Raw genomic sequence first — 57,671 nt, 5'->3', positions numbered from 1 at the left:
TGTCAAAGCAAAAATGGAGATCACTATCAACGTAAAAATAAGAGAAACAAGTTCCACCCCGGTCGAACCTTCCGCAAGTCCGGCGAGCAAACCGATCATCGTTCCCAAGGCAGCAATTTGCGCCAAAGCAATGTCGATGAAAATAATTCCCCGCGTCAAAATATGATTGCCAAAATAGCTCAAAATTCCAGCCAGCAGCACGCTGATGGTAATCGGTGCAGCGAGAAAAATAATATTTTCAATCATTTCAGCTCCCCGTTATTTGATATTTGCGTTGATTTGATCAATCCAGTAATCCACTAATTTGAAATTATCGGACACTGCAGGAATACAATTAACAAACATGGGAATGAAAAGCGCCCTGATTCCGGTTTTGCTTTCGATCATGCGCGGAGTTTTCTTCTCGAAATAACTTGCCACCAGCATTAAACTGATATTCTGGTCTTTGATCATCTTAATCATTTTCTGCACATGTTTTGCCGACGGCGGTATTCCCGGTTTGGGTTCAATGTAACCGGCAATTTCCAGCCCGAATGTTTTGGCAAAATATCCCCAATTTTTGTGGTAGGCAATGATTTTTTTCCCACGAAAAGGCAGCGCTTTTTTCAGCCAGCCGCCCAAATGGTCGATCAATTTTTCGCCTTTGTAATTTTTCTGCAGAAAGGTGAACAGCGTGCCGTTATCCAGCAATTTCGCCAGTGTTTCGCCGCCGAACATGTCCACTAATTCATCGCCAAACAAAGTGCGATCCACCTTGTCAATGAATTTATCCCGATTTGCAATGTAGTAATCCGCATTAGCAGGATCCACTTTTTGCAAGCCGATGGTGATATTTCTCGCAATGACGCGCCAATTCAGCGGGCCGGTATTGATGTGAGGATTGCCCAACGCATGAATGTCTCCTTCGGTACGATCCGCGTGAGCAGGGATATCAATGATATGGCAACCCTCAGACACCGCGACAAAGCCAATCTCACCGTCCATGATTTTTTTATTCCGCGCTTTATCCAGTAGCGTCGTTGACCAAATTTCTAAATCCATTCCTGTCGTGATCCACATATCTGCATCGCGCAGTTTCATGGCATAGCTTGGTTTCGGCGGCACAAAATGGGGGTCATCCTCTCCGGAAGCGATGTAATCGACGACCGCTTTGTCACCGGCGATTTCTTTAGCAATGGAAGCATAATCCGAAAATGAAGCGACGATTTTCAATTTCTTTTCGCGTTTTACTTTTTGACCCTGTCTGCGCTGATGTCTCTTTTGCGCAAAAGTAGCCGAAGACAATAAAAATACAGATAATAAAATCACAAAAAGAGCTCTTATTTTAACTTTCATTTTATTTCTCCTATTTTATTTGAACTCATCCAACCGTTCTGATTTTAGCATATTTTTCCTAATCACGAAAACTCTGAACTAAAACTACGAACGCCAAACTAATATTTCTCATGCTTATGCGGTCCCATCGCCCAATTTACGTGAAAAGTAAGCGTACTTTCGTCGGGATATGGGCCGGCAAGGCCAAACACATTAGTGAAATCGCGATTGGAATACTGGTATTGAATTCGGTAATAAACGAATTCGCTCTGCCAATAATCGAGGCACGCCGTAGCCGTCCACTCTTTTTGGCTGGGATCGTAAGGCAGTTCCGAATAATCAAAACGCCCGGAAATCCACCAACTGGCATTCAATTTATTCTGCAGGGAAGTAAAAAACCCCTTACTGGTGACATCGCCTCCAACAGTTTCTTTTTTACTGTAAAGCAATTCAGTGCGCCATTCAAAAGTGCGGTATTTTGACCTACCAACAGGAATCCACTTCAATGTCAGTCCAAGATCACCAACGTAGCTGCTGTATTTTTCAGCGGGATCGTTTTTTCCGGTGACACCGCTCAAAGTGAACTCAAAATATGTGGATCGGCTGAGGTCGTAATAGTTTTTGAAATGACCCGAGAAAAGCAAATTGTATTTCCCATTATCAGTAAAGCTGAAACCATTGCCGCCTCTGATAAGTGCGGCATCAAAACTTGTGGCATCGGCGCCTAACAATCTGGGTAACAAGAAATTTCCTGCCAAACCAAAGCCGGAGACGCCTTCTCTCCCGAACAAATCGATCAGAGGTTTTGGCCTGTCGAATTGCGGCAAAGCATGATCGTGCCAACGGTTGAGACCGCCGAATTCGGTTTTGAATTTTCCTATTTTCAAATTCATATTGAGCGGCAAGTTGAGCCACTCCATGTAGGCTTCCTCTACTTCAATTCCCTCACTATTTATTGAAAGAAACGTTTTCCCGCGAGTGAACGGATCAAGCGGGGAAATCAGACTCAAATGCAACTCGCGCAGATAAAATCCATTATTGCCGTAAGCAATTTCACTCGGTTTATTTATAAAATCAGACTTTGAAGTGCTGATGCTGCCGAAAAAATCACCACCGACGCTGATGTTGGGATTCAGGACAGATTGCTGCCGCACACCAGTGTGGAATCTTTTACCAATGCCGATAGTTTCTTTATTTTTCACGGTCGTGAGCTGCGAAGCTTCTTCCATGAGTTTTTTCAGTTCATTTTCCTGCTCTTTTTTTTCAATTCTGGCTTTCAATTGCTGTACGATTTTTTCTAACTCCAGAATTTTTTGTTGGGTCGAATCTTGAGCAGTTGTTTTTTTCTGAGAAAAAGCCTCTTTTGCCAAAAATCCCGGCAATAAAAACAAAAATAGCACAAAGATCAATATTTTTCTGGACATACGAGCTCCTCCTTCAAATAAGCAATTACAAATTTAAATTATCAGATTTAATTTGTCTCAAACTTTTTTCCGGTCAAAGTCAGGATACACCATAGCGCTACATTGAACATAACATTCCTGCCTCGACTTGTGATTCAATGCCGGGCTGAAATAATCCGCGATTGCCATGTCATACCAATAAGTGTATTCCTGTCCCTTCGACAAAAAAAGATGGAATTAAAAATTGCTGATAAAAATGAAGATTTTAAGCCGCATGTGGCGGAGCACGCAATGAGGGAGATGAGTAGGTTGGTGTTCTGTAATAGAAACTCTGTTTTCTGAAAGCTAATTCATGGGCAAATAGCAAGACAAAAATAATTAACAAAAGGATAAAAAATGAAGCGAGGTTGAAAATTGAGGAATAAAATAAAAATCCCGCAGCAGAATGTTGGTGACAAGGTACAGTTGCTGCATTATGCGATTTTTTCTGGTATGGGTGTCCATGAATCACATAATGCGAATCAACGATGTGAAAATGTAAATTCGAATAAACCAAAAAAGTGGTGACGATGAAAGTCAGCAAAGTGATGATTGCAAGAACTTTTTTGGCTCTGTTTCCCATTAGTTTGCCACTTTTGTGATTTGAACCAAAACATCATTGAAATTGTTTAAGAAAATATTACTAATCAGCAACAAAATTGTTCCCCTTCTTTCCCGATCATTTTTTCAAAATAGTTCTCTCGGGAATTTTCTTTCCGGAAAAATGCTTTTCAATCCAGCCATACTTCACATTTTCCCTCTGATCGAACTCCGGACAATAAGGTTTAATATCCAGCAACGGAGTGCCGTCGATCATGTCTACGTCGCTGAAATAGAGTCTGTTTCCTTCGATCTTTTGGATCTTTACAACGGTGAAACCGAGATGGTTAGGCCTGTGTGGACTGCGAATGGCAAAAACGCCGTGCTTTTCATCTTCCAGATAGGGTCTCCCCCGCAAACGCTCTTCTTCTGTCAGATGGAAATAATAAATGAGAATCGCATGGCTAAATTCGTCCAGGTCTTTCAAACCGGGGACATATTTTTCAGCCAACTCAACCCACGCCACCACTTCAGGTTTAAATATACCCTGAATAGGCATGTCCTTAGAATTTTTGTACGGCGAATGAATCACGCCGATGGGTTTTAATGTTATCGGCTTCATTTGTTTTGCTCCAGCGCTATTTTCACCTGTTCAGCATAGACGAAGTTTTTCACTTCAATTTTAATGTCTTTTACACCCTCTACTTTTTTCAATGCTTCCTGGATGCTAATCGCCAGTTGAAATCCCAGCGGACAAACCGGCGACGACGGAATAAAAGTCAAAGAAACCACACCGTCGTCTGTCACCTTGAGGTCTATCACTAATCTCATGCGTACCACGTCCAGGCTGGTCTCAGGGTCGATCACCTGGCTCAACGCTTGAATGACTTTTTCTCGTAATTCCATTTTTTCACACCGGTATTTTTAGTTATAAGTCAATCTCGTCTCTTGGTCCGCCATTGTGGGCGCTAAAATTTCCTCCCACTCCGGCGATGCCCACGTTTTCAATTCCTGATGCGTTTTCAAATATTTTTCAGGAATCGGATGTGTGCCATAAACGACTTTCAAGCCATATTTGTTTTCAATAAAATCCCGAAAATGAGTCAGATACGGACACGGCGGATAGCCGACCAAAAGCCCAGTCGCTAAATGGATGACTTCAGCGCCATTACTTTTCATTTCCTCCGGTGCATATTCGATATTTCCGCCCGGACAGCCGTCGCAAGTCGTGTAACCGACCAATTCGACGTCTTTTCCTTGATAAATAGCAAAAGCCCCTTCCCGATTACGCAGTGCCCGCAGACATTTGCCGCCAGCGCACGTTCGGTAGCGGTCGCAGATAATGATCCCGATTTTCACAGATTTGCTCACGATTACACCTCCGATTTCTTGTAAATTTAAAAAAAGCCGCAGAGGTCACAGAAATTTTCTTTTGTTTGCAAAGAAAGCGGCATTATCAAACTGAAACGCGCTAACTCGAAACCCGAAACGACAAACCAGAAACTCATTTAACTTTTTCCCAAATCGATCGCACCGCTTGCGCGATTCTGCCATCGGAATACTCGATGACGTTCTTTCCCGCAACCATCGCCGCCGTAACCTCGGTATCGTAAGGGATTTTTCCGGCGAAAATTACCTCATTCTCCTGGCAAAATTTTTCGACTTCTTCAGTAATTTCTTCGTTCAAGTCATATTTGTTCACGCAAACGTAGGTGTTGATGCCAAAATGCCCCTTGGATAAATTTACGACTCGCTCCAGATCGTGAACTCCGGAAAGCGTCGGTTCCGTGACAATGAGTACGGCATCTGCACCGGTAATCGAAGAAATAACCGGACAGCCCACACCAGGCGAACCGTCAACAATGACATAGTCCAGATTCTTCTCTTCCGCGATCAATTTCGCCTGCCGGCGTACCAGAGAAACTAATTTGCCGGAGTTTTCTTCGGCGATGCCAAGTTTTGCGTGCACGAGAGGCCCGAAACGGGTTTCCGAAATGAACCATTCTCCGCTCACAACCTCATTAAAATCAATGGCGTCCACCGGGCAGAAATAGACACAAACGCCGCAACCCTCACATGAAATCTGATCGACAACGTAGTCGTCGCTAATGGCATCAAACTGACACACTTCAATGCATTTCCCGCAATCAATACAATCCTGCTGGCGAATGTAGGCCTTCCTTCCGCTGCGGAAATCTTCACGATGCTTAATATCCGGTTTTAGAATCAAATGAAGATCGGCAGCGTCCACATCGCAATCGGCCATCACCTTTTTTCCTGCCAACGAAGCAAACGCAGACGTGACAGTTGTTTTACCGGTACCGCCTTTTCCGCTAATAATCACTATCTCTCTCATGCGGCAACCCTCCCTTCGATTTCCCGATACAACGCCAAAAACTTGTCTTTAAATTCGGGATACAAATCGACAATGGGCATTCCGCGCGAATAAGCCTCTGCAATTTTTCTGTCGTTATTAATTTCCATCAAAATGGGGATATTTTCACGGGTGCAATAGTCATGTACTTCTCTGTTGCCCACATCGGCGCGATTGATAACCACACCGAAATTCAAGCCGATTTTTCGCACCATTTCCACGGCCAATCTCAGATCATTTAGCCCGAAAGGCGTCGGTTCTGTGACCAAAAGGACAAAATCGCTATCTTTGATCGCTTCGATGACCGGACAGGATGTCCCAGGAGGCGAATCGATGATCACTGTTTTCTTTTTGTCCATTTTTTTCTTCACTTCGCGAATCAAAGGCGGCGACAAAGCCTCGCCAACGTTGAGTTTTCCGTGGATAAATTCTATTCCGTTCCGGTCTCCGCGTTCTAATTTGCCGATCTCTCTGTCTTCCGTTGAAATTGCTTTCTGTGGACAAACGAGCCAGCACCCGGCGCAAGAATGACAGAGGTCAGGAAAAACGAGCACGTTCTGCTTAATGACGACAATGGCGTTGTATTCACAAATTTCGCCGCACTTTCCGCAATAATCGCATTTGTCAAAATCGACAACCGGTATTGGCATCCCGAAACTCAGTTCATCATCAAATTTCGGCTTCACAAAAATATGGCCGTTTGGTTCTTCCACATCACAATCGAGATACTGGACATTTTTTTCCAATGAAAGCGCCAAATTGATGGCAAGAGTAGTTTTACCGGTTCCGCCTTTTCCGCTGGCGACGCTGATAATCATGGCAATTCTGCCTTTCTATTTTCAAATTACACAGCCGGCAATTTGTTCATTTTTTCACAACTCAAAATTAGCACGAAAATAGGCTACCGCTTGCCATGTAAACGTCTGTGAAAACGGCAGCCTGCTTTTCAATTAATTGAGATTACTTCTGATTGGTTCTCTCGATGATATTATTCACAATTTCCTGCATCGCTTTTCCGGCTTCGGACTTGGCATAGTCGGTGATGTAAGGCGTGCCGTCATCGCCGGTTTCCACAATTTTCGGATCAATGGGAATCCTTCCTAAAAACGGCACATTCATTGAATGCGCAGCCCGTTCGCCGCCGCCGATTTTGAACAAATCAATGGGTTCCCCGCAATGCGGACATTTGAAGCCGCTCATGTTTTCAATAATTCCCAGCACCGGAATTTTCAACGCTTGGGAAAAATGGACGGTTTTCCTGGAATCAATCAGCGCCACATCCTGAGGCGTGGTGACGATAATGGAACCGTCAGCTTCCGGAATGAGCTGGCAAACGCTCAGCGGCTCGTCGCCTGTTCCGGGAGGAGAATCGATAACCAGATAATCCAGATCGCCCCACTCGATTTCGCCGAGGAATTGTTTAATGGCGCCCATTTTCAAAGGACCGCGCCAAATAACCGGCGCATCCGGATCTTGCAACAACGTCGCCATAGTAATTGCTTTGATGCCGTCGATTTCATTGGGCAACAAGCCATTTCCTTTTTCGCTGGGACGCAGCGCCTGGCCCTCGATGCCTAACATTTTTCCCAAAGAGGGGCCATGAATATCGGTATCCATCACGCCAACCCTGAAGCCGGCATTCTTCAATCCAAATGCCAAATTTGTCGCCACTGTGCTTTTGCCAACGCCGCCCTTGCCGCTCATGACAATTATTTTATGTTTTATGCGCGTCATGTTTTCCTTGATCATGTCATCAAGTAATTGTTTTTGCTTTGTTTTGTCGTCAAGACCAATCGTATTTAAACTCATTTAAAGCCTCCACTAACTAATCGTTTTTCTTTACAATTAAAATATCCTCACAACTATCTGAATATTTTAAACAATTTAATTTTTTGTATTTGAACCACTGCTCTAATTCATTGATTTGCTAACCAAGGCACGTATGCTTTCTGCCTTCAATCATTGCTGTTGCAAATAATTTTCTACGGCCTCTTTCACGGTCAAGCCGCCAACTCCTGTCACCACCTTAACCCCAACGGCGTCCAGCGCCTGCTGCGCATTGACGCCGACATTGCCAGTTAGTAAAACTTCTACGTTGTGCCGGGAAATCTCTCGCGCTGCCGCAGGGCCCGCGCCACTGGCTGCTCCGAAACTTGGATTTTCAAAAATAGTGAAGCCCATGGTTTCAGAATCCACAATCACAAAATATTTGCATCTACCAAATCTTTCATCTGTTTGCGCGCTCATAGAGCCGCCTTTTGCTGTCACGGCAATTTTCATCTTCGTACCTCTATTTTAAGGTTCTTCAATTCCCAATCTTTGAATCATTCTCCGCAAAGTGCCTTTGTCGACATTCAATTCTCGGGCTGTCGCCATTTTTTTCCAATTATTTCGAATTAGTGCCTGCTCCACCGCACGCTTTTGAATTTCGGCCAGAGTCATTCCGGCAGTGATTTGCTGACTCACTTTCCTGAATTTCGACGTCAACTGCTCCGGGAGATGGTTGATGTGAATCGTTTTTCCGTGACAGAGAATAAAACTGTACTCAATGATATTTTCCAATTCTCTGATATTTCCCGGAAAATCGTAATTCATCAGCACGGTCAACACTTCATCGGAGACGCCTTCAATATTTTTATTTTTTAATTTGTTAAATCTGTCGATAAACTGATTAACGAGCAGCGGAACGTCCTCTTTCCTCTCTCGTAATGGCGGAAGAGAAATGGAAACGACATTGAGCCGATAATACAGATCTTCCCGAAATGTCCCCTCTTCAACCATTTTTTCCAAATTTTTATTGGTCGCCGCAATGATACGCACATCCGATTTTATTGATTCTGTGGAACCCAACGGCTCGTAAGTTTTCTCCTGCAAAACGCGCAGCAAACGAACTTGCAGCGCCGGAGAAACATCCCCTATTTCATCCAGGAAAATAGTACCGCTATCAGCCAGCGCAAACCTTCCCGGCTTGTCTCTTTTGGCGTCGGTGAAAGCGCCGGCTTTGTAGCCAAACAGTTCAGATTCCAATAATGTGTCCGGCAGCGCTCCGCTGTTGACGATGATCAACGGTTTTTTAGCGCGATTGCTCAAATTGTGAATCGCCTGTGCGAACAATTCCTTTCCGGTTCCGCTCTCGCCTCGAATCAAAACCGTGCTGTCGCTCACAGCGATGTCCGGCAAGATGCTAAAGATTTTCTGAATTCCCGCGCTTTTGCTGATTATATCCTGAAAATAATATTTTTTTTCAAGCTTTTTTCGTAATTCAACGATTTCCGAAACATCGCGAAATGATTCAACGCCACCGATAATTTTGCCACTTTCATCTTTCAAAGGCGCAGCGCTGATGGTAATCGGCACCTGTTCGCCTTTGGCATTCACGATGTAAATCGATTTATTCCTGATATACCTGTTTTCTTTGATGCTCTGTTTCAAAACGCACTGGCTATCGCACACATTGGAATGAAAAACATCGCGACAGATGCTTCCCAGCGCCTCTTTTTTAGAGACGCCGGTGATTCCTTCCGCGGCTTTATTGAAAGACGTTATTCGCCAGTCGCAATCCACAGTAAAAACGCCATCGGCGATGCTGTCCAGAATTATTTCATTGTGTTTCTGATCTTTAATCATAACTTCTCAATAGATATGCTCGCCCTAACTTGTACAACATTCCCGGCTTCGAGAAACTATTCTTTTTGATTCTTTTCAGCGAAAAAGGTTTCTTCTGAACTATCGATTCCGCCGCCAAAATGCCGCTGCGCACCGCGGGTCCGATTCCTTCGCCCATGTCTCTCGTTGCCAAACCGGCAGCATCGCCAATTACATAAGCACGTCCATTTTGAACAAAATCGTTATCATCGCGGAGAAAGTAAACATATCCTTTGGGCTCAAAATCGACTTTTTGAACCAAGTTTAGCTTTTTGAGTTCCTTGACGAAGAATTCCCACTGATTTTTGATTGTATCCCTGTTCGCCTTGATTTTCTCCGCGTAGCCGCCAACGCCAAGATTAAGGACGCCATTTCCTTTGGGCACGTACCAGGAGTAACCCGGCAGATTGTTTTGCACAAACCAAAGATGACAATTTTCGTCCTGATAATCGTATGCAAATTCATGCTCCAGGCTGGCGATCATTAAATTTTTGCGTCTGGGTTTCTTTTCTTTAAAAAAAGTTCGATAAACAGGACAATACGTCCCGCCAGCGCCCACGAGATAGCGGCACTCGAATTTTTCATCGATCACGTAAAATTCACCGCGCTGTTCAATATTTTTCACCTCGTGCGTGTGAACATCAGCGCCTGAACGCTGCAAAAGCCACTCGTCAAATTCGATTCTTCGGATGGCGTATTGATTCACCGGGATCTTCAAATTTTTATTTTTAATGTGCACGCGAAAACGATCAAACCTCACGATGCGGTGCGGATAGTCATCGATTTCAATTTCCAAATCCGAAATTACTTCCGGCTGAATCCAGCCAGCACATAATTTAAGCCGCGGGAATGGTTTTTTATCCAAAATCAGCGCATCAATGCCAAGCTGCTTCAATTTCCAGGCGCAGGTCGAGCCAGCGGGACCGCCGCCGACGACTATTACTTCAGCGCGAACCATAGTCACTCCTGTCTTTCTTTAGCAAATTCGGCAATGCGGCTGTTTTCGTCCCGGCTTGGTCATAACAAATTGCCACAGTTGATGCTGACGGGAGCGAAATCCGCCAGCGCTGCTCAATAAGTAAAACCGCCACATGCGAAAAAAACGTTCGCCGTATCTGTCTTTGAATTTGGGCCAGGATTTTTCGAAATTATTGTACCACGCCAGCAGCGTCTTGTCGTAATCAGGGCCAATGTTGTGCAAATCTTCGATCACAAAAAGACCTTCCAGGGCTTTGGAAATTTGCGCGATGGAAGGAAGCATACCGTTCGGGAAAATGTATTTGTTGGTCCAGGCATTGACGTAAGTCGTGCTGACGTTATTTCCGATGGTGTGAATGAAAGCGATGCCGTCATCTTTCAGACAGCGATGTGCCACCTCCATGTAAGTACGGTAATTCTTGTAGCCCACGTGCTCCAAAATGCCGATGGAAATTACCCGATCATATTTCCCCTCAGCTTCCCGGTAATCTTGATGGCGAATTTCTACAGGCAATGCTTTGCAATACTCTCTGGCGAATTCGACCTGCTGCGTGGAAATATTGACCGCGACAACGTGGGCGCCATATTTTTCTGCGGCAAATTTAGCAAAACTGCCCCAGCCGCAGCCGAGTTCCAGCACCGTCATCCCTTTTTCCAGACCAATTTTTTTGCACACAAGATCTAATTTTGCTTCCTGCGCTTGGTCTAAATTTTTGGCATTTTTCCAATAAGCGCAGGTGTAATTCATTCGCTTATCCAACATGGTCTGGTAAAAATCGTTTCCCAAATCATAATGTTGCTCGCTGACTTGAGAAGCGCGCGACCTCTTTTGCCGATTGAAAAGTTTGCTCTGCAAAATATAAAGCGCCATTTTCCAGTTGCCTTTTACCTTCTCATCGATCCTCGCCTTGAGAAGCCGACTGATAAACTCATCCAGCGCTTCGCATTCCCACCAATCGTCCATGTAAGACTCGCCAAGCCCCAGCGCGTGATCACTCAAAATTCTTTGGTAAAAACGATTGTCTTTAACTTGAATATCCCATTGCTCAGGCCCGTTGATTTTAATACCAGCTTCCGATAAAAGCCCCTGTACAATTTGCTCTGCTTTCATTTTGCTACCTCCGGTTTCAGATTGGATTATTAGCTTTCATAAAAGCCGTTATTTTCTCTCATTGTGGCAACAAAATCCTAACCTGCAGGTTTAAATGAAAAATAAGCATATTCCTTCAATAAATCAAATGATTTATTGAAAATTTTTAAAAATGACTTCGCCTTAGGTTCAGAAAAACACGCCTGCAGTTTCTCTGATCTTGTAAATAATCTTCATTATGTCAAAAAAGAAATTCTTTCCATTGGAATTTAGTAGCATTAAAGCTTAAACTTGAACAAATCGGATATTTTAAATCAACAAAAGAATGACGGACGAAACGATTAAATTTCTTCTCATAGCAACTCTCCATCAAATATCTGTGATTTCATACGTGATTTCGCACTCCTTATCTCCGCGTCTCGGTTCGCAAAGCAAAAAAGATAGCACAAAACCAATGGCGATAAGCGCGAGATTGGTCAGAAACAAAATTTGATAACCAAAATTGTCGACAATGATGCCGCCGACGAGCGGAAAAAAATAAACCGGAAATTTCAACGTCCCGCTAATACTCAGGAACAGCGGTCGCAGTTCTGCATTGCCGATTTCTAAAAAATAGTTGCTGAAACCAATATTGGCGCCATCCATAAAAAAACCGACAAAAACGAAAACCAGCAGATAACTCCAGAATGAATTGGCAAACAGCGCCATGGTGACCGCCAGAAACGCCATAGAAACAGCGCCGCGAATTACGGTAGCCGGGCCCACACGATCGGATATTCTCGACCAGATTAAATTCGACAAAATTGCACCTGACATTTGGGCTGAAATGAAATAGCCAATCCACGCGGCGGGAAATGATAATTTTTCCTTGGCATACAGCACAAAAAATGGTAATGAAAGGAATAAACTGTAGCTCAAAATATTAGTTAAAACGCCATAGCCGAGCGGAGGATAACGGCGCAGATGAGTTTTTATTTGCCGCAACAGCGGTGGCTTTTTGCCATTTTTAGGCGCAAATTCATGCTCGCGAAACAGGGACAAGCCGGTGTAGGAAATAGCGAGAACAACAAATGTCACAAAGAACAGCATACTGTAATTTTGCGGGAAATCCATTTTCTTACTACTGAGAATGAGCTTCACCAAGTAGCCCGCAGCGACAGCGAATAACCCGCCTAAAAATTGTTTTGTGCCCCAAAATTTTCCGCGGCGTTCCGCCGGAATGGCGTGCGCGATCATGTTAAAGTAGGGAATCGCCGCGATGCCGCCGCCAATGGAAAAAATCGTCAGAAAAGCGACAAATGCGATGACGACAAAAACCGGATTGCCGCTGCCCCAAACGAAAGTGACCACGGCTAAAAATCCCCAGGCGAGCCAGCGGATCCACAGCGCCTTGATCAAAATCGGTTTGCTTTTTGCTAATCCCTGCATTTTTCGCGCGATAAGCAATTGCGGCAAAGCACTGCCGGACTTAATAATGCTGATCATCAAGCCAATGAGCAATTTCGACTTGGTAAAAGCATTCATAAAAACAGGCAGAACTGCAAACGGTTCGCTGAATGCCATGCCAAAACTAAACATCACGCCATGGATCAGCCCCATAGTGAAGTTCCAACGATAATTTTCAGGAAGATCTTTTTGTTTCATCAATCACTTTCGTCAATCAAACTAATCTCAAGTTACTCAAACAATTCTGTCAATTCTCTTATAATTTTTCTGCTTTTAAAAGTCGCACAATTTTCCAATAAAAGAAATCTTCAGTGAAATTTCCAAATCCTCGCTCCGATAACCACTTCTTCCAATCACCTTTAATATAATCAAAAGCAAGCGGACACTCGACTTTTTTGAAACCTTTCCGAATCGGCCAGCTTTTCTGTTCCAAATCAAATTCATTGTAATCCAGAATGAAGAATTCACCGCCTTTTTTCAGCGCTTTTTTTGCATTTTTAACAATGAATTCTTTTTGGTCGTCGGGGAAGCCGTGGAAAACAAATGAGATAAAAACTTTATCAAATTCGCCTTCAAAAGGCAGGGGTTCTTCAATTCTCCTCTTTTGCAACATTACATTAGAAAATTTCTGGCACTTCCTCTCGAAATTTTGAATCATCTCCTCGCCAATATCCAGTCCGATGATGCTTCCCGCATCGGAAAGATATTTCACCATCAGGCAGCTATTTCTGCCAGTGCCGCAGCCCATATCCAGTATCTTATCTTTCGGTCGGATATTCATTTTTTGAATTGCTCGACGGATGAAAAGCGGATAGCTGCCAAAAGTCAGGAAATTCATTAACTTGTCGTAGTGACGAGCTTCAAAGCCAGTCACTTCTACTTTTGATTCGCTCATATTTACTCACTTTCGTTTAAATGATAAAAATTTATTCTCTTCGCCTGCCGCGCTAATTTTTGTAAACAAGATGATGGTTTCCGCCATAATCGGTTTTAACCAAGTTGGGAGAGGTCCCACGATTATTAGTCGACGGAAACCATCATTTCCGTTTTTGCCGCAAAAAACCAAGGGAAAAATCACTTAACCTTATTGATCAATTCCATCCCCTCTGTGAACGCGGATTTGATGTCACCGACCTCGTGAGCATCACCAATGGCGTAAACTTCGCCGTTGCAGCACGATTGCAATTTTTCAGCTAAATCTGTCATCGGCTTCATTCCCGCGGCAATAATCACCGTATCAAAAGGCGCAAGCTGTTTTTCTTCTCCGTTTCGGCTGATGATAGCGGCGTCATCTGCAAAACCTTTCACTAATGTATTGGTGTATAGCGTCACATTTTTCATTTTTGCCAACTTCATCAGCAGAACTTTCCTGGTAATGGGCTCCATATTCGCTGCCGCCTCCGGTAATGGCTCTACACCGACCACTTCTTTATTTTGATTTGCCAAAATTGCTGCTGCTTCCAATCCGATCATTCCAAGGCCAACGATCAAAATTCGATCTCCTTTTACTTTGCTCGGATCAGAGAAAAAATTCAGCGAGGTCAGATAGTACTGGGTTTCGAGATTTTTAATCGCAGGGATATTCTGCCTTGAGCCCGTGGCAACAATTAGGACATCCGGATTTTCTTTTTCCACCAATTCCGGCGTTACTTCAGTAGCAAGTTTTACGTCCACATCTACAGTTCTCAACTGTCTTTTTACGCTGTCAATGGTGCGCTGTAATTGCTGTTTGAGAAATGAAAGCGTCGGGGCATATTCCGCCTGACCGCCAAGATGATCGCTTTTTTCGAAAATTGTGACTTTGTGTCCCTTGCGCGCCAGATGAATTGCTCCGGAAATTCCTGCTATTCCGCCGCCGACAATCATCACCTTTCGCGATTTCTCGGACGGAGTAATTTTCGGCATGTTGAAATCGGGATTAACGATACATTTGATCTTCTCGCCTTTTTTCACAGAACGCAGACATCCTTCCAGACAACCGCCGCACAAAATAATTTCCTCTTCCTTGCCGGAAATCATTTTGTTGGGAAATTCCGGGTCAACAATCAGCGGCCTACCCAAGGCGATGTAATCCGCCAAACCTTCGCCTAAAACCTTGTCTATTTTCGGGACAAAGCCCATTCTTCCCACTGCTATCAGCGGCAAGTTGGTCATTTCTTTGATCGCTTTCAAAACGCGAAATTGCTCATCCTCGGGCATCGCCATGTGGTTGTAGTACCAGGGCGGATTATCGCAAGCATTTCCGTAGCCAACATGCAACGCAGACGCCCCGTAGTTTTCGCTCAACTCAAAAAGCGGCGCTAAATCTTCCGGCACAAGCCCGCCGTCAACAAATTCTTGTCCGGAAACGCGCACGATGAACGGCAAATTGCCCTTATTTTTAGTCACTTCGTCAAGGACTTCGCGGGCAAAGCGGAGCCGATTTTCCAGACTCCCGCCGTATTCATCGGTCCTTTTATTTGTCCTTTCAGAAAAAAATTGCGCCACGAGATACCCGTGACCAAACTGAATTTCGATAAAATCGGCTCCTGCAGCCACCGCGCGTCTCGTTGCCGCGCCGAAACCGGCTACAATTTCCTGAATTTGTTCTGTTGTCATTTCTTGTGCTTCAGTGCCCGTAGTCGGACATACCATTTTTGACGGCGCCAATGGAGTTTGTCCAATGACTTTAGGATTGGCGGCTCTACCGGCATGATTCAGATGAATGCCAGCAACAGCGCCATTTTTGTGAATCGTGTCAACAAGTTTTTTGATGTCGCCAACAAAAGAGTCATCATGAATACTCAACTGTTTCGGATGTTCTTTTCCGCTCGGAAGCACAGCCATCGGCTCCAAAATAATGGCAGCCGTCCCCCCTTTCGCTATTTTTTCGTAGAATTTAATATTATCTTCAGTCACTTTTCCTCCGGGAAGTCCCATCGAGGTTTTCACCGGAGCCATAAAAAAGCGGTTTCTCAACGCCACGCCATTAATGTTTGTTTTATCAATCGCCTTCATGAAAAATCACCTTTCATTTCTTTTTTTGCCCGCTAATTCCATTACATGGTTAATTGTTATCTGTCATTTTAGTAACAAACAAATTAGCAAGTCGGGCCTCCGGAGCCGCAGTGATGCAGCAACTTGCAAATGGCGCAGTTTTTATTTTTAATTAAGATGGACATATTTTGTCGATCCTTTTAATGCGGATAATCTTTTTGAATTCGGTCACGAAAATTGAATCTTTGATATCGCAATAGAGAAAAAGAAAAGTTCCCGGTCAATGGCTTTTGCAAATTTGACTATAAATATGAATGACCAGTTGGAAAATTTTAAGTAAAATAGCAATGAAAATAATAAAAGCCTTACGGCTTAATTCCTAAAATTCCTAAATTGGAGTGGAGTTAAGGCGTCAGCCTTTTAAAAACAATAAATTAGCGACTTATGTTCAATTTTAACTGGTCATTCGCATTATAAGTGCTTTCAGAAATTGCTTTCTCCGACGAAAATTATTTTCCAGCAAAGCTCCCTAACTTCTGCTGGCGCAGGAAAGCAAGGCATCTGCTTCCTTGTCGTAATACTTGAACAAATCATCCTGGCCATCAAGGTAAGAGCTAACGGCTTTTTCGGCTTCTTCAATAGTGGAAATGATCACTTCAAAACTGTTTTCCGCCAGTTTTTTAATTGATTTTTTCCCCATGCTTTGCGCCATAAAAATCTGGCAATCATTGAGCAATTCCATAACTCTCTCGGCATTACCGTGTTGATGTTTTTCTTCAAGCACGTCCGGATTAGGCCGCAATTCTTCGGAAAATATTTTCCCGTTCAGAATTTCATAAATCAGATAGTATTTTCCTTCGCCAAAATGTCCCTTGCGAATGAAAATCTTATCGTCGGTTGCAACGGCGATTTTCATATTTGAAACTCCTTGTATGGAATGAACTGATTAATTTATGAGACACTTTTTTTCTTTTTAGATGACACAACCCCGGAAACGATTTACTCCTTTTCAACTTCCGCTTCATCCACAGAGTGCGTGGGTGCGGTAATGCGCGGAAGCTTGTTTTCTTTGTACATCGCTATCACGTCTTCCACCTTGGCATCCTCATTGCCAATCTGATAAAGATCAATAAAATTCTCCTTCAGCATGTAAAAAGAGATTTCACCGATTTGGCTTGTGAAAACCATGTCCAGATCGTAATTCACGATTACCTTAACAACGTGCACTCCAATGTGCTGTTTACGATCTAAAAATTCATTGAGGTAAAAGTCTTCAATTTCAACATTGTCATCAAATATTTTCAAAATGACAAAGTACGGCGCTCTGCCGAAATGACTATTAACCTGCGAACGCAGACCATCGATATTTTTTACCGGAATAATCGCACGAATTTCTCGCTGGCGCGACGGCTCCACATGGACAAATACGGATTCCACAGAAGGGAATTTTTCCATAATTTGTTTTTCCACATCATCGGCAATCTCATGCGCCTGAAAAATTGTAATTGATGGATTTGTGGCAAATTCGGTTTCCACCAGGCGAAAAGGACCTGCTTGCCTGATTTTCACATGATTCACCGACTTGACGCCTGTTACTTCTGAAACAAGCTTCTCTATCTCCCCCTGCAAAGGCTTGTCCAAATTTGCATCCATCAAAACCAGCAGCGAATTCCAGATATTTTCCATTCCCAATTTCAAAATCAGCAAGGAAATCAATATGATAATTGCGCTTTCCACGTAGGGAATGCGCCAATAAGCCACGAGAATGCCCAGCAAAACCACAGTCGATGAGAAAATGTCCAGAAACGATTCCTTGCCGTTGGCAATTAAAGATTGCGAGTGAATCTGCTCGCCGACTTTTTTCTCTTTTCTGGCGATAAAAAAGGCAATCACGATCGAAATTACCGATGCGCAAACAGGCAAAATCGGAAATTTTATGATCGGAGGCACAACGAATAATTTGCGATATCCTTCAATCAGTAATTCCGCGCCTGCCCACACAATGAATCCGCCAATGAACAAAGTTACAAATGTCTCCGCTTTGTAGAGACCGTACGGAAAACGCTCGCTTTTTTTTCTCGCCGCAAGCCACAGTCCGAATCCCGATGCGAAAATGGCGATACTGTCAGCACCGCTATGAAAGGCATCAGCGACCAACACTTTGGAATCAAACGCAACGCCTACCACGCCTTTGAGCGCAGAAAGCAGCAACGTGATCAAAGTCGCCCAAAATGCAATCTTCTGCCCCATTTTTAATTGTGCTGTTTTGTCAGCCATTCTCTCCTACCTTAATTGCCCCAAACGGACAAGCAGGAATGCAGACTAAACAGCCACTGCATTGATTGGCATCAATGACCGCGTTGTTATCAACCATTTTAATGGCATTTACCGGACAAACATTGAGACATTTTCTGCAGCCCGTACACATTTCCGCATCTACGTTGGGGATCTGCGCCATTGGCGCTGCCGTTGGTACTGGTCCTGCGTTTTGCAGACCCGATTGAAATTGTCGCGTCATCGGAGTGCCGCAATTGGGGCAAATCGTCTGATAACAAGGGACTCCTAACTGATGCGGTACAACTGTTTTGCAATTGGGACAAATACAAAAATTATTTTTTTCTGATAAAAACCGTCCTCTTCCTCCTCCGCCCATTCCGCGACCGCCACCGCCGCCACCTCGTCCACGTCCTCTTCCGCCTCCAAATCCAAATGGCATAACTACCTCCAGTTTGTCACTAAACAAAAACTAATCATTGTCGGTTAATTCTAATCAATTACTCACATTTTTTTGACATTGTTCATCATCAAAGCATGTTTTTCAATTTTCTTCAGCCTCAGTTTGAGTGAGAAAAAAATTACCGCGCGACATTCTTTTTGCAGCAATAATATTTTTCTCCAACAAGGCTTCAATGTATTTGTTTATTTCATTTTCATGCTTCCCCAAAGATGCGGAAAGATCCGCCGTTGTGCAGGGCCGGCGACGCAGCATTTGCAATATTGCGTTTTCCACATCAATGCTGTAGCTGCTTATTTGTTCTCTCTTTTTAAAATTTGCAATTATCTCCGTTTCCCAATCTAACTGTTCAGCTATTTTTTCTAATGTCTTTTTTGATGCCTGCCGAACCCATTCGGCGGTTCCGGGCCTGTCAAGCGTATTTAATTGCACCAAATCAGGCTGAATAAAATGAACCGCGTCTTTCAAAGCCGCAATTTGTTCCGATGTGTCATTAAGCCCGGGCACAATGAAGATTTCCAGCCACATTTTTCCGGTGAATTCAGATCGCAATTTGACGATCCCGTCGATGATGGCGTTAATTTTCAGATCTCGATGAGGGTGATTGATTTTTTTGAAAATATCTTCGGTCGCCGCATCCAGCGACGGAAGAATAATGTCAATCTTTTTGACTTCCTGCCTTACTGCCGGATCAAAAAACAATGTGCCGTTTGTCAGCAACGCTAATTTGTATTCGGGGAAATTTGATTTTATGAAATCACAAATTTCACCGATTCCTGAATGCAGGGTAGGTTCGCCTGAACCGGAAAAAGTGATGAAATCCAATTTTGGACGATCTTTGAGAAATTCGCCCAATTCTTCAATTACATCCGTTGTTGGAATATATTGCTTCCGCTCAACTGTTAAATCAGTCGTTTTTCCGCACTCACAGTAGACACAATTCAAAGAACACGTTTTATGCGGAACCAGATCAACTCCCAGCGAAATTCCCAAACGCCGCGAAGGCACGGGACCGAATAAATGTTTGAATTTATTTCCGCTCAAAATATTTTTTCACTTTCAATTTTTTTGCACATTTTTATCACCGGTTTGTCGAGAAAACTGCCTTAATGACCACAAATCCACCATCGCCGTAGCCAGTGCGAAACTTTTGCACATTGCGTCAAACGGTTTTGTTTTTGGCATTTGAAACATTCTTTTGATTAATAAAAATGCTAAGGCTAATATTCCTACTGTTACTTGAATTCAGTTTCTGGTAGCGGCTAATTCGTATCTGTTGCTGTCGATTCCGGAGAAATATATTAGCCTTAGCACCCATTTGTGCATGAAGAATTATTCATTATGAGATTCTTTTTCCAATTCTTCAATGCGTTTGTTCACATTTTCCAGGGCATCCTGAAACGATTTCGCCTGATTTTTCAGAATATCCAATTCTTGCTCAGGAGCAACCGGCGCTTGATAAGCGACGCCATAATTGACCGGATAAGCCGCGCCCCAACCCGAACGCGCCCAACCTGGCTGTCCCGTCGCCCAATACCAATTACGATGTCCTCGACCATAACCGCCCAATCCGCGTCCGTAACCAAAGCCGCCGCGTCCGAAAATTGGATTCGCATAACCAGGTCTACCGTAACCAGCGCAATAACCTGCTGCTCTTCCGGTCATGGGGCCCATTCCCATGGGTCCTGTTCCGTCACCTGCTGGCATTTTCGTCACCTCCTTCCAGGGATTAAAAGCCAAATAAATAAAAAGTTAGACCAAAAATGACTCCAAAAGCCAAATTAAACAATTTAATCAAAACCGAATCTTTTATCGAATAAGAAAGCAAGGGAAGCATTCCATGCCCATCCTGCACGATGGAACTCGCTAATAGAATTGAGAAAGGAATCATTCCTTGAGCAAACATCATTACAAAAATCAAATGGGGACCCGACTCAGGCAGCAGCGCAATCAGCACAGCAATAATTCCGACCCAGGCATGGTGATTTCTGACAAATGCTTCCAAATTCCAATATTTGAAACCGATTTCTACCAGAAAAATAGCGAAAAACGACCACAAAAAAACTCGCCACAAATGTTTCTTCACAATATGATTCCAGACGTGTTCGCGCAAAAAGTGCTCTGGAACACTACCAACGATGATAGCTGCAATCGCGATCAAACTCGTCATCGTTACTCTTTTCCAGTCCCAGTTCTGAGGCCCGATCGCGCCGCTGGTTAACGCCATAAGAAACAAAATTGAGAAAGCCAAAAATCCCAACCGCAGCCACGAAATTTTCAACAAATTTTTCATCAAATCTTCTTTTTCAAAACCGGCAAATGTATCGGCAGTATGAACTTGTTGCAGCTTGCATTCGTGACATGGCTTAATGGGCAACAGTGGCGTTACCTTATCCGTAACCCAGGCAAGGACGATACCTAAAACGAACAAAATACCGAATAACAACAAGGCTGTTTTCGGGAAAAGCGTCAACATGACAAATGCCTCATCGCCGGAAGTTGCGATCATCCCGCCCACTATCGCACCGAAAGAAAGCAAGCCATGGACGTAAAATGAAACATTCAAATAAGCTCCGAGACAGCCGGGAGTCGCTCCCAAAAAAGAAGCGATTGAATATTGACTCCAGCGATTGGTTTTCAAACTCGAGGACATTTTGCCTTTGGTAATCACATTCACAAAATCAACAATCAACATCATCACAAAAACAAACACTGTGATCATTAGTGAATGTTTTAAAACACCTACCATGCAACAAATCTCCTTTATTTATTTCCTCATCCGCGCCAGCAATTTGATCCCGTGAATTTGTTTGAACGTTGCTCCCTGGCGCACGGCCATCAAAACCTCCTCTGGGTTTTCCACTTTACTTCCTGCTAAAACATCCAATCCATAGTCAAATAGTAACTCCAACATCGGTGTTGACGCGCCAAGCATAATTTTCAACGCATCTTTTCTGCAAAAACTCAATACATTTTCCAGCGTGTGGTTGATCAAAGTTGTCGCTGAAATAGCAACGATATCGCATTCGGGTAGTTTATTCTCAATTTCTGAAGCAGGCAAATCACCTTCCTGCAACCTTTTCTCGAAAACATAAACTTTTTTCGCCACTGTTTTCAATTTAGAAACAAACGGAAAATGTCCGATAATTCCAATGGTCCTGTCAGTCCCCTTCTCAGCAATGATCTCAAAAGCATTTATCGGCTCGCATTTGCTTTCGTCAATTTCAATCAGTGAATTGAGCGCCGCCAGTCCAACGCTTGCCTCCGACAGACTGGCAGAAAAAATCAAAGCGGACAATTCGCCAATGCTCTTTTGATGAAGCCGCCCCGCATCACTAATTTTGTGATTTTGATGCGGTGGCGGATCGATCAGACTCGACGCCAGCCCGCAAAATCGACTGACTACAGCCGTCCAATGGAGTCCGACTTGAACATCTTTCACCGGAAAATTTCTATCGACAGCATTTACCAGATCGTGCAAAATTTTCATTGAACACCCGCTATTCCTTGGTCATTGTGGCGCCGCATTTGGGACACTGCAATTGATAACAGGGAACTCCTCGCTGATGGGCAATCACTGTCCCGCATGACGGACAAACGCAATTTCCGCCGGGACCTGATCCCGGGCGTGCTCCTCCCATTCTGCCACGTCCGCCTCCTCGTCCCAGCCCCCTTCCGGTTCCCGGTCCCTGTCCGGCAGGTCCTGTTCCGTCTCCTCTTGGCATAATTATCACCTCCAGATTTATTAATGATTTTCTTTTTGTTAAATGAAAATACCATTAATGGCTATTATCATAAACACCCTATTGCCCCTTCTGTATTTCAATTTTTTTACCAACCCCTGAATTGATAAAATTATTTCCAAATCCTGACGCGAAATATTTCAAAGCAAAATTTCCTGAGCAGTGACTCGGAGCGACTTTCTGCACTCCAAGTTGTTTTAATTGATCAGCGACTTCTCTGATCTGATAAATCGCATTGTCTTTCAAATGAAAACCGCCCATGACCAGAAAAACTGACTTTTGAGGGAACAGTGATTTTGCATTTTCAACAATTTTCACAATGCCCGGATGCGCGCAGCCGGTGAGAATTACCATGCCTTCCGGTATGTCAACTATCAGCGATTGTTCTAACACACTTCCCGGCAATTCCCCCAACGAATAAATTTTTTCTGCAATTTGCAGTTTATTTTTTACGCGCGTTACTTTCGCGCCCATCCTGAAAATTTCATTTTCCCCCTCTGCTGAAAATGAAAAGGGCACATAAACTGTGACATTTGAATTTTTCTGCAAAAATGCACACAAACCACCAACGTGATCCCAATGTTCGTGGGAAATAACCATCGCACTGATAGATTTTAAATCAATTTTCAATTTGGTCAAATTGTGCAGCAAAATCTCGCCATCGCTGCCGGCGTCGAATAAAATTGTGTCTGAATCAGTTTCGACGATGCAGCTATATCCCCAGGCTGTTTTCAGTTCGGGCAAATAACTCAGATTGTCAAAGACTACCTGTAAAATAACTTTTCCCATGGTGCAATTTCCATTGTATTTGTTATGCTCCGCTGCTTTTTCATCAGGAAAAAACTCAGCAGCGAAAAAATCAACAAAGCATTTTTCAGAAAAATCACTCTTCCCTATCTGCTAAATTTTTTTCGCATTCGTTTTCTTATTCTTCTCCCTTGTCCGCGGATAATTTTCTCACCAGTCTTTTGCTGGGATGCGGGTGCACCGACGTCTTCTACTTTCGAGACAAGAAAGTCACTAACTTTAGACATGAGCACAGGCAACAGCACACTTCCCATGACTGACAGACCTGTTTTTGCAAGAGTTAGAAACGACCTTTGCGGCGATAATTCGTCCGAGTACTTTGCCTGCAATTCGTAGCCGCTGACAACAATTGCACTTTGCGGGCAGGCATCGATGCACAATCCGCATTCTGTACAAAGATTTGGCTCAACACGAGCTTTTTCATCCACCAAATAAATCGCTCCCGCCTCGCAGACCTCCATGCATTGTTTGCACCCATCACATTTTGCACTGTTAATTGCGTACATTTCAGCACCAAAATTTTGGTTTAATGCCCGGCAGGACCGGCTTGAGTAATTTCTTGCAACTCATTATTTTTGAATTTTTCAATTGCTTCCTCGACAGTAGCATCGCTGAGCTGATACATCTTGATGCCAGCCGCTGCGAGAGTTTGGTGCGCATTAGGGCCGACATTGCCCGTAATCACTGCTTCCACGCCATTCTGGCTCATCAAAAGCGCCGACTGCGTTCCGGCGCCATGTGCCGCGTTCACCCCTTCGTTTGAAATGGCTTCATATTCCGATGTTTCAGGGTCCACAATGATGAAATTTTGCGCTCGACCGAATCGAGGATCAACTTTTGCTCGCAAATTTGTTCCCATTGCTGTTACTGCAATTTTCATTTTCCTTTTCCTCATTTTAGTATGAAATAGCTTAATGTTTTCTCATTGAACCATGGCGAAAACGGCTTCTCTTGCCCCTGCCCGGCATGTTGAAATCAGGAGTGAGCATTCTGTTTTGACTCAGCGCATCAATGATCTCTGCTACATTGCCGGTAATCCAGGGAATAATCTTTATATTTTGCGCCTGCAACAAATCATGCACACAGGCAGTGATTGCGCCGCAAATGAGTGTATTCACGCCATTTTCCTGTAAAATTTTCAGAATGTCGTTATAGGCTCCGCTGTAGAGGGGAATCGTCTTCATATTTGATTTGTCGAAGTCAGGCGAATGAAGCAAAATTAACCGGTCCGATGTTTCCAGCAATGATGCAATGCGATTCCCGTAGGCTGCCAGACAAATGTTCATTTTCAAGTCTCCTTCAAAATTGCAAATATTCTAATGCAATTAGAGTGCCAGCAATACACATTTAATTTTAATTCATTGATATTACTAAAGTTAGTACATTGTTATCTTTTCCGACGATGTTTTATCAGGGTGCAATATGCTCCTTTTTAATAATTTTACGAGTGCTTTATGTGCCCACTATTAATTGGAACCATTGCCGGAGAGAGGAGAAAAAAACAATTTTTTAACAAAAAAAGGCGCAATGAAGGGATCATTCTCCACATCGCGCCTGTTTAAAAACTGATATTTTATTAAATTTTGATTATAGGACTATCTTCACTTGAGGAAATAATTTTTACAAATTAAATTTCATTTATTTTAGATACCGGGGCCATTCTAAATTGTTATCCCGAAATATTCTTCGCATGTAATCTCTTGCATTGGTGCCCCTGGTCTCGTCGGCAATTCCGGTACGGCCGTGACTCACTTTGAGCAAATCCAACCAACCCGCATTGTAAACTTCACCGGTCTTGGTCGAATGAAGCAATTTGAGATCACCAAAGCTACCCACCACTCCAAAAATGAAAACCACTCCATTTTCAATTTCATCATAACTCCACGCCTGAAATTCTTTGAAATCCGGCACATTGGGGTAATACTGAATTTCCGATGGTTTCCCGTATGTAATCAAGATTCGTCCGCGATCAGACATCCACCCTTTCATGCGAATATCGCTGAAATTTGCATTGGCATATTGCACACGCCAGATAAAATCTCGAAACGACTCCAGCGAATTTGTATCCGGATTATTGTCATTTTCTTTCCAATACCTGAAAAGATATAATCTCTTTCCTTTTTCAGTGTTAATATTATCTATGATCTTGCGCTCACTTTCCGCAAGTAAATATTTCAAAGCTCCAAGTAACATATCTAAATCATTCACATCTACCAGAGCTATCTCGCTTTTTGCCATCTGGTCTTCAAGAGACATGTTTGCTTGATTTTCAGGCTGCACGGTCGGATTATTTACATAAAAGGCGACGAGCCGCGCCGCAATATTATGTCCGGAAGAATCGGCGACAGCAAGATGCAAATTATATTTTCCAGAAGGTAAATTTTGGATTCCAAACATCCCCACTTCAATATCATCATCTCCGCGAATTCTTTTTTTCTTGTTGAAAACAGGGAAAGAGGGAACCGGCAATCCCTGTCCATCCAAAATCGTTCTTTTTATGTAAAAATATTTTCCCTTGAAAGATTGTTTAACGTGATAGATTTCAAGATAATAATAAACATTGGGATTTTGTAAATCATAATAGTTGAGAACGCTTGGCACCACGCGAAAATTATTTTTCACAAATTTTTCAGCGCCCGCTCTACTTGCAGGAGCTATCTCTCGTGATAGTTCAATATCGCTCATCATTGTGACGTTTTCAGCATTTTTTCGGACGATAAAATTTTTAATTCTTACGCTGTCAATGCGATCTGGTGTCGCCAAATCTTTAGCTATCAGTTGAAAATCATATTTTCCGGGAGTAAGAAGATAGCGGAGAACATCCACTTTTAATTTTGCTCCGGAACTATCATTGAAATCCGAGTGATTCTCAACTTTCCAGATATTTCTAAACAAATCTTGCTTTCCCGCGCTAGCGGTCAATTCAAAGGCATATTCTGATTTTTTCGCTTGATTTGCGTGAATGCCGCTGAGTAGTCCATAATAGATTTCGACTAAAGAAGTATCCGCGTTGAATCTGAATTGTTTCACATTCAAACCAAGGTTTATCTTATTCTGAGCCAATATCTTACTCGGAAATAGACCTGAAATGAGAACAAGGTACACCAGCAAAATCATCTTCTTCATTTTGGCCGCTCTTTTTTGTTTAGTTTTTTCTTCCTTGTGGTCCCCAAAAGCAGGAAAAGGATTGACACCAATAATTTGTATCAATCCTTTTCCAAAAAACTCCATCAACAACTTAGCTAAAACTGAACCGAGAAAGTAACACACTGGTTGGATTCAAAATAGTCTGTTTGCCGATAGGCATAGTCAATGACAAATGCCGTGCCGGAAGGCAACGCATATCTGAATCCGGCTCCTGCGGACATACCAAAAATATTGTCTGCCTGATCTTCAGTTTGAGTAGCATAGCCGGCGCGGAGGAAAAACATGTTGTTAAAAGCATATTCGACGCCGCCCTGGACTTCATCCAGTCCGTAGTTTTGGCTTCTGAAATTTCCTGCCACGGTCACAACGTGCTGATCAGTCAAACGATAGTCATAAGCCAAACCAATTTCAAATGTGCTTGGCAGTTCAAATTGCTGGGCTTCAAGACGCAAATCCATTGGCTCAGTGCCTGCTTCCGTATGCGGAAGATCAACTGTTCTCTGCAGATCTCCACCGCTGTATTTCATCATACCGCCAAAATTGTTCAGCGTCAAGCCCATGCGTACGCCGAGACTGCTGATATACTGAACGCCAATATCGAAGGCCATTCCTGTTGCTGAAGTACGCATAATATTTTCAGAAATGAGCTTCGCATTTACACCAAAGAAAATGCGGTCCGTCATTTGTCTTGAGTAAGTTAATGCCACCGTACTAATAGTCGGGTCAATCATAATACCGGTACCCTCAGTTTCAAATTCGGTGGTTTGCTCAAACTTGCCGAAACTGAAAATTTTCGCACTGGCACCAAAAGATCCGATGTTTCCCAGTTTTGCTGAAACCGCCACAAAATTAACTTGAGTATCGGCAATCCACTGCATATTTGAGAAAGTCGCCTCTGCCGTCGCATCAGACGCCGCTAAACCGGCAGGGTTCCAATAGATCGCCTCATTGCCACTCACCATTGCATTGGAAGCGCCTCCCATAGCAAGAGAACGCGAACCAATGGGTATCATGAGCTGCTGCGCGCCCGCTCCGCCAACCTTGTCCTTATTTCCTGCGAATAACGCAGTTACACTGAAGACAATGGCGATAACTGCGATTAGAAAAACTACCTTGTTTATTTTCATCGTGTTATCTCCAATTTATTATTCCAAATTTAATGATACATTAACTTTAATTACAGATTTTTCAATCTCTGTTCCCTGAAAATAACAGCCATTTTCAGAATCTTCGTGCCAACATTAGGTATCTCAATATAGGCAATATAGAATCCGCTCGCCACCGGGAGATTATTTGCATTGCGCAAATCCCAGTTGTGTACAGTGGAATTCGGATCATTGTGCTCAATCTTTCGCACTAACTGCCCGCTGATAGTGAAGATTCTAATCGTGCATTGTTCAGGTAAATTGATGAAAGTAACATGCTCTTGATGTAAAGCTTTTTCGCTGATCGTGTGTGCAAAATAAGGATTCGGATATACATTAATCAAATCCAATCTTTGTTTTACGTCAGACAAGACGCCAGTTTCAGGGCCCTTGATCGAAAATTTAAATTTGTCAGGGGTAAGCGTAATATCCTGGCCTTTCATGTGGACGGTCACTTCTTTACCTGTGACGGGATAAATCGCTGGAAAAGAGAGCTCAACAATATCTCCAGTGCTCCACGTCATTCCTGGGCGGTACGTGAACATCCATGTTGCCATTGTGTCCTGGCCCGTATAGCTGATATTGTGGACTTGCTCATCATATTCGGAACCAAGCACATAAATAATACAATCACCTTCTGGCGTCCATGTCGGGACAAACGTGGAGTCCGAAATTTTTTGTTTAAAATCTGCAAATCCAGTGTTTAATTGGATATTGCGATCCATGTCCCAAACTTCAAACGGAACCCTTAGCAAGAAAGGATCTCTTGATCCAGGATTAGGATTCTTCGGATGCTCTGGAATAAAATGCGACGCATCGCCAAAGGAGAACTCCAATGTGGACATCGAACCACCGGAAACAACTTCCATCGTTGTGGAATCCATTACACCAGTGAATCTAATTTCCAGCTTGTTGTATAAAATTGATGGATCTGACGTGCCTTTCTTAAAAGTTCCAAATTTGGCCATATCATTTTTATATTTTAGCTTAAGATACGGATGGGAGAGGCTATCCACCAAGCCAGGATTTACCGGACCCGCGTCTGCAACAAGCTTGGGCACCCAGGTTAGAACATCATTGGCAACGAAATCTGCATCAACTCCGATGAAGAAATCGATTGGACTGTCATAGATTGATGTTTTTTCGGACAACTGCTTATCGACACCATAATTTGTCACATTGGTATAGCCTTCAACAGCCTGTCCGTTTTTGAGCAATGTCCAACTGCTATCCGGATTAAAGTCAACTTCATAATCAGCAGTTTCCACGTGGAGCGGATCCCATACTTGCACCCAGATTTCATATTTCGAAGTATCTGCGGCGCCTTGATAGTGCTCCACAGGAATAGTTTGGCCAAAATCCTGATTCACTACCGTTCCCAGGGGCGGTTTATGCGGCGTAACTGTCAAGACATTCTTTGAACTTTCCAGAATTCGAGGCACACTTTCCAGCCCCACGGCGTAACTTGTAACCGCAACGTAGTAATTACGCCCATTTGCCATGGGAAGATCTTCATAGTCTTTAGTGTAACGGTAGTAATATTTGAGGCCTTTATCTTCACCAAAAGCGCTCGGTAACTCCACTGTAACACCGCTATTGTCATCATAAGTCTCGTCTTTTACGACAAGAATTCCGTCATTCTCATCGTAAGTCGCCAACCTTTTCCAGGGGCCACCGGCTGATGAGCCGATATAAACGTTATAACCTTCGAATTGATAACCTTTTTGCACATAATCCTCATCGTCATTATTCCAGGTTACCAAAACAGATCGATCATCTTCAGTGACGACAACATTCGGCGCAAGCGGCGGGCTCGGAATGCTAAAGTTCAGATCATAAGCTTGTTGCACTAACTTGTCGTAAAATCGTAACTTGGACACACTTGAAAGACGATTATTGCCCTGAGCAATGACACAACCAAGAACAATATTCTGCGTGTCACCAACCGAGAGAGTAAAGGGACCCGAACCCGTTAACATACGAATATCATCAGGTGGGTTTTCCATAGTTGACAACCAGCCAGTACCGGTAACAGGATCTCCTGTATTCGAAAAAGTGGTGACTTCTCCTGTTACAGGATTCACCCAGGGAGTGCCATCTTTTTGCGTACCACTGAGGTAATTCCAGACTTCCAACGCGCCCTGAGCGCTGTACGGAGGATCACTGTATGTTGCATTACCATTGTAGTATTTATTGAAAGAGGTCGCTCCGATCATTTTTTTGTCATGGTAAACGGTACCATCGGGAAGTTGCACCGAATCGCCAGGTGAATCGACAATCGGTCCCTGAAAATAATCCCAGCCTAAAGCCGGCGGTTTCGGTCCATAAGTAGAATCTATAGGTTTCCCGCCATAGCAATAGCTCATTCCGGTATCGAGGTCATAGCCAATTAAGTCATCATTTGCATCGCCATTATCCACGTCTGCCCAGGCGCCAATGTAGGCTTCCTGCAAATCATTCTGACCTTTATTAATGACAATATACTTAATGAAAATAGTGTTTCCGAGAGATCCGGCGCGATCAAAACCAAATACAATCAGATGAAGTTCAATACCAATGGGCAAAGTATTGTAGCAGCCATTATGCAAGTTTTGATCTAAATCGTTCATAACGGCATACAGCATTTCATCACCGAGACCGATCCAATTATTATCAGCATCGGCCACAGCAGGAGCGCCTTGTTGCTCGGCAAAAGTGCGCCAGGTATCCCAAGAATCGATTTCAAGGGCCGCATCACCATCCGGATAGTCCTTATGCACTTTGTACACGCGGTATTCCTCTTTTGACGGATCGTCTGCTGTCCCATCCGGTAAAATCTTGCCGGGTTGATACTCGACATTATAGTCGGCACACGCCGTACGAATGTCGCCATTTATTTTTCCGGCAATCCAAATTCCAGCGTTGTAACAGATATATTTTCCGGAACCTTTTGGCCATTCCATATCAGCGTTGCCGGTAATCGGATGGCGAGTAAAGGTCCCGTTGTTCATCACGGAACTTCGGATTTGGTTAACATCGATATACTTGACCGCTCTTATGGTCAAATTCTTATTTAGAGTTTTTCCGGAAGGTGTCCCTTCAACCGCCAAAGCTGCACTGACAACAAATAGCAGCATCAGGCACACGACCAATCCGGGTATGATCTTTTTTATCATTGCTTTTCCTCCTGAAAAAGAAAATGCTTTTCTTTTTGATTATTTTTACAAATATTACGACTTAAAATTCCACCAACAGGCCAAAACGCAAAATACGAGGCGTACTCACATTGGCTGTGCCGCCGCCACTCAGGGCTTCTCGGGCAAGATATTCGCCATCTTTACCGTTGATCTCTAACCAGGCTTTTCCGTCAGAAGTCAGAAACCAACCGTTATCATGCGGGTCACCGCTTTGCGCATAGACACCCGTAACGTTTTTCTTGTTGAATACGTTGTACACCCAGATGTAAGGTTTAATCCTGTATTTACCAACATAAACTGTTCGATCAATCTTGAGATCCATTCTGTTGTACCACGGCAAGACAGAAGAATTCAGCGCCTCGATGGGATGAGGAGCATTCTGCGGGAAAAGGCCTAAAGCGCCCGGTTCGATTCGGGTATAACGAGAACCGCTATGAATCGTGTAAAAAACATTCAGCCCAAAATTAGCAAATGGCTTAACGCCGAAAAGAGTCGGGCCGTCATCTTTATTGAGACGGAAGTCAATGTTCACATTTCCGACATGGTCCTGGTTATAATCCAGCGGCATAATGATTGTCGGGAAACGCAACTGTTGATCCTGCCAGGCAATATCGAAATGACTACCGCTGCTTGAACCGGTACCCATGGCTTTGGAGTAGGTATAATCTAATGAAGCGCTAATACGATTCGTTCGTCTGAGATTAAAGCTAATCTGCAAGCCTTTGGTTGTACCGTAATCAACATTTTGATACTGAAAATAAGAAGCATATCCGTAGCCGGCTTCCGGGAAGAAAACGCGCAACTGGATATAATCTTTGATATCTTTGTAAAATGCGGTGATATTCAAACTGGCGTTCATACCGATCTGCTGCTGCAAACCCACTTCGTATTGAATGGTTTTCATTGGTTTCAGATTCGGGTTAGGCATGGAACGCGCATTTCCGCCCTGCAGAAAACGCGACACGGCTGTGTGGCCATCGTACATATCGTTTGTTTTCGGCATTTGCACAAATCTGCCAAACTGGGCATGAAATACAGTTTTTTCAGTCACAGGGAACGACCATCCCAAGCGGGGGCTGATCACGGTGTATTTTTTTGAATCGCCAAAACTGCTGTCGGCAATCAGGTTCGTGCTTGTGAAAAGCAGGCGAGCCGGATCTTTCCAACTTTTCACTCCCGAATCAAAATAGTCGACTCTTATGCCTGCATTTAAAATCAAGTCTTTCAACTCAATCTTATCCTGGAGGTAAAAAGCCGATTGAATAGGATGGCGTGGTGCATCATTACCGTCCGCTTTAACGATTTGTCCCTGATTATTGGTTGCGTCGTAAAACTTGTTACCACTAATTTCGTTGCCCCAGATATCGTAGCCATAATTGATCAGATTATTTCGGAAAATATCAAAATCTGTTCTGTTATCATCTGCGTTGGTATCGCGCCTATGAAGTCCGAGTGCAATGGCTGAAGTCGAATAATGGAAATAACGACGCACTGTGTAGTAGTCGTACTGAAAGCCTGTTTTCAGTTCGTTGAAGTTATTGAACTGCCAGGTTAAATCAAATTTGGGCCCAAAGTTTTCTTGAGCATTTTTCCCATAACGTGAAATTACCTGACCAGGCAATGAGGGAAAGAGTATACCGAATAAATTATAAGTATGTCCTAATCCCCAATCGCGCATTCCCGTATTGTATGCAGGATCGCCGTATTTGCGAATGTCGCTCCACAAATCAGGATCGCCGTACTCTGTTTTATAGTAGAAATAATTCAGATTGAACGTGTAGAACAAGCGAGGATTCACCTGATGTGTGAATTTCACAAACGCACTTGCGTTCCAGCGTTTATTCAGTGTAAGTTTGTCTAAATTCATCAGCGCGCCCCAGCGGCTGCCACCTCTATCCTGTCCAGTGTGAAACGTTCCGCCGACTTTAACTCGAAATGCAGCGCTGGGAGAATAACTCATATTTCCGTTGACGTCCCACGTAGAGTTATAGTATCCGGGAATCGGTCCGGGGCCGTAATGCGGATTATAAACCAGAGTATCGCCAAAGGATACTAGCGTCGTATCGAAATCGATACCGTGCCAGTTAGTCGCATAGCCGCCATTATAGTTTCTTTCGGCAGCGACAAAGAATCTCATCTTTTTGTCAGCGATAAAAGGCACAGGACCGCCGGCAGTCAGCGTATAGGTGTTGTAGCCCCAGGATTGAGTCCCTAAGGTTTTTCCTTCATTGTTTTTGAATGCTTCATCGGAAATAGCTTCAAAACTGAAATTATAGTCCGACCCGCCGGATTTTGTCGTCGTCAGCAGAACGCCGCCATTGGCAAAGCCATACTCAGCATTAAATCCACCGACGTTAAAGTTTGTCTCTTCAATAGCGTTGTTAATCACTGATAACGCATTTGTCGTTCCGCTGGAAATCAGAGAAGTCATCACTCCGTCCACGTACGTGACGCTTTCCTCGCTCCTACTGCCGCGAACATGAAAACCGTTGTCGCTGACTACCGCGGACGATAAATTCATAACCGTTGTTACGCCACGCATCGGAATATTTTTCAAATCTTCCGCTTGTAGAGTTTTCACGGTACTGGTTACATTTTTATTGATGATAGGTCGCTCTGCAACGATGCTAACGGTCTCTCCCTCCAGAACCGTTGTCGGCAATTCGAAATTGACATCAGTCGTCAAATCCGGATGTACGCGAATGTTGCTAATAGAAACGGTTTTATAGCCGATGTAGCGAGCCGTAACCGTGTAGGTCCCAACCGGAACGTTCAAGATAATGAAAATGCCGTTGATATCTGAAGCCGCTCCCATCATGGTACCTTCCAGCATAACATTGACGCCCGGCAGTGGTTCACCAGTATCCTTGTCCACAACTTTACCGGAAATTTTACCGGTAACTCCTGCAAAAATGAGCGTCGGCGCCAATATTAACACCATCAACGCAACAAGAATTTTTTTGTTCATGTTTCCTCCGTTAGGGTTTCTCAAATAATAACGTTAAAATTACAAAAAACATTCCGCTAATATTCTAACCTCGTTTTTGAAGCACCACCTCCTTCCGCTTGTTAAAATAGTCAAGTCCCCTTTTTTTAAAGCACCACCTCCTTACTATTTTATCCCTTTCACATTTATCAAAAAATTTTGCATCAGTGCCCTCCAAAAATAACTGAAGCTAATTTGCAATTTTTATTCCACTTATGATAAATAGCTATTATTTCCAATATTATCAAATAGTTAACAATAATCACATCAGAATCATTTTTCAGCTAATGTGCAAATTATGTCAAATTAATTGTGCATTTTCTTGCATGGCAACAAGCTACTCTTCGGCAATCAAAATGGCAATTGGTTTCAACGGATCAATGTTGCGACAGATAATTTGAATAGTAGAAGAAATGGGAACAGCGAGTATCATGCCAATCGGTCCCCAGACAAATCCCCAAAAAATTAAGGAAACAATAACGACTAACGGGCTCATGTTTAGACTTTTTCCCATAACCGAGGGTTCAACAATGTTGCCCCATGTTATTTGCACGCCAATCAACAAACTCCCCACCCAGACAGCCGGGAAAAAACTTCCGAATTGAAAAATAGCGACCAAGATCGGCGGCGCCGTAGCGATTATCGAACCGATATTAGGAATAAAATTCAACAAAAACGTCAGCAATCCCCAGATCCAGGCAAAATCAACGCCAAAAATAAGCAAAATGACCGTGGCGCTGAGCCCGGTGCCGAGGCTGATCAGGGTTTTGGCAAAGAAATATTTTTGTATCCCATCATTAATATTACCCATGATGTAATAGATTTTTTGGGACCGTTTTCCTGGAAAAGCTTTGGCAATATTTGAAATCAAATGTTCCCGGCCCAACAAAATGTAAACGGTAAACAATAAGATAAGAAAAATATTGGCAATGAAATTAATGAATGATCCGATGCTTGACGACAACAGCGACGGGATGGAAAGTTTTTGTAATAATTCACCCCAGTCAATATGTTGGTAATACGCGACGATTTGTTCGCGCGGAATCTCAAGCATACCAATGATTTTTAGATACAAATCATTGAATTTAGCCTGATATTTGGGAAATTCAGCAGAAAATGCAGCCACATTTGCATAAATAATCAGACCCACAAGATAAAAGAAAACGAAAGTAATCACCAAAACAACGACAATAGCGACGACCTTGGGAATTTTGATCCGTCTCATGACATTGATTAACGGTTCGAAAATATATGACAGAATAATAGCAATAAATAAAGGTTTGAAAATAGCTTGCAGCAAGTGCAGAATAAACCCCACTGCAAACACAACCAGCACCGCGAGAGAAATTTTAACAGTCTTGCTATCGCGCACAACCGGCGGAGTTTTTCGCTTACTTTTTTTTCGTATATAATAAAAGCGCATGGGACTTTATTCTAATTGTCCATGAGTTTGCCTGAAAACCAGTTTTTTCAAAATATCAAACAATGGCGAGTTGTTGCTTCATGCTAATCACACATCGTTAGCGCAATTTCACGCAAAGAAATAATGATTTTGTTGTCAAAATTAGCTCAATCATTTCAAAACGTTAACAAATATAATCAATTCCTTTTTGAAAGTCAAGTCTTATTCACAAATCGATTTGTTTTTTTTGAGGCATGGGGAAAAGTGAGAAATCAAGATTTTGAACCAACAGATACCGCAGACCAATTTTTCCACAGAAAGTCTTGCCGCAAACCGAAACCCATATATTCCCAGGGAAAACGGTAATCACGGCCTTTTTCCAGAAAGACGCTCTTTTCAACGTTCACTTCGGCTTGCTCCCACGCTTTCTCCCAGGAAAGCCGCTCTCTAATTTTCAGATAGACAGCCCGTCCTACTTTTTCATTGCCCTGGGAAAAGACCGCTTGCAAAACTTCTTCCTTTGAACTTTTTTTCAACATTTCGACATTGCGGAAATTTTTCAGTTTATCGGAAATGTATTTTCTGGTCCGCCGGCTATATTCAGGCCTCGCCAGCGGTGCCCACTGAAAAGGAGTCCACGGCTTCGGAATGAAAGCGTTGATGCTCAAAGTCAGTTTTCGCTTTTTGTTTTTTTTTAAAAAAATCGAACTCACGTTTTTCACCAAATCGACAATGGCGTCAATATCATTCTGCGTTTCTCCGGGTAATCCAATCAAAAAATACAATTTAATGTGAGAGATATTTGAATCGCCCAACGAAGCCGCCGCTTGCATGATGACTTCCTGCGATAGATTTTTATTGATTATTTTTCTCAATCGTTCGGAGCCAGCTTCCGGCGCAAAGGCGATGGAATTCACTTGCGCACGCTCAAAAATATCTAAAAATTCCGGCGTAATCATGTCCAAGCGAAAAGAGGACAAACCTAACTCATAACCTTTATCCGCTAATACACGGCACAATCGCAGTAAACCAGGATAATCCGAAAGCGCCGCGCCGACCAACCCTACGCGCTTTGTTTCGCCGGCGTTTTCTTCAATAGTCTCAATTATTTTTTCTTCGGGAAAAATGCGATAAGGATGGTAAATATGACTCGCGGCGCAAAACCGGCATCGTCTGCCGCAGCCTCTTCCCACTTCCAGCAGAAACATATCTTTAAAATGGCTATCGGGCGACTGAATGACAGAGTACTGCGGCAAAAACTTTTTTAAATCAGCGTGAACTTTGACAATCTGGCCATTTTGAGGAGCAAAATGCGGCACATAAAATCCGGCAGAATTTGCAAAAATCTCAAACAACTCTGCCCTGGAGATCGCATTTTTTCTGTACTCAAGCAAAGTTTCGACCAGCAAATGCGAAATCGGTTCGATTTCTCCCATGACAACAATATCGGCAAACAAAGAAAGCGGCGCCGGATTCATGAACGCTGCTGTTCCGCCAAGCAACACGAGCGGCTCTTTTTCATTTCGATTTTTTGCCAGCGGCTCGATTCCGCTCTCCATTAAAAATCGAACGACATTCGGAATATCCAATTCGAAGGAAATTGAAAAAGCGACAACATCAAAATGGCGCAATTCAGTACCGGATTCGATTGTTTTTGTGCGCACTGGAAAAGATTTATCGAAGAAAGCGCGCTCACAACGTACCTCGCCAAATTCATTGAAAATGCGGTAAACTGATTGAAATCCCAAACTTGCCATGCCCACGCCGTAAGAATTGGGAAACGCCAAAGCTACGGACAACACACTTTCGGATTTTACCTGTGCCGCATTTTTCTCCCGCGATAAAATTCGTTGCCGTAATTGCTCAAAAGGTCTGTCGTTAGTATATTTTTTCATTCCCTTCTCAAAAAAACAATCCTGATAACCAAAAATGAATTTGAGGGCCGAAAAGCTTTTGTTAAACTGCCTTTCCGACGAGAAGTTGCACAGCGCCCGAATTCCTGCAAATCTGTGGTTATCAGGATTGATGAGTTTAGCCACAAAACCAGCCATTTGGCAAACAATTACCAATAACAGGTTACAAATTCATATAATCAATAAATATGAATCAATGTGCCCAAAGATATCATTGAACAAAAAATTACCAAATTAATTCTGCATTCGGCGACGGAGGAAGGTCGGCAGTTCGTACTGGTCCGGCCTCATTTCCGTTGGTAATTCCTCCTGCAATTCCAATTCTGAATCGTGACCATCTCCGTTATGATTATCCGAATCATTTTTTGCCAGCCACTCTGCTTCTTGTTCCTGACGGTGCACAGTAGGCACGTCCAGATAATCAATCGCCGTATGGACAAAATCCATCCGCTTTTTAAGAAAAGGGACGTTTTGTTTCTTCCCTTTCTTGTTAAAACCAGTGGCAATCACAGTGACGCGAATTTTATCTTTGAAAGCTTCGTCGATTACCGCGCCAAAAATAATATTTGCCTCGTCTCCGGCGGCTGCCTGAATAATTTGCGTAGCCGAATCGATTTCTGACAAAGTAATGTCTTCCCCGCCGGTAATATTGACCAACAATCCCAGCGCTCCGGTGATGGACACTTCTTCAAGCAACGGGCTGGATATTGCCGCTTGCGCCGCTTCAACGGCGCGATCTTCGCCAGAAGCTACCGCCGATCCCATCAGCGCGTCGCCCATCTCAGACATGACGGTTTTTACATCGGCAAAATCTAAATTAATCAAGCCAGGGACAGTGATCAAATCGGAAATTCCTTTTGTGGCATTGTACAAAACCTCATCCGCCATCTGAAATGCTTTGCTCAGGCGGGTGTTTTTATCGACAATTGACAACAGTCGCTGATTGGGAATCACAATCAGGGTATCGACGCACTTTTTCAACTCAAGTATTCCTTCTTCGGCGCGTTTCATCCGTTTCGCACCCTCAAAAATAAACGGTTTGGTCACAATGCCCACCGTCAACGCATTCTGGTCTTTGGCGATTTGCGCCACTACCGGGGCCGCGCCGGTTCCGGTGCCTCCGCCCATTCCTGCGGCGATAAAAACCATATCCACATCTTTGAGCGCATTGTACACCGCTTCCTCGTCTTCTTCGATGGCGCGCCGGCCGATGTCAGGATTGGCGCCGGCGCCCAGACCTTTGGTCAAATTTTTTCCGATCTGAATTCTCGTCGGCGCCTTGCAAATGTTCAACGCCTGCAAGTCCGTATTTATCGCTACGAATTCCACGCCGGCTAATCCCGCGGAAATCATTCGATTGACGGCGTTTCCGCCGGCGCCACCAACTCCGATCACTTTCATTCGCGCTGTCGGCGTTGAGCTTTCGTCAAAATTAAAAGTTAAATCTTTCATGAGCAGCCCTCCTTATTTGGATGGGTGATATTGTTTATTTCATTTATTTTTCGCAGTTAACTCAAATTCATTTTAGTTTTTTTGGCGCAATAAAGCTCTGCAATCTCTCCACCACTATTTTCCAAAACGATGGTTTTGAAGTCACAAAATAGCCGTCCAATTGCTCGTAATCTCCGCTCAGCGCATACAAAATCAGTCCCACGCCTGTCGCATGAATCGGACTGCGCGCCAGGTCGATTAAACCGCTGAAACCTTTAGGAATGCCCAATTTCACCGGCATGTCAAATATCTCTTCCGCCAATTCAGCGGCACCTTTGATCAACGAACCGCCTCCGGTCAAAACGATGCCCGTGCTCATCAATTCCGCGAAATCGGATTTGCGAATCTGGGTTGCTGCCATTTGAAATATCTCTTCCATTCGCGGTCTGATAATATCGGTGAGCAACTCTTTGGCAATTTTTCTGCTGCTTCTGCCGCCGATCCCCGGAACCTCGATCGGATCTTCCGGGTTTTCAATCAAATTGCGGTCGCAGCACCCGTAACGTTGTTTGACTATTTCCGCCTGATCCATTGGCGTGCGCAACACGATGGCGATATCGCTGGTAACGTTCCCGCCGCCAAGAGCGACAACGGCCGTGTTCCGAATGCAACCTTCAAAAAACATAGCAACATCCGTAGTGCCGCCGCCCATGTCAATTACAATAACTCCCAATTCTTTCTCCTCCTCTGTGAGTACGGAATAGCTTGACGCCAGCGGTTCTAACACTAAATCTCTGACTTCAATTCCCGCTCTCTCAACGCTGCGGCAAATATTTTGCGCCGAAGTAATCGCGCCGGTCACAATGTGCACCTCTGTCTCTAATCTCACGCCGGTAATCCCGACGGGATTGCGAATACCGCGCTGATCATCAACAATAAATTCCTGCGGAATAATGTGCAATACTTCGCGATCCACAGGCATCATCACGGCTTTTGCCGCTTCAATAACGCGCCGCACGTCGTCTTCAGTGACTTCGTTATCCGGCCCGGTGACAGCGACAACGCCTCTGCCATTAAAACTACGAATGTGATCGCCAGCGATTCCCACATAGGCTTCGTTCACCTGAATATCTGCCATTTGCTCCGCCTGAGCCACAGCAGCTTCAATAGAACGAATGGTTTTCTCGATATCCACGACAACGCCTTTCCGCAATCCATCAGACGGCGCCATGCCGACTCCGACAATTTTCGGCTGTTCATCTTCGGAGACTTCGGCAATAATCGTCCCAATTTTTGTCGTGCCAATATCTATTCCCGCAATATATTCTGTCATTCCCATGGGATTTCTCCTATGTTTTTCTTTTGATTATGACCTGACCCTGAAACCTCGCGTCGATGGCCAGCACATCTTTGGGCAGCCTGCGCCGTAATTTCTGATGATACAATGCGCTAAATGCATTCAATTTCGCGGCGATTTTTCCCTTGCCAATGATGACTGGCAAATTACTATTTTTCAAAAAAAGACTAATGCCGGCTTCGCGATCGTAATGTAAATCGGAAATGTCAGAGTAAAAAATCGGATCTCGGTCTCTGATTGTCGCCAACACTGAAATGCAATATTTGAGCAAATCGCTATTTTCCGGCGTCCGTTTGCCTGATGCATCGCGCTTAAAGTGAATTCCGGTAATAATCGGTAAATCGTAAAGGGCCTCCGGCGGGTAGTCAAAAATCAGTTTCTTCGATTCACTGGCAGCGACAATGTCCGATCCGGCGACGCCAGCAACAAGTTGATACTCGTAAATTTTTATTTTTAAAACCGATGGATAGGAACGCGACACGGAAACGGAACGAACCAGCGGATGCCGCGCCAAACCACGCTTAATTGAATCCACATCGATTTGGTACAAATCCTTTGAAAAATCAAAGTCTACCAACCGCGCGATGTCCTCCCTGGTCACATAATGATTCCCTTCAATCTGCACCGCACGCAAACGGAAAGCGCCATTGCTGCGCAGCAGGTAAAAGATGGCAAAAATGACCACTAGAGAAAAAAATGAAATCAGAAATATCTGAAAAATTTTAAACTTTTTCATAGCCTTAACTCCCGCCATGTGTCAGAGAATCTAATGTTTTCTGACATTTTTTGACTTCTTTCGTGAAACACGATGATTCGAAGTTCTGCTTACGAAACCTCGCCGCGCTCGCTTTTCCACGGAAATATTGAGTAAAATGCCAACTCCGATCAAATTCATTATCAGCGAACTGCCTCCGTAACTGATGAAAGGCATGGTTATTCCCGTCACTGGCAACAGATTTAGCGCAATTCCGGCATTGAATAACGCGTAAATAGTAATGGACGCAATAATCCCGATGGCTAATAATTGTCCGCTTTTGTCCGGAGCATGAGTGACGATCCACATGCCTCGCCACAGCAGAAACAGGAACAGCGTCAGCACAATCAAACAGCCGATGAGACCCATTTCCTCGCCGATGATGCTGAAAATAAAATCATTGTACGGGTAGGGCAAAAAATGCATCTTCTGGCGGCTATTCCCCAGACCGACGCCAAAAACGCCGCCATCGCCAAACGAGATGAGCGATTGCTTGATCTGATAGGACAAATCCCCCGCGCCGCGAATGGCATTAATGTAACTCCGCACACGCTGCAATTGATAAGGAAATAATTTCAAAAAAATACTTACTACCATAATTGTTGTCGCGCCGAGCGCAGTCAAATGATAAAGACTGGCTCCGGCGACAAAAATCATCACGACGGCAATCATAAAAATAATGACCGCACTTCCCAAATCCGGTTCCAGAGCGATGGGAATCAGCGCCAGTACCAAAACTCGCAGTGCCGGAAATAATCCCTGATTGAAATCCTCGATCTTTTTGCCCTTGTCGGCGAGCAAACTTGCCAGATAAATAATCAGTGCAAATTTTGCCATTTCCGACGGCTGAAAGGATATCCCACCTATTAATAACGCTCTGCGGCTGCCGTTGTAAGATGCGCCGTTGAACAAAACATACAATAGCAACACAAACGCTAATCCTAATATTGCCGGTGACAATTCCAACAATTGCCGATAGTCTATCTTGATGAATAAAATCATCAGCACCAGTCCGATTGCCAGCCGAATGAGATGCGCAATGAGAAAATATTGACTATTGCCGTGCATTTTCTCCTGGGCAAAATAGCTGCTGGCGCTGTAAATGGCGGTAGCGCCGATGACGATCAAAATCAGCACAATCATCAAAAATAAAACATCGAATGAGATTCGCTTTCTCAATTGCATCTCCTGTAATCTTTAAAACGCAAAAATTTTCCCGATTAGCGCACTTTAAAAGTTGAAAGTGCGAACAGAATAAGCAATATTTCAATAATCCAAAATCTGACCACCACCTGCGTTTCGTGCCAGCCTTTTAATTCGAAATGGTGATGAAGTGGGGCCATGCGGAAAATCCTCTTTCCTCCCGTTCTTTTGAAATAAGTAACCTGAATGATCACTGACAGCGACTCAGCGACGAATATTCCGCCAATAATGATGAGCAACAACTCCTTGTGTAGCATGACCGCCAACGCTCCCACAGCGCAACCAAGCGACAATGAACCGGTATCACCCATAAATATTTTACTCGGATAAATATTCCACCACAAAAATCCGAGACTCGCCCCGATCAACGCCGCTGAGTACACTGTCAGTTCTCCAGCGCCAGGTAAGTAAATAATATTCAAATAGTTACTAAAATCAACACGTCCCGAAATATAGCTGATTGCCGCCCAGGCAGCCGCAGTGATGCCCACTAATCCGATGGCGAGACCGTCAAGCCCATCTGTCAAATTTACTGAGTTTGAGGTAGCGGTAATCACAAAAATCACAATAGGAATATAAAAATAGCCAAAATTTAAATTCAAATTTTTAAAAAATGGCACAGTGGACAAAGCTTTCACGTCAGCAAATGCCGGGTGAAAATAGAGCACGCCGCCAATAATTAATCCCAGCGTAACCTGTCCGACGATCTTGTACCTTCCGATTAAGCCTTTCGGCATTTTCTTGACAACTTTCAAATAATCATCGAGCAGGCCTAAAGCTCCACCCCAGATTGTCGCCAACAAAATGAGCAGCACGTAAATATTGTCCAATCTCGCGAACAAAATCGTCGGCACCAACACGGCAATCAAAATGATTATTCCGCCCATCGTGGGGGTACCGGCTTTTTTCTGATGGCTTTTCGGGCCTTCGGCGCGAATTTCTTCGCCGATTTGTTTTTTCTTGAGAAAATTAATAATGACAGGCCCGATGAAAAGACTAATCAGTAGCGCCAAAATCGCCGCCGAGGCGCTACGAAAAGTGATGTAGCCAAAAAGATTTAGCCCCGAGAGATAATGGCGCAAGGGATAAAAAATATGATAAAACATAGTCTTATCCTTCAAATTTTTCGATGACGAATTGTGTGATTTCCTCCATTGCCATGCCGCGGGAGCCCTTAATCAAAACCAAATCTTTCGGCGCAAGCAATTTCAGCAGATAATTTTTCAAATCGTCCTTCCCTGTAAAATGCAGTGCGCTGGTTTTCATCTTTCCGCTGGCAGCTTTGACCATGAATTCAGCCATCGCGCCAACGGCTAACAGGAAATCGATATTTTTCAAATCTGCACAATACATGCCCACAGAAAAATGTTCACGCTCGCTGACGTCTCCCAATTCGAACATGTCTCCCAAAACCGCAATTCTGCGACCCGACGTTGCCATTTGCGACAGCGTCTCCAGAGCTCGTTTTGCAGAAGCGCTGTTTGAATTGTAGCAATCATTGATAATTTTGATTCCCCCGACCTCGAGTACTTCCATTCTTTTGTCGGCGGACTGAAAAGTTTCCAGCGCCAGCCTAATTTTTTCATCCGGAACGCCAAATTTTTTCCCCACTGCGACAGCAGCTAAGGCATTGTAAACATTGTGCATGCCCGGCACTGAAAGTTGAATTACCAGACCATCGACAATAAAACGGGGATGTCCGGATGAATCCATGCCGACAAGTTCACCCCGGACATCCTTCGCATGTTCAAGACCAAATTCGACAACTTCGGGAACGTGAGGCAATTTTTTCCGCAAATAGGGATCGTCCATGTTCACAAAAGCGCCGCTGCCGGAAATTTCCAGATACTCCCACAATTCTCTTTTTGCCCGATAAACGCCATCCAGCGAGCCGAAAAATTCCAAATGCGCCGGTCCGATATTCGTAATCAAGCCGTAATTTGGCGCGCCGATGGCTGTCAGCCGCGCAATTTCACCGAAATGATTCGTGCCCATTTCCGTAATGGCAAATTCATGCTTTTCATTTAATTTGAGCAGCGTCAAAGGCAAGCCAATATGATTGTTCAAATTACCAGGATTTTTCAGCACATTAAGTTTTTGCTGCAAAACTGCGGCAATCATTTCTTTGGTCGTCGTTTTGCCGTTGCTGCCGGTGATTGCCAAAATGGGGACGCTAAATTTTTTCCGGTAAAAATGACTGATTTTCTGCAATGCACGCAGCGTGTCTGACACAATTAAAAAATTGCCTCGCAGCGAATCTGCGTCCTGTGCGCCGAACCAATCTTTCGCCACGATGCAAGCCAGAGCTTCTTTGGCAACCGCATCCGCGATAAATTGGTGACCATCGAACCGTTCGCCGCGAATAGCCACGAAAATTTCGCCTTTTTGCAGCGTCCGGGAATTGATTCCAACAGCACGAATTTTCTTGTTCAAAACCTGCGCGTCTCCCTGGAACGAACCGCCCAGATTGTTAATTTTCAAAATTTCAGTTAGCGTCAAATTCATTGCAATTCCCGTCATTCAAACGATTTGAAATTAGTCAATGAAATCGGAGGTTCGCATTCGATGATGCAGCGCGCGTCTCTTCTCATTTTGGTTCCCGGTGGCGGAATTTGAGTGACGACTTTGCCGCTGCCACGAACGTAAACTTTCAGGTGATTCTTTGCCAATTCAGAAACTGCCTCGCGTATGGTTTTTCCGATGACTTTTGGAACAAAAGTGTATCGACTGCCCGGACTTCCCAATTTTTTCAATGTCACAATCAACTGCGACGGCGTGTTTTTTTCTTTCGAACGTTTGAAGCGCTGCGCGGCAACGACATCACCCTCATTTTTTTCAATTAATTTCCAGCCATTTTTTCTGGCTATTTTTCTCACCAGATCGATTCTTCTGCCCACAAGCTGCAACATTTTAATATTGTCATCTTCTCGGGGAAGCGAACGCAGAGAATCACCTTTTTCCTGTTTCAAATCAGCGAAACGCAAAATGCGTTTTAAAATTTCTTTGAATGTTGGCGCCGCGACTTTTCCGCCCAAATGACCTTTTTTCGGGTTGTCGATCATCACAAAAATTAACAGTTGCGGCGAATCAGCAGGAAAAAATCCGACGAAAGAGCTGACAAACTTATGCTCGGAATAAGCGCCTAACTGCGTATCATATTTCATGGCGGTGCCGGTCTTGCCGGCAATGCGCAATCCTTTGATGTAAGCGCGCTTACCGGTGCCGTCGAAAACTACTTGTTCCAGCATTCCGGCTAATTTTTTCGCCGTGGAATCGGAAATCACGCGCCGAATGATCTCAGGCTGAACCGGCGGCGCTTTTCCGGTAACTTTATCAAAAGCGCCAAGACAAATTTTTGGCTTCAACAGATAGCCCCCGTTAGCAATGGCGCCGTATGCCATAACCATCTGTAACGGCGTCACTGAAATGCCATACCCGATAGCCATGCCGATTTGCTTGTAACCTGTCCATTTTGTGTAATGCCGCAACTCACCGGACACTTCACCCGGCAGTTCAATTCCGGTTTCCAATCCAAAACCAAAATCCCTCAAGTATTTATAAATAATTCTCCTATTGATTTCCTGAGCCAATTTTGACATGCCAATATTGCTGGATTTTTTGATTACATCAGACAAAGTCAACCAACCGTGGGGAACAACATCTCTGATTTCCCGACCATAAACTCGATAGACGCCATTTTCACAAAAAATAATATCGGTCGGCTTCCTCAAATTTTCTTCCAAAATCGCCGCCATGAACATGGCTTTAAAAGTTGAACCAGGTTCATAAACATCCGTTATCGCTCGATTTCGCCGCTTGTCCGCCGGGTATCTGCTGAATGCATTCAAATCGTAATCAGGAAACACCGCCATGGAAAGAATTTCCCCGGTGTTTGGATTAGATACAATGACCACGCCGGCGTCAGCCTCATATTTTTCCACTGCGGATTTCAGTTCTTCCTCGGCAATCCACTGAAAAGTGCTGTTGATGGTGAGAATGAGATTTTTCCCGGCGCGCGGCTTTTTCACCGGATGCTCAATATCTAAAATTTTATTGCCTCTCATATCCCGATTGTAAAGCGCCAGACCATCGTTTCCCTTGAGATCATTATCTTTTGCTAATTCAATTCCGCTCATTCCATCCATGTCGATATTTGTAAATCCAAGAACGTGGGCAGATAAGCTTCCGTGAGGATAATAGCGTCGTTCCTCCTTGATGACGCGCACGCCGGGAATTTTCAACGAATCAAATTTGGCTGCAATCGCGTCAGAGACAGGTCTCTCGACCCAGATGAAAGACTTTCCGCTCACCAACTTGTTCAAATAAAAAGATTTTTCTTTTCCCAGAATTTGAGAAAAAATTGTTGCCACCGAATCACGATTAGTCACCTTGCGATTATCCAGCCCGATGGAATAAGTCCTTTTATTAACGGCAAGAGGGTTCAAATTTCTGTCGTAAATAATCCCGCGCTGCGACTTCAATTCCGCCTCAAAAATGTATTGCTTTTTCGCCATTTCAATGTATTCCGAGCGATCCACCACCTGAACCTGAAACAGACGAAGCAATAGCAGGGCACAAAATCCATGCGCCAGAATCACTAATGCGACCACGCGGTTCAGACTAATTTGTGCTTTGTTACCTCTTGCTGCCATTTTTTCTCTCAAGAATTGCTAATGAATGACCAGTTCAAATTTTTGCATCGAGAATTGAAGAAAAAGTCTTACGACTAAATTCCGGTGCCGCGTTGGATTTAAGGCGTTAGTCTTTTAAAATCACTGTCCTGATAAATATTTTCCTGCTCGATGACCTCTGTCTTCGGATAAATCATGTGTAGATCATTGACTCCTATTTTTACTAATCGATCCTCGTCTGAAAGCGACAGCGCTTGAGAATTCAGCGTGCCGATATTTTCTTCCAATTTCTGTCTTTCTTTTTCTAATTGATCGATTTCGGTGACTAATTTGACGATGGCGACTTTCTGCCAGACGAAACCAAGCAAAACGATCGCGACGAGCAAAATAAGCAAAATCGATATTAGACTCACAGAAGGACGCTGCAGCCCTTCATTGACAACTTCAAATGTATCGTACAACTTCCGGCGCACCGGTTTATTTTTGCCTCGCATTTTTGCCTCACAAAATTTGCGCTGCTCTGAGCTTTGAACTTCTCGAACGCGGATTCATTTTTATTTCTTCTGCCGTCGGCGTCACCACACGACGCGTCAAGATTTTGAGCGTCGGCGTTTTTCCGCACACGCAAACCGGTAGCTCAGGGGGACACTCACAGGGATTGGCCTGTTTTTTTAGAAATTCCTTTACCATTCGGTCTTCCAAAGAATGAAACGAGATGATGACCATTCTCGCGTCTTTATTCAAATAATCGAGTACATTCTCAAGAAATCGCTTCAAATTGTCAAGCTCTGCATTCGTCGCAATTCGAATTGACTGAAAAATTCTCGACTGCGTTTTAATCCGATCAATGGCCGGAATGACCGCGGAAACAATTTTTGCCAGCTCATCAGTGCGCTCAATCGGGCGCTGAGCTCTGGCTTCGACAATCGCGCTGGCAATTTTCCGCGACCGCCTTTCTTCTCCGTAGGTTTTGAAAATTCGTATCAGGCTCTCTAAAGATTCATTATTCACAATTTCTGCAGCAGTTTTCGGTAGAGATGGTGACATCCGCATATCCAGCGGTCCGGAAAGCAAATAGCTGAATCCCCTTTTCGGCGATTCAATTTGAAAAGAACTGATCCCCAAATCCAACAAAATGCCATCGACCCTCTCAATCCCGATCCGCTGTAAAATTTTCGGTAAATCAGCGTAATTTCCTTTGACAATCTGCGCACGATCGCCAAATTCAACCAGACGCTGCGAAGCAATTTTCAGCGCATCCTCGTCCCAATCAACGCCGACAAGGCGGCCCTCCGACGACAGGTGACGCAGAATTTCGCGGCTGTGACCTGCCCCGCCGAGCGTTCCGTCCACGTAAATGCCATTGGGGTCATGCACAAGATACTTGACAACCTCGTCTAATAAAACCGGAATATGAGTATTATTTTTTTTCACTTTTCCCTGGTATCTCTTTTTACTTTTGCATCAATCTCCCCTTTTGTGCCCCTGCTCTCTTTGACCTTAGCCCTCGTCTCCGGATCCCATATTTCAATATAAATGATAGCGCCAATTATCAGCACTTGTTTCTGGATCTTTGCCAATTTTAAAAGATTTTGAGGAATTTTGATTCGACCCTGATTGTCAATTTTGATGCTTTCTGAATTTTCACCCATTCGAGTCAGAAATTCACGATGATATTTATCGTTTGGAGAAAGATTTTTAAAATAATCCGAATAAATTTTGTCAAATTGTTTCTCCGTATAAAGTCTCAAACATAAATCTTCTTCATCAAAATAAACGATGTATTGGCCATCCGATTCATCTACAGTTAGCTTTCTAAATTTTGAAGGAAGAATAAGTCTTCCCTTTTCATCCAATGTAACTTCATGTTTACCTTTAAGATAGACCATAAATTTTCTCGCATCTTGTACTGGGAACTATACCCACTTTGCGCCCTTTGCCTCCACTTTCTACCATATTATACTAACTTTTTCCCTTATTGTCAAGTAAAATTTTTATTTTTTTAATTTTTTTTCCAAAAATCCATGATAAAGGCAACTTTCTGGGTATTTTTGCCTCTATTTTGCCATAAAAAATAAATAACATTTCCGACAAATTCTAATATTTACGACGGTCAGCTTACTATGAAAAGCTCATTAATTTATTATTTCTCAATGAGTAATATCTATAAATCTTGTCCGGAAAAATATTGGTGGTAGAAAGTGGAGTAAAAATTTGGGGTATCGGGAAAACAATAAAAAAGTTGATGCACTTGAAAAATTTCAATTATTCTCGATAATGAGGAATGAAATAATTTTTACTTTGAATCATTCAGAAAAACAAGTGAGAAGGGAAAAGCAGAAGCCTTTGATTTATGCAGAAAGTGGCTGTTTCCCATTGTTGCCAATAAAAAAAAGGCTCCTCCCTAATTTAAAGAAGGAGCCAACAAATTTTGTTCTTTTTTTATCCTTTCGGTATCGCCGTCATCGTAAATACCATCACAAACAACGCCACCGTCTCAATAATTCCAATAACCATGATATAATTTCCAAATCCTTTCCCCGTTTCCGCGAGCGCGTCGGCGGCTTTTGCGGCGGCTTTGCCCTGCATGTAGGCAGACATTCCCATTGCCAGTCCAGCAAAGAAGCCGATCAACATTTGAAAAAGATAGCTTTCCGCAGGTAAATTCGCTCCCTGAATGGCGTTTCTCAAAATCATTCCGTAAATCGTCTGTGTCAACGGCGCGCCGGCAAAGGCGATCAAAATGAACGGCGCTGCTTTGTTCTGTTGAAATGCGCGTTTCCAGGCTCCGATAGCTGCCATGCCCGCGACTCCTGTTCCCAGCGCCGATCCAATCGCTGCAATCGTCAACGACAAACTCATGTCTCCTAATCCTGCAACCATTATGTTTCTCCTTTCAATCCAATAGTTGAACCCTTCAACCGCGGAATTCACCGCAGTTTTATTTTTCACTTTTTATTTGCAAAAAAACTCGCTAAACTCATTCTTTGAACGGCTGGTACGGCTTGCCCGACCATTGCACGCCGACGTGGCCGGAAAATTCCAGCATGTTCAAACGCACGCCGTGTACCAAAATCGACATCCCGCAAAGCGCCAGATTGATGCCGTGCCCCAGCAACAGTACCAGCGCAGCGATAATGCCGCTCACGACTGAATTTATTCCGGAGCCAAGCGCCATCTGATTGAAACTTTGCGCCACAATCACCGTCGCCAATCCCACGGCGAACAAGCGAATGTAGGACACAACATCGGAAAAAGCGCTGATGATGTCCAGCGGTAAATTCCCCAGCGTCGATAGAATTCCTTTGATAATATTTTTTTGAAAATTGGCAAAAAGCAACACCAATGCCACGCCAGCAATCAACAGCGGCAGTGTCAGCGCCGAGAGATCGCTGCCGAGTACAATATTGTCGGCGATAAAATAGACCGACCCCAAAATCAAAACCCAGCCGATTTCCGCCAGAGCTGTGAGCGAATTTATCCGCTGAAATGCACTCATCAAATGTCCGATGCTCAAATGAACGACGCCGATGATAAAAGTTAATTGCATGATAAATTCACTCGAGCGCGGATTAAAGCTGTAAATATCGTTGATGATAAAAATTTTCAAAAATGGCAATTGGGAAATTTTTTCTGCGCCAAAGTAAGTGCCGGTTATCACGCCCCAGATAATGGTCGTGATGCTGAGCAGGTACATCAGCCGAAAAAAGTCGCGCGATTTCGATTTCTTTTTCAAATCAAAAAACAGCGTGCCCAGCAAAAAAATCAAGCCGTAGCCGGCGTCGCCGACAATCATGGCGTAAAATACGCTGAAAAACGCCAAAAAAACGAGACTGACGTCCTTTTCGTTGTAACCGGGTAGCGTTCCCATGAAATCAAACAACGGCTTGATAATCTCCACCCATTTCGGATTTCGCAGCAGCGTGGGAACGTCCGCCGGCTCGTCGGGATCATCGATCAAATAGCCCCAGCCTTCTTTCTCGGCTAAGCTTTCCACTTTCTCCACTGTTTCGATGGGGCAAAATCCTTGCAGATAAACAATCTCTCCGACTTCCCCCATGCTGTATTTCGCTCGGCTGATTTCTGATTGTTTTTCTAAACTTTGCCGATACTCAATGAGCGCACCGCGACTTCGAGCAAATTCACTCAACTCTTTCTCGATCTTTTTCTGCTCCGATTCAATCTCTGCAATTCGCGATTGAATTTCAACAAATTCCTTCGCCGGAATTTGCACCTCGCGCAGGTCGATCCGGTCATCTTCATCTCTGCCGAAGAGCGCGAGATAGACTATTCCCTGATCTTCGTGGGCAATGTGAACAATTTTATCTTCCGGTATTTCTTTCAGCGCCTTTTTGTCCGCCTGATAAAAACGAACAAGAATTCCGTTTTCTTTCAGCACCTTCAGCGACTCGCCGGAGACCGCGCCCCATTTTTCAAACCAGTCTCGCATCGGAAGCAATTCCGCTTTTTCCGCGGACAATTTTTCCTGTTCCTGATGCAGAGACAAAATCTTCTCTACTGCGCTCGCTGATTTTTCAAAGCTGAGCTTTTTCTCTTTATCAGTTTCAGAAGAAATCAATTTGAGCGCGCGATCGACTTGCTCGATTTTATTTTCAAGCATCTGAATATCATCGGAAATCGGCATCTGCACCGGCTGCAGGTGCAAAACGCCCAACTTGCGTAATTTCTTGAGCGCTGAATCACGATGGCGTTCCGCAAGCAAAATCACAACTTTTTTCATCTTCACAATCATACGCGGCTCACCTCTTTCTTCTTCTCTATCTTTGCCTTGGCAATCTTCCCTCGCACGACTTCCGCGGTCAACTGGTCGCCCAGAAAAATTTGAATGGTACGAATATTTTCTTTCGCCTCAGGGATTTTGACTTCCTCGAACAATTTAATACGCTGAATAGTGATGCGCAATTCTTCGTTCAAAATATGAAGCTGCTCGTTGGCCACTTTCAACTCTTCCCTTTTGCGAATCTGCGCCTTGGCAGCGTCAATTCCCGAATCCACCCAGAGCGGCGTGTCCATCAAATTGTAATCCCGATCTTCAAAATTGACTTTTTCAAAAACCGGAATGTCTATTCCGGCGATGTTATCTTCGCCTAATTGAACGGTTTTCAGTTTGAAGAACTGGGACAAATCAACTTCTTCGGCAAATACATCCACCCATTTGGTGACAGATTTTTCCATTCTCTCTAATTCCGACTGTAATTGATCAATTGTATTTTGCCGCGTGCGGATCTCTACCAGCAGTTGCTTTTTTTTCAATTCCAATGTTGGCAGATAACGTGTGAATCGTTTCAGATTTTCCTTCTGCGCCTTGAGCTCATTTTTGGTGTATTTAATTTTCGCCATCGCTCGCTACCTTTGCTTTGGAATTATCAGGCCAAAATTCTTTGATCAATTCGGAGCGTAAACGAGTTTCTTCCGGCGTAAAACATTCCGCCAAAATTTGCCAGCCCAAATCGAGCGCTTGTTCCAGCGAAATATTCACGGACAAATCCATCATTTCCTTTCTGAAAAGAGTGCCATATTTGAGCAATTTTTGATCCCAACCGCTCATACGGAAACCCATGGAGCGTTTTTCCTCGGTTTCCATGTATTGAGCGTAAAGCTGAATCATGCCATCCATGATCGCGCGGTGGTCTTTCCGACTGCGATCCGCGCTGTTGACATTTTGTTTCAGACGACTCAGCGATCCGAACGGGTCAATGTAGCCGTTGTGCAAATAAAACTGGCCTTCGGTAATGTAGCCCGTGTTGTCAGGAACCGGATGCGTGACATCGTCGCCGGGCATAGTCGTTACCGCTAAAATTGTAATTGACCCCGCTCCTTCAAAATCGACTGCCTTCTCGTAACGCGCCGCCAATTGACTGTAAAGATCGCCGGGATAGCCGCGATTGGAAGGAACCTGTTCCATGGTAATGGCGATTTCCTTGAGCGCATCGGAGAAATTAGTCATGTCGCTGAGCAACACCAGCACTTCCTTGCCTTTCAAAGCAAATCTTTCCGCCACAGCCAACGCCAGATCCGGAACCATCAAACTTTCCACGATAGGATCAGACGCCGTATTCATGAAAAATATGGAGCGAGAAAGGGCTCCTCCCTCTTCCAGCGTATTTTTAAATTTCATGTACTCGTCATATTTCAGGCCGATGCCGCCCAAAATAATCATATCCACTTCCGCCTGCATTGCCACGCGCGCCAGCAACTCGTTGTACGGCTCGCCGGAAATGGAAAAAATGGGCAATTTCTGGGACACAACCAGCGAATTAAAAACATCAATCATGGGAATATTGGTGCGGATCATGCGTTTAGGAATGATTCGCTTCGCCGGATTGACGCTGGGACCCGCCACAGGAATCAGCAAATCTGTCAATTGCGGCCCTTTGTCGCGCGGATTGCCGGCGCCGTCAAAAATTCTGCCCAGCATGTCATCAGAGAAAGTCACTTCCATGGGTCGTCCCAAAAATCGCACCTCGTCATTCACGGAAATGCCCCGGCTGCCAGCGAAAACTTGCAGCGAAACCATGTCGGCCTCGATTTTGATCACCTGAGCCAGAGATTTGCCGCGGCGCGTCGTTATTTCCGCCAATTCTTCGTAACTCACATCGCTCGCTTTCACGGCAATCACATTGCCGCTGATTTGTAAAATTTTATTATAAACCTTTCTCATTTCCCGAGTGCTCCTTTATTAATTCGTCTATCGCCTGTTCCTGTTTTTTGAACTCGGCCGTCTCCATGTCAATATAATTCCAATCAATGAAAAATTGACGCAAGCGATTGAATAACTTTCGCGCGTCGTCTTTGTCTTTTGATGCAAAATTTGTATCCAGAACTCTCTTTACTTTATCAAAAATATAAATTTGCCTGTCCTTGCTCGTCGCAGCGTCCACTTTGTCAAAAGCATTTTGCTGCAAATAGACGTTGTCCAAAAATTCTGATTTCAAATAATTTTGAAAATCCTCAATGGACGTGCCTTCTTCGCCGACAACCATCATCATTTGCCCGACTTCATTTCCTCTTCTCAACATTTCCTGAGATTCAAATATTTTTTGCTTATCAATAAAACTATCGTATTTACTCCAGCTCTCCAGCGGATGAATCGAAGGAAACCGCCGCGCATTGGCGCGATCCCTGGACAACCCGAGAAAGGCGCCGACCACTTTCAGTGTTGCCTGTGTTACAGGCTCCTCGAAATTTCCGCCCGCCGGACTCACTGTCCCGCCAATGGTCAAACTCGCCATTTTTCCGGTGTGCAATTCCACCAATCCCGACCGTTCATAAAATTCAGCAATTCTCGATTCCAGATATGCCGGAAAAGCTTCCTCGCCGGGTATCTCTTCCAATCGCCCGGAAAGCTCGCGCATCGCCTGCGCCCAGCGGGAAGTGGAATCCGCCAGCAGTAGCACATCCAATCCCATTTGTCGATAATATTCTCCCAGCGTTACTGCGGTGTAAACCGATGCCTCGCGCGCCGCCACGGGCATGGAACTGGTATTCACAATGATAATTGTTCGATCCATCAAAGTTTTTCCCGTGCGCGGATCTTCCAGTTCGGGAAATTCTCGCAGCAATTCAACAACTTCACCGGCGCGCTCGCCGCAGGCAGCAACGATCACAATGTCCACCTGTGCATGACGACTGAGAATGTGCTGCAACACTGTCTTTCCCGCGCCAAAAGGACCGGGGATACAAAAAGTTCCGCCTTTTGCCACCGGAAAAAAAGTGTCAATAATTCTCGCCTGCGTCACCAGCGGCTCCGTAGGAACGATTTTGTCCCGATACGCAGTAATAGAAATTTTTACCGGCCAGCTAAATGTCATCGTGATATCATGTTTGTGACCCTTTTCGTCTTTGATGACGGCGATTTTATCGGTAATCTTATATTTTCCTTTACCGGCAATCGACTCCACCGTGAACTCTCCGGAAAAATAAAAAGGAATCATGATCGCATGTTGAAAAATTCCTTCGGGCACATGGCCCAGAGGAATACCCGAAACCACAACGTCCCCCTTTTTCACTGCCGGGGTAAATTCCCAAGTCTTTTCTTCATCAAGAGGCGGCAATTCCACGCCGCGCGGCAGGAAAAATCCGTACTTTTCCGCCAGATGGGGCAACGGATTTTGTAATCCGTCGTAAATCTGTCCCAAAAGCCCGGGACCCAACTGCACCGAGAGGAGCTCGCCGCTAAATTCCACATCATCACCGACTTTCAAACCTTTAGTGCTCTCGAAAACCTGCAAGTACGCCACACCGTCGCCGATGCGGACGATCTCCGATTTCAAACGTTCTTCAGCTTTAATAATATATGCCACTTCGTTCTGCATGATATTTCCGTCAAAAGCAACGGCCACCATGTTTCCGCTAATTCCCGTTATCTTTCCTGTCGCCTGACTCATAAATTACCTCGTATAACTTTTGAAATTTTTCCAATCCTTTTTCCTTATTAAATGTACCATACCGCTGCAAAATCTGCAATTTCAGATAGTACAAAATCAAATATGCTAAATCGAAATGGTGTTCCCGCTGCATCTCATCCAGCAATTTCCAGCGCAACTCCAACAGCTTAATTTCAACTTCCAGCGGATTTCCTTCTTTGATCAGAGATGGCGGGACAGAGGTGAGTTTGTAATCGATGTTTTGTTTTTTTTCTTCGCGAAATCGAGCCAGGTCCGTACGGAGCGCTGACTCAAAATGTTGAAAATCTCGCAAAACGCGGGGACTTTTGGGGTGCACCAGATAATCATTAATGTCAACCCGAGACAAAATTTGAAGATCTCGCGCCGACATCCATTTTTCTGCTTCACTCAAAAAATATTCAACTGAAAGCTCCGGTTCTTTGCTAAAAAATAACGTCGGTAACTCAGCCACCAAGAAGTAATATTTATCCATCTTTTCTGTCCAGAATTTCTTTCAATTTCGGGTTCATCAACGATCTCATCACGTCAATTATTGCATCATCACTAAAATCATAAAAAACCTGATCTTCTTTAATGCCAACACGAAATCCGCTGCTCACTTCACGACTCACGCGCAAAGAAATTGTATCTTTGATTTCCTTTTTCAAACCTTTAAATAGCAGCGTCTCCAATTTCTTTTTGTCATCTTCGCTGACAATCACGTCCACGTCGCGGCCTTTCACCCAGTCGGTCACTAATTTCTGAATCAGCGAAGCCATGAAATCAGGCTTCAGCGTCGCGTCCACTTCCCGCTTGAAAACCAAATCGAATGTCGCCAAAATTTTCTCTTTCAGCAGCAGTTCCGTATCTCGCGCCGCCTGATTAATGTCAGCTTCGGCATTAGCTTGAAAATGTGCCGCCTGTTCCTTCCCATCTTCAACAATCTTCTCTGCCTCTTTTTTCGCATCGGCGACAATTTTTTCCGCCTTTTTCTGTGCGTCGCGAATCAACTCATCAGCGCCCTTTTTTCCTTCCTCGATTCCTTCTTTTCTGATCTTTTCAATCAGGCTGTCTAACTTGACATCCATCGATCTTCCTCCTGCATTTATCATAAAAAATCCGCTCTCAACAAAAAAGCCTGATAATTTTTTTGTTACGATTTATTTTTGTTCATCGCCGCCTTTGCCCAGCGAACCGTGATCGCCAGCCCGACCGGAATGCTGAGCAACAAGCCGGCGATCCAGCTTTCCATTAATTTGCTCAGTACGATTCCCGCTGTAATTGTAGCGGCTAATCCAAACCAAATCCGAACCCTCGCTTGCGATGAATATTGTCCCATTTTATCCCTCGATTCCGTCATTTAAGAGAAACCAAAGAATACTAAATTTCTCTAAAATAAGCAAGCGTTTTTTGTGGTTTTTCATTTTTTAATATCGAGGCGTCGCAACAAAAAAAGACAAAATAATTATGGGTAAAATAATTTTAAAGTCCCAATAATAGTGAGTCAAATTTTTTCATTCCCTATTTTTCTTCCCGAGAGGTGAGTTTAAAATTAGTTTCCCATTTGCCTTTCCATTTTTCAACGAGCGTATCACGCCGCCCATTTGATCTAACTGCTCAATCAGTCCGTTGAAAATCTTCAAGTATTCCGAAATCAGCGGATCATCGCTCTGATACGGATAACGAATCTGGTGATCGATTTCGCTCCAGGCTTCTTCGAGAATAGTTCTCATCTGAATTTCCACGATTTGTTCCGCTTTTTTATTCTGGCAAATGACCAAATAATGGATCGACTGATAGCCATAAGGGTGGGTTCGGACAATGCAGTGATTTTTGCTATATTCGCGGATGATTTTCTCATCAGTGGAGCAACCAACATAAGCTTTGGGCTCCGATTTCAGCGGCCACGTGGAAGTGATAAATTTATGGATGTAAATCCAATCCCGCTTAAACAAATGAATGGCGCGAACGCCGATGAGATCTGTAATAATTTCGGAATAATTCAATTCATCGATTTGCAGTTCCGGATGCTCCATCTTTTTACGAATGATTTTCTCAATCAGATGATCCGGATCTTTCAAACGATATTTTACAAAATGAATATGCGGTGTCTGACTCAATTCCCCGGCAACATATTTTGCTGTCGGCAAATGAGAATCCCGAATGCCAGCATAATGATCGTAAATTTTATTCAGTGTTTGCCAGGAAATTCCTAAACCCGCTAACTCTTTGCCTGTCAATGAATATTTTTCCAGAAATCTCTGCTTCTCAAACATTCACCCAACCCATACTGTTCAAAATTCTTGATTTTCACCTCACCAACAGGAAAAAGTTCCGTGCAGTTCATCTATTCTAATCTATGATCCCAACTCGCCACAGCCGCAAAAGCAATTTTCAATCGATTTTTAAATTGGACATAGCAACGCAGTGCTTTGCATTTTGCTTTATTGGGGACTAAAGTTTTTTTATCACTGGGATGGGAAGCAATTCCGAAAACTTAGTAAATTGAGTGAGTACCAACAAAACTAATGAAGCAGTTAACTACTTATTTTATATTTTGTTAACATCACAATAAATGCGGTGCTGGTTCAATTTTCCCTTGAATAATCACTATGATTTATCATGGTGTTCGATAAGCTAAAGAAAAAATCCGTCAACCGTTTCAACGGTTTTTTAAGTTTTACCCCCTTTTCCGTAGAGTAAAAATAGATAACATTATTAACATTAATAGGTTAAGCTATACATAAAAATAATTTATATGAATGACCAGTTGAAATTTTCCCAATATTTCAAAATTTCAACTGGTCATTCATATTAGTAAAGGAGCTATTGCTCTTTTCTTTATTTTTTATCAAAGAACACCGAAAAAAGTCTTATTCTCGAAATATTTTTTACGTTTTGCTTTCAATTGCTGAAAAAAATGCCCGATCCTTACCCCAAAATGCCAAATTGGCGGTTTGAGAAAAGGGGCTTTTTAGAGGGGACTCATAGTTAAATAAAAGAAATTATGAAAACCAAATTAAACCACA

At 43.8% G+C, this 57,671-nt stretch carries 53 protein-coding genes (1 of these 53 running past the window's edge); all 53 read right to left on the bottom strand.

The features are described 5' to 3' along the window. Positions 1–246 carry the start of a metal ABC transporter permease gene (locus tag GXO74_16075; GenBank protein ID NOZ63170.1) on the bottom strand. It extends 585 nt beyond the left edge of the window, so only the first 246 of its 831 coding nucleotides appear in the window; its start codon is at positions 244–246; the stop codon falls past the left edge of the window. Between the two features lie 12 nt (positions 247–258). After that, the gene (locus tag GXO74_16070; GenBank protein NOZ63169.1) at positions 259–1,335 is read right to left on the bottom strand and encodes a zinc ABC transporter substrate-binding protein; all 1,077 of its coding nucleotides are present in this window, start codon (positions 1,333–1,335) and stop codon (positions 259–261) included. A gap of 98 nt (positions 1,336–1,433) precedes the next feature. Further along, the gene (locus tag GXO74_16065; GenBank protein ID NOZ63168.1) at positions 1,434–2,738 is read right to left on the bottom strand and encodes a hypothetical protein; all 1,305 of its coding nucleotides are present in this window, start codon (positions 2,736–2,738) and stop codon (positions 1,434–1,436) included. Between the two features lie 697 nt (positions 2,739–3,435). After that, positions 3,436–3,918 (bottom strand): tRNA (N6-threonylcarbamoyladenosine(37)-N6)-methyltransferase TrmO, encoded by a 483-nt coding sequence (gene tsaA, locus GXO74_16060; protein NOZ63167.1) that lies wholly within the window; start codon positions 3,916–3,918, stop codon positions 3,436–3,438. Further along, a complete protein-coding gene (locus GXO74_16055; protein NOZ63166.1) occupies positions 3,915–4,202 on the bottom strand; it encodes a DUF59 domain-containing protein in 288 nt (95 codons plus the stop codon). The genes tsaA and GXO74_16055 overlap by 4 nt, the downstream gene beginning before the upstream one ends. Before the next feature lie 18 nt (positions 4,203–4,220). Further along, on the bottom strand, positions 4,221–4,667 hold the full coding sequence (locus GXO74_16050) for a CGGC domain-containing protein (GenBank protein ID NOZ63165.1): 447 nt from the start codon (positions 4,665–4,667) through the stop codon (positions 4,221–4,223). Positions 4,668–4,800: 133 nt separating this feature from the next. Continuing rightward, positions 4,801–5,652: a (4Fe-4S)-binding protein gene (locus tag GXO74_16045; GenBank protein ID NOZ63164.1), complete on the bottom strand. Its 852-nt coding sequence runs from the start codon at positions 5,650–5,652 to the stop codon at positions 4,801–4,803. Next, complete coding sequence (locus tag GXO74_16040) at positions 5,649–6,488, bottom strand: P-loop NTPase (GenBank protein NOZ63163.1); 840 nt, start codon at positions 6,486–6,488, stop codon at positions 5,649–5,651. Before GXO74_16040 ends, GXO74_16045 begins: the two co-directional genes overlap by 4 nt. A 142-nt stretch (positions 6,489–6,630) precedes the next feature. Next, positions 6,631–7,479, bottom strand: coding sequence for an Mrp/NBP35 family ATP-binding protein (locus tag GXO74_16035; GenBank protein ID NOZ63162.1), 849 nt, complete (start codon positions 7,477–7,479; stop codon positions 6,631–6,633). 150 nt (positions 7,480–7,629) lie between these two features. Then, positions 7,630–7,950, bottom strand: a complete 321-nt coding sequence (locus GXO74_16030; GenBank protein NOZ63161.1) for a dinitrogenase iron-molybdenum cofactor biosynthesis protein — start codon at positions 7,948–7,950, stop codon at positions 7,630–7,632. A gap of 15 nt (positions 7,951–7,965) precedes the next feature. Beyond that, positions 7,966–9,297 carry a PAS domain-containing protein gene (locus GXO74_16025; GenBank protein NOZ63160.1) on the bottom strand — a complete coding sequence of 444 codons (1,332 nt, stop codon included), beginning with the start codon at positions 9,295–9,297 and terminating at the stop codon, positions 7,966–7,968. Further along, positions 9,290–10,273, bottom strand: coding sequence for an NAD(P)/FAD-dependent oxidoreductase (locus GXO74_16020; GenBank protein NOZ63159.1), 984 nt, complete (start codon positions 10,271–10,273; stop codon positions 9,290–9,292). The genes GXO74_16025 and GXO74_16020 overlap by 8 nt, the downstream gene beginning before the upstream one ends. 18 nt (positions 10,274–10,291) lie before the next feature. Continuing rightward, positions 10,292–11,404, bottom strand: a complete 1,113-nt coding sequence (cfa, locus tag GXO74_16015) for a cyclopropane fatty acyl phospholipid synthase (GenBank protein ID NOZ63158.1) — start codon at positions 11,402–11,404, stop codon at positions 10,292–10,294. A gap of 348 nt (positions 11,405–11,752) precedes the next feature. After that, positions 11,753–13,027, bottom strand: a complete 1,275-nt coding sequence (locus GXO74_16010; protein NOZ63157.1) for an MFS transporter — start codon at positions 13,025–13,027, stop codon at positions 11,753–11,755. 58 nt (positions 13,028–13,085) lie between these two features. Continuing rightward, positions 13,086–13,724 (bottom strand): methyltransferase domain-containing protein, encoded by a 639-nt coding sequence (locus tag GXO74_16005; protein ID NOZ63156.1) that lies wholly within the window; start codon positions 13,722–13,724, stop codon positions 13,086–13,088. Positions 13,725–13,903: 179 nt separating this feature from the next. Then, positions 13,904–15,826, bottom strand: coding sequence for an FAD-dependent oxidoreductase (locus tag GXO74_16000; GenBank protein NOZ63155.1), 1,923 nt, complete (start codon positions 15,824–15,826; stop codon positions 13,904–13,906). Between the two features lie 508 nt (positions 15,827–16,334). Then, entirely contained in the window at positions 16,335–16,721 is a 387-nt protein-coding gene (locus GXO74_15995) for a hypothetical protein (protein ID NOZ63154.1), read from the bottom strand. An 83-nt stretch (positions 16,722–16,804) separates the two neighbouring features. After that, positions 16,805–18,082 (bottom strand): cation diffusion facilitator family transporter, encoded by a 1,278-nt coding sequence (locus tag GXO74_15990; GenBank protein NOZ63153.1) that lies wholly within the window; start codon positions 18,080–18,082, stop codon positions 16,805–16,807. Then, positions 18,075–18,521, bottom strand: a complete 447-nt coding sequence (locus GXO74_15985; protein ID NOZ63152.1) for a 4Fe-4S dicluster domain-containing protein — start codon at positions 18,519–18,521, stop codon at positions 18,075–18,077. The genes GXO74_15990 and GXO74_15985 overlap by 8 nt, the downstream gene beginning before the upstream one ends. 102 nt (positions 18,522–18,623) lie before the next feature. Then, positions 18,624–19,583 carry a radical SAM protein gene (locus GXO74_15980; protein NOZ63151.1) on the bottom strand — a complete coding sequence of 320 codons (960 nt, stop codon included), beginning with the start codon at positions 19,581–19,583 and terminating at the stop codon, positions 18,624–18,626. 288 nt (positions 19,584–19,871) lie between these two features. After that, positions 19,872–20,246 carry a DUF5320 domain-containing protein gene (locus tag GXO74_15975; GenBank protein NOZ63150.1) on the bottom strand — a complete coding sequence of 125 codons (375 nt, stop codon included), beginning with the start codon at positions 20,244–20,246 and terminating at the stop codon, positions 19,872–19,874. 22 nt (positions 20,247–20,268) lie between these two features. Then, the gene (locus GXO74_15970) at positions 20,269–21,288 is read right to left on the bottom strand and encodes a selenocysteine protein (GenBank protein NOZ63149.1); all 1,020 of its coding nucleotides are present in this window, start codon (positions 21,286–21,288) and stop codon (positions 20,269–20,271) included. Positions 21,289–21,306: 18 nt separating this feature from the next. After that, a complete protein-coding gene (locus GXO74_15965; protein NOZ63148.1) occupies positions 21,307–22,029 on the bottom strand; it encodes a DUF364 domain-containing protein in 723 nt (240 codons plus the stop codon). A gap of 10 nt (positions 22,030–22,039) precedes the next feature. After that, positions 22,040–22,264 (bottom strand): hypothetical protein, encoded by a 225-nt coding sequence (locus GXO74_15960; GenBank protein NOZ63147.1) that lies wholly within the window; start codon positions 22,262–22,264, stop codon positions 22,040–22,042. Between the two features lie 78 nt (positions 22,265–22,342). Next, positions 22,343–23,071 (bottom strand): MBL fold metallo-hydrolase, encoded by a 729-nt coding sequence (locus GXO74_15955; protein NOZ63146.1) that lies wholly within the window; start codon positions 23,069–23,071, stop codon positions 22,343–22,345. A gap of 104 nt (positions 23,072–23,175) precedes the next feature. Then, positions 23,176–23,595 (bottom strand): 4Fe-4S dicluster domain-containing protein, encoded by a 420-nt coding sequence (locus GXO74_15950; GenBank protein NOZ63145.1) that lies wholly within the window; start codon positions 23,593–23,595, stop codon positions 23,176–23,178. 20 nt (positions 23,596–23,615) lie between these two features. After that, a complete protein-coding gene (locus GXO74_15945; protein NOZ63144.1) occupies positions 23,616–23,969 on the bottom strand; it encodes a dinitrogenase iron-molybdenum cofactor biosynthesis protein in 354 nt (117 codons plus the stop codon). A 31-nt stretch (positions 23,970–24,000) separates the two neighbouring features. Beyond that, complete coding sequence (locus GXO74_15940) at positions 24,001–24,375, bottom strand: hypothetical protein (GenBank protein ID NOZ63143.1); 375 nt, start codon at positions 24,373–24,375, stop codon at positions 24,001–24,003. A gap of 352 nt (positions 24,376–24,727) precedes the next feature. Further along, positions 24,728–26,215 (bottom strand): GWxTD domain-containing protein, encoded by a 1,488-nt coding sequence (locus GXO74_15935; protein NOZ63142.1) that lies wholly within the window; start codon positions 26,213–26,215, stop codon positions 24,728–24,730. 116 nt (positions 26,216–26,331) lie between these two features. Then, entirely contained in the window at positions 26,332–27,363 is a 1,032-nt protein-coding gene (locus GXO74_15930) for a PorV/PorQ family protein (GenBank protein ID NOZ63141.1), read from the bottom strand. A 50-nt stretch (positions 27,364–27,413) separates the two neighbouring features. Then, entirely contained in the window at positions 27,414–30,536 is a 3,123-nt protein-coding gene (locus GXO74_15925; protein ID NOZ63140.1) for a T9SS type A sorting domain-containing protein, read from the bottom strand. A gap of 61 nt (positions 30,537–30,597) precedes the next feature. Beyond that, complete coding sequence (locus GXO74_15920; protein ID NOZ63139.1) at positions 30,598–33,525, bottom strand: TonB-dependent receptor; 2,928 nt, start codon at positions 33,523–33,525, stop codon at positions 30,598–30,600. A 355-nt stretch (positions 33,526–33,880) separates the two neighbouring features. Continuing rightward, the gene (locus GXO74_15915; protein NOZ63138.1) at positions 33,881–34,966 is read right to left on the bottom strand and encodes an AI-2E family transporter; all 1,086 of its coding nucleotides are present in this window, start codon (positions 34,964–34,966) and stop codon (positions 33,881–33,883) included. A gap of 251 nt (positions 34,967–35,217) precedes the next feature. Beyond that, positions 35,218–36,840 carry a radical SAM protein gene (locus GXO74_15910; protein NOZ63137.1) on the bottom strand — a complete coding sequence of 541 codons (1,623 nt, stop codon included), beginning with the start codon at positions 36,838–36,840 and terminating at the stop codon, positions 35,218–35,220. A 252-nt stretch (positions 36,841–37,092) separates the two neighbouring features. Next, positions 37,093–38,310 (bottom strand): cell division protein FtsZ, encoded by a 1,218-nt coding sequence (gene ftsZ, locus GXO74_15905; protein ID NOZ63136.1) that lies wholly within the window; start codon positions 38,308–38,310, stop codon positions 37,093–37,095. A 67-nt stretch (positions 38,311–38,377) separates the two neighbouring features. Further along, on the bottom strand, positions 38,378–39,628 hold the full coding sequence (gene ftsA / locus GXO74_15900; GenBank protein ID NOZ63135.1) for a cell division protein FtsA: 1,251 nt from the start codon (positions 39,626–39,628) through the stop codon (positions 38,378–38,380). 10 nt (positions 39,629–39,638) lie between these two features. Next, positions 39,639–40,382 (bottom strand): FtsQ-type POTRA domain-containing protein, encoded by a 744-nt coding sequence (locus GXO74_15895; GenBank protein ID NOZ63134.1) that lies wholly within the window; start codon positions 40,380–40,382, stop codon positions 39,639–39,641. Positions 40,383–40,412: 30 nt separating this feature from the next. Further along, positions 40,413–41,579 (bottom strand): putative lipid II flippase FtsW, encoded by a 1,167-nt coding sequence (ftsW, locus tag GXO74_15890; GenBank protein ID NOZ63133.1) that lies wholly within the window; start codon positions 41,577–41,579, stop codon positions 40,413–40,415. A 41-nt stretch (positions 41,580–41,620) separates the two neighbouring features. Beyond that, positions 41,621–42,709 (bottom strand): phospho-N-acetylmuramoyl-pentapeptide-transferase, encoded by a 1,089-nt coding sequence (locus GXO74_15885; GenBank protein ID NOZ63132.1) that lies wholly within the window; start codon positions 42,707–42,709, stop codon positions 41,621–41,623. Positions 42,710–42,713: 4 nt separating this feature from the next. Next, entirely contained in the window at positions 42,714–44,108 is a 1,395-nt protein-coding gene (locus GXO74_15880; protein NOZ63131.1) for a UDP-N-acetylmuramoyl-tripeptide--D-alanyl-D-alanine ligase, read from the bottom strand. An 11-nt stretch (positions 44,109–44,119) separates the two neighbouring features. After that, a complete protein-coding gene (locus GXO74_15875; protein NOZ63130.1) occupies positions 44,120–46,255 on the bottom strand; it encodes a PASTA domain-containing protein in 2,136 nt (711 codons plus the stop codon). Between the two features lie 98 nt (positions 46,256–46,353). Further along, positions 46,354–46,728 carry a hypothetical protein gene (locus tag GXO74_15870; protein NOZ63129.1) on the bottom strand — a complete coding sequence of 125 codons (375 nt, stop codon included), beginning with the start codon at positions 46,726–46,728 and terminating at the stop codon, positions 46,354–46,356. A 7-nt stretch (positions 46,729–46,735) separates the two neighbouring features. After that, positions 46,736–47,668, bottom strand: a complete 933-nt coding sequence (gene rsmH, locus GXO74_15865) for a 16S rRNA (cytosine(1402)-N(4))-methyltransferase RsmH (GenBank protein NOZ63128.1) — start codon at positions 47,666–47,668, stop codon at positions 46,736–46,738. Further along, positions 47,665–48,123, bottom strand: coding sequence for a hypothetical protein (locus tag GXO74_15860; protein NOZ63127.1), 459 nt, complete (start codon positions 48,121–48,123; stop codon positions 47,665–47,667). Before GXO74_15860 ends, rsmH begins: the two co-directional genes overlap by 4 nt. A 553-nt stretch (positions 48,124–48,676) precedes the next feature. Next, a complete protein-coding gene (locus GXO74_15855; protein NOZ63126.1) occupies positions 48,677–49,117 on the bottom strand; it encodes a V-type ATP synthase subunit K in 441 nt (146 codons plus the stop codon). 97 nt (positions 49,118–49,214) lie between these two features. Next, positions 49,215–50,987 carry a hypothetical protein gene (locus GXO74_15850; protein ID NOZ63125.1) on the bottom strand — a complete coding sequence of 591 codons (1,773 nt, stop codon included), beginning with the start codon at positions 50,985–50,987 and terminating at the stop codon, positions 49,215–49,217. Further along, positions 50,984–51,595: a V-type ATP synthase subunit D gene (locus tag GXO74_15845; GenBank protein ID NOZ63124.1), complete on the bottom strand. Its 612-nt coding sequence runs from the start codon at positions 51,593–51,595 to the stop codon at positions 50,984–50,986. Before GXO74_15845 ends, GXO74_15850 begins: the two co-directional genes overlap by 4 nt. After that, positions 51,582–52,916, bottom strand: a complete 1,335-nt coding sequence (locus GXO74_15840; protein NOZ63123.1) for a V-type ATP synthase subunit B — start codon at positions 52,914–52,916, stop codon at positions 51,582–51,584. The genes GXO74_15845 and GXO74_15840 overlap by 14 nt, the downstream gene beginning before the upstream one ends. Continuing rightward, entirely contained in the window at positions 52,900–54,642 is a 1,743-nt protein-coding gene (locus tag GXO74_15835; GenBank protein ID NOZ63122.1) for a V-type ATP synthase subunit A, read from the bottom strand. Before GXO74_15835 ends, GXO74_15840 begins: the two co-directional genes overlap by 17 nt. After that, on the bottom strand, positions 54,608–55,135 hold the full coding sequence (locus GXO74_15830; protein ID NOZ63121.1) for a DUF2764 family protein: 528 nt from the start codon (positions 55,133–55,135) through the stop codon (positions 54,608–54,610). The genes GXO74_15835 and GXO74_15830 overlap by 35 nt, the downstream gene beginning before the upstream one ends. Then, complete coding sequence (locus GXO74_15825; protein ID NOZ63120.1) at positions 55,128–55,730, bottom strand: hypothetical protein; 603 nt, start codon at positions 55,728–55,730, stop codon at positions 55,128–55,130. The genes GXO74_15830 and GXO74_15825 overlap by 8 nt, the downstream gene beginning before the upstream one ends. Before the next feature lie 65 nt (positions 55,731–55,795). Continuing rightward, positions 55,796–55,981, bottom strand: a complete 186-nt coding sequence (locus GXO74_15820) for a hypothetical protein (GenBank protein NOZ63119.1) — start codon at positions 55,979–55,981, stop codon at positions 55,796–55,798. Between the two features lie 175 nt (positions 55,982–56,156). Then, positions 56,157–56,918 carry a GTP pyrophosphokinase gene (locus GXO74_15815; GenBank protein NOZ63118.1) on the bottom strand — a complete coding sequence of 254 codons (762 nt, stop codon included), beginning with the start codon at positions 56,916–56,918 and terminating at the stop codon, positions 56,157–56,159. Positions 56,919–57,671 lie beyond the last annotated feature (753 nt).

It is taken from the genome of Calditrichota bacterium (assembly GCA_013152715.1).
GTDB lineage: Bacteria > Zhuqueibacterota > Zhuqueibacteria > Thermofontimicrobiales > Thermofontimicrobiaceae > 4484-87.
Note: the sequence above shows the minus strand (reverse complement) of the source record. Positions and strands in the feature narration are given on the sequence as shown.

Bases quoted from the DNA above. Each gene is read 5' to 3' on its own strand.
- GXO74_16070 (NOZ63169.1), bottom strand. From the start codon at position 1,335: ATGAAAGTTAAAATAAGAGCTCTTTTTGTGATTTTATTATCTGTATTT.
- GXO74_16065 (NOZ63168.1), bottom strand. From the start codon at position 2,738: ATGTCCAGAAAAATATTGATCTTTGTGCTATTTTTGTTTTTATTGCCG.
- tsaA (NOZ63167.1), bottom strand. From the start codon at position 3,918: ATGAAGCCGATAACATTAAAACCCATCGGCGTGATTCATTCGCCGTAC.
- GXO74_16055 (NOZ63166.1), bottom strand. From the start codon at position 4,202: ATGGAATTACGAGAAAAAGTCATTCAAGCGTTGAGCCAGGTGATCGAC.
- GXO74_16045 (NOZ63164.1), bottom strand. From the start codon at position 5,652: ATGAGAGAGATAGTGATTATTAGCGGAAAAGGCGGTACCGGTAAAACA.
- GXO74_16040 (NOZ63163.1), bottom strand. From the start codon at position 6,488: ATGATTATCAGCGTCGCCAGCGGAAAAGGCGGAACCGGTAAAACTACT.
- GXO74_16035 (NOZ63162.1), bottom strand. From the start codon at position 7,479: ATGAGTTTAAATACGATTGGTCTTGACGACAAAACAAAGCAAAAACAA.
- GXO74_16030 (NOZ63161.1), bottom strand. From the start codon at position 7,950: ATGAAAATTGCCGTGACAGCAAAAGGCGGCTCTATGAGCGCGCAAACA.
- GXO74_16025 (NOZ63160.1), bottom strand. From the start codon at position 9,297: ATGATTAAAGATCAGAAACACAATGAAATAATTCTGGACAGCATCGCC.
- GXO74_16020 (NOZ63159.1), bottom strand. From the start codon at position 10,273: ATGGTTCGCGCTGAAGTAATAGTCGTCGGCGGCGGTCCCGCTGGCTCG.
- cfa (NOZ63158.1), bottom strand. From the start codon at position 11,404: ATGAAAGCAGAGCAAATTGTACAGGGGCTTTTATCGGAAGCTGGTATT.
- GXO74_16010 (NOZ63157.1), bottom strand. From the start codon at position 13,027: ATGAAACAAAAAGATCTTCCTGAAAATTATCGTTGGAACTTCACTATG.
- GXO74_16005 (NOZ63156.1), bottom strand. From the start codon at position 13,724: ATGAGCGAATCAAAAGTAGAAGTGACTGGCTTTGAAGCTCGTCACTAC.
- GXO74_16000 (NOZ63155.1), bottom strand. From the start codon at position 15,826: ATGAAGGCGATTGATAAAACAAACATTAATGGCGTGGCGTTGAGAAAC.
- GXO74_15995 (NOZ63154.1), bottom strand. From the start codon at position 16,721: ATGAAAATCGCCGTTGCAACCGACGATAAGATTTTCATTCGCAAGGGA.
- GXO74_15990 (NOZ63153.1), bottom strand. From the start codon at position 18,082: ATGGCTGACAAAACAGCACAATTAAAAATGGGGCAGAAGATTGCATTT.
- GXO74_15985 (NOZ63152.1), bottom strand. From the start codon at position 18,521: ATGCCATTTGGATTTGGAGGCGGAAGAGGACGTGGACGAGGTGGCGGC.
- GXO74_15975 (NOZ63150.1), bottom strand. From the start codon at position 20,246: ATGCCAGCAGGTGACGGAACAGGACCCATGGGAATGGGCCCCATGACC.
- GXO74_15970 (NOZ63149.1), bottom strand. From the start codon at position 21,288: ATGGTAGGTGTTTTAAAACATTCACTAATGATCACAGTGTTTGTTTTT.
- GXO74_15965 (NOZ63148.1), bottom strand. From the start codon at position 22,029: ATGAAAATTTTGCACGATCTGGTAAATGCTGTCGATAGAAATTTTCCG.
- GXO74_15960 (NOZ63147.1), bottom strand. From the start codon at position 22,264: ATGCCAAGAGGAGACGGAACAGGACCTGCCGGACAGGGACCGGGAACC.
- GXO74_15955 (NOZ63146.1), bottom strand. From the start codon at position 23,071: ATGGGAAAAGTTATTTTACAGGTAGTCTTTGACAATCTGAGTTATTTG.
- GXO74_15950 (NOZ63145.1), bottom strand. From the start codon at position 23,595: ATGTACGCAATTAACAGTGCAAAATGTGATGGGTGCAAACAATGCATG.
- GXO74_15945 (NOZ63144.1), bottom strand. From the start codon at position 23,969: ATGAAAATTGCAGTAACAGCAATGGGAACAAATTTGCGAGCAAAAGTT.
- GXO74_15940 (NOZ63143.1), bottom strand. From the start codon at position 24,375: ATGAACATTTGTCTGGCAGCCTACGGGAATCGCATTGCATCATTGCTG.
- GXO74_15935 (NOZ63142.1), bottom strand. From the start codon at position 26,215: ATGAAGAAGATGATTTTGCTGGTGTACCTTGTTCTCATTTCAGGTCTA.
- GXO74_15930 (NOZ63141.1), bottom strand. From the start codon at position 27,363: ATGAAAATAAACAAGGTAGTTTTTCTAATCGCAGTTATCGCCATTGTC.
- GXO74_15925 (NOZ63140.1), bottom strand. From the start codon at position 30,536: ATGATAAAAAAGATCATACCCGGATTGGTCGTGTGCCTGATGCTGCTA.
- GXO74_15920 (NOZ63139.1), bottom strand. From the start codon at position 33,525: ATGAACAAAAAAATTCTTGTTGCGTTGATGGTGTTAATATTGGCGCCG.
- GXO74_15915 (NOZ63138.1), bottom strand. From the start codon at position 34,966: ATGCGCTTTTATTATATACGAAAAAAAAGTAAGCGAAAAACTCCGCCG.
- GXO74_15910 (NOZ63137.1), bottom strand. From the start codon at position 36,840: ATGAAAAAATATACTAACGACAGACCTTTTGAGCAATTACGGCAACGA.
- ftsZ (NOZ63136.1), bottom strand. From the start codon at position 38,310: ATGAAAGATTTAACTTTTAATTTTGACGAAAGCTCAACGCCGACAGCG.
- ftsA (NOZ63135.1), bottom strand. From the start codon at position 39,628: ATGGGAATGACAGAATATATTGCGGGAATAGATATTGGCACGACAAAA.
- GXO74_15895 (NOZ63134.1), bottom strand. From the start codon at position 40,382: ATGAAAAAGTTTAAAATTTTTCAGATATTTCTGATTTCATTTTTTTCT.
- GXO74_15885 (NOZ63132.1), bottom strand. From the start codon at position 42,709: ATGTTTTATCATATTTTTTATCCCTTGCGCCATTATCTCTCGGGGCTA.
- GXO74_15880 (NOZ63131.1), bottom strand. From the start codon at position 44,108: ATGAATTTGACGCTAACTGAAATTTTGAAAATTAACAATCTGGGCGGT.
- GXO74_15875 (NOZ63130.1), bottom strand. From the start codon at position 46,255: ATGGCAGCAAGAGGTAACAAAGCACAAATTAGTCTGAACCGCGTGGTC.
- GXO74_15870 (NOZ63129.1), bottom strand. From the start codon at position 46,728: ATGCGAGGCAAAAATAAACCGGTGCGCCGGAAGTTGTACGATACATTT.
- GXO74_15860 (NOZ63127.1), bottom strand. From the start codon at position 48,123: ATGGTCTATCTTAAAGGTAAACATGAAGTTACATTGGATGAAAAGGGA.
- GXO74_15855 (NOZ63126.1), bottom strand. From the start codon at position 49,117: ATGGTTGCAGGATTAGGAGACATGAGTTTGTCGTTGACGATTGCAGCG.
- GXO74_15850 (NOZ63125.1), bottom strand. From the start codon at position 50,987: ATGATTGTGAAGATGAAAAAAGTTGTGATTTTGCTTGCGGAACGCCAT.
- GXO74_15845 (NOZ63124.1), bottom strand. From the start codon at position 51,595: ATGGCGAAAATTAAATACACCAAAAATGAGCTCAAGGCGCAGAAGGAA.
- GXO74_15840 (NOZ63123.1), bottom strand. From the start codon at position 52,916: ATGAGAAAGGTTTATAATAAAATTTTACAAATCAGCGGCAATGTGATT.
- GXO74_15835 (NOZ63122.1), bottom strand. From the start codon at position 54,642: ATGAGTCAGGCGACAGGAAAGATAACGGGAATTAGCGGAAACATGGTG.
- GXO74_15830 (NOZ63121.1), bottom strand. From the start codon at position 55,135: ATGGATAAATATTACTTCTTGGTGGCTGAGTTACCGACGTTATTTTTT.
- GXO74_15825 (NOZ63120.1), bottom strand. From the start codon at position 55,730: ATGGATGTCAAGTTAGACAGCCTGATTGAAAAGATCAGAAAAGAAGGA.
- GXO74_15820 (NOZ63119.1), bottom strand. From the start codon at position 55,981: ATGGGACAATATTCATCGCAAGCGAGGGTTCGGATTTGGTTTGGATTA.
- GXO74_15815 (NOZ63118.1), bottom strand. From the start codon at position 56,918: ATGTTTGAGAAGCAGAGATTTCTGGAAAAATATTCATTGACAGGCAAA.